General features: G+C 66.5%; 48 protein-coding genes, 1 tRNA gene and 1 pseudogene (2 of these 50 only partly in view). 18 read left to right on the top strand and 32 right to left on the bottom strand.

What is annotated here, in order from left to right:
* On the bottom strand, positions 1-1,123 hold the 5' portion of the coding sequence (locus GO986_RS01075) for a TolC family protein (protein ID WP_157457366.1). 305 nt of this gene lie to the left of the window's left edge; the window shows 1,123 of its 1,428 coding nt (coding positions 1-1,123); its start codon is at positions 1,121-1,123; its stop codon lies off the left edge, out of view.
* A gap of 166 nt (positions 1,124-1,289) precedes the next feature.
* On the opposite strand from GO986_RS01075, the gene GO986_RS01080 reads away from it, so the two are divergent.
* The 3 genes from GO986_RS01080 to GO986_RS01090 all read left to right on the top strand — a co-directional run bounded on the left by GO986_RS01080 (position 1,290) and on the right by GO986_RS01090 (position 3,747).
* On the top strand, positions 1,290-1,973 hold the full coding sequence (locus GO986_RS01080) for a response regulator (RefSeq protein ID WP_157457367.1): 684 nt from the start codon (positions 1,290-1,292) through the stop codon (positions 1,971-1,973).
* A complete protein-coding gene (locus GO986_RS01085; protein ID WP_232337329.1) occupies positions 1,970-3,283 on the top strand; it encodes a sensor histidine kinase in 1,314 nt (437 codons plus the stop codon). Before GO986_RS01080 ends, GO986_RS01085 begins: the two co-directional genes overlap by 4 nt.
* Positions 3,284-3,351: 68 nt before the next feature.
* Positions 3,352-3,747 (top strand): SH3 domain-containing protein, encoded by a 396-nt coding sequence (locus GO986_RS01090; protein WP_157457368.1) that lies wholly within the window; start codon positions 3,352-3,354, stop codon positions 3,745-3,747.
* Positions 3,748-4,134: 387 nt separating this feature from the next.
* Here the strand turns inward: GO986_RS01090 and GO986_RS01095 are convergent, their stop codons facing one another.
* Positions 4,135-4,371, bottom strand: coding sequence for a hypothetical protein (locus GO986_RS01095; protein WP_224573118.1), 237 nt, complete (start codon positions 4,369-4,371; stop codon positions 4,135-4,137).
* A 488-nt stretch (positions 4,372-4,859) separates the two neighbouring features.
* Here GO986_RS01095 and ychF point away from each other — a divergent pair, with 488 nt between their 5' ends.
* Positions 4,860-5,960: a redox-regulated ATPase YchF gene (ychF, locus tag GO986_RS01100; protein ID WP_157457369.1), complete on the top strand. Its 1,101-nt coding sequence runs from the start codon at positions 4,860-4,862 to the stop codon at positions 5,958-5,960.
* A gap of 101 nt (positions 5,961-6,061) precedes the next feature.
* Here the strand turns inward: ychF and mnmE are convergent, their stop codons facing one another.
* Positions 6,062-7,384: a tRNA uridine-5-carboxymethylaminomethyl(34) synthesis GTPase MnmE gene (gene mnmE, locus GO986_RS01105; RefSeq protein ID WP_369409061.1), complete on the bottom strand. Its 1,323-nt coding sequence runs from the start codon at positions 7,382-7,384 to the stop codon at positions 6,062-6,064.
* Positions 7,385-7,585: 201 nt separating this feature from the next.
* Between mnmE and GO986_RS01110 the strand changes: the two genes are divergently transcribed.
* The 4 genes from GO986_RS01110 to dxs all read left to right on the top strand — a co-directional run bounded on the left by GO986_RS01110 (position 7,586) and on the right by dxs (position 12,394).
* The gene (locus GO986_RS01110; protein ID WP_157457370.1) at positions 7,586-8,374 is read left to right on the top strand and encodes a hypothetical protein; all 789 of its coding nucleotides are present in this window, start codon (positions 7,586-7,588) and stop codon (positions 8,372-8,374) included.
* Between the two features lie 391 nt (positions 8,375-8,765).
* Complete coding sequence (locus tag GO986_RS01115; protein WP_157457371.1) at positions 8,766-9,461, top strand: PspA/IM30 family protein; 696 nt, start codon at positions 8,766-8,768, stop codon at positions 9,459-9,461.
* A gap of 360 nt (positions 9,462-9,821) precedes the next feature.
* Positions 9,822-10,508, top strand: a complete 687-nt coding sequence (locus GO986_RS01120; RefSeq protein WP_157457372.1) for a hypothetical protein — start codon at positions 9,822-9,824, stop codon at positions 10,506-10,508.
* Positions 10,508-12,394 carry a 1-deoxy-D-xylulose-5-phosphate synthase gene (gene dxs / locus GO986_RS01125; protein WP_157457373.1) on the top strand — a complete coding sequence of 629 codons (1,887 nt, stop codon included), beginning with the start codon at positions 10,508-10,510 and terminating at the stop codon, positions 12,392-12,394. Before GO986_RS01120 ends, dxs begins: the two co-directional genes overlap by 1 nt.
* 82 nt (positions 12,395-12,476) lie before the next feature.
* On the opposite strand, the gene GO986_RS01130 is transcribed toward dxs, so the two are convergent.
* Entirely contained in the window at positions 12,477-13,757 is a 1,281-nt protein-coding gene (locus GO986_RS01130) for a glutamate-5-semialdehyde dehydrogenase (protein WP_157457374.1), read from the bottom strand.
* 113 nt (positions 13,758-13,870) lie between these two features.
* Between GO986_RS01130 and GO986_RS01135 the strand changes: the two genes are divergently transcribed.
* Positions 13,871-14,410, top strand: coding sequence for a YdeI/OmpD-associated family protein (locus tag GO986_RS01135; RefSeq protein ID WP_157457375.1), 540 nt, complete (start codon positions 13,871-13,873; stop codon positions 14,408-14,410).
* A gap of 154 nt (positions 14,411-14,564) precedes the next feature.
* Here the strand turns inward: GO986_RS01135 and argC are convergent, their stop codons facing one another.
* The 10 genes from argC to GO986_RS01185 all read right to left on the bottom strand — a co-directional run bounded on the left by argC (position 14,565) and on the right by GO986_RS01185 (position 23,102).
* Positions 14,565-15,491 (bottom strand): N-acetyl-gamma-glutamyl-phosphate reductase, encoded by a 927-nt coding sequence (argC, locus tag GO986_RS01140; RefSeq protein ID WP_157457376.1) that lies wholly within the window; start codon positions 15,489-15,491, stop codon positions 14,565-14,567.
* The gene (locus GO986_RS01145; RefSeq protein ID WP_157457377.1) at positions 15,488-15,814 is read right to left on the bottom strand and encodes a hypothetical protein; all 327 of its coding nucleotides are present in this window, start codon (positions 15,812-15,814) and stop codon (positions 15,488-15,490) included. Before GO986_RS01145 ends, argC begins: the two co-directional genes overlap by 4 nt.
* Positions 15,807-16,325: an NUDIX hydrolase gene (locus GO986_RS01150; RefSeq protein ID WP_157457378.1), complete on the bottom strand. Its 519-nt coding sequence runs from the start codon at positions 16,323-16,325 to the stop codon at positions 15,807-15,809. Before GO986_RS01150 ends, GO986_RS01145 begins: the two co-directional genes overlap by 8 nt.
* Positions 16,322-16,837 carry a GNAT family N-acetyltransferase gene (locus tag GO986_RS01155; protein WP_369409062.1) on the bottom strand — a complete coding sequence of 172 codons (516 nt, stop codon included), beginning with the start codon at positions 16,835-16,837 and terminating at the stop codon, positions 16,322-16,324. The genes GO986_RS01150 and GO986_RS01155 overlap by 4 nt, the downstream gene beginning before the upstream one ends.
* Complete coding sequence (locus GO986_RS01160; protein ID WP_157457379.1) at positions 16,834-17,319, bottom strand: DUF6882 domain-containing protein; 486 nt, start codon at positions 17,317-17,319, stop codon at positions 16,834-16,836. The genes GO986_RS01155 and GO986_RS01160 overlap by 4 nt, the downstream gene beginning before the upstream one ends.
* A gap of 23 nt (positions 17,320-17,342) precedes the next feature.
* The gene (gene argF / locus GO986_RS01165; RefSeq protein WP_198170346.1) at positions 17,343-18,266 is read right to left on the bottom strand and encodes an ornithine carbamoyltransferase; all 924 of its coding nucleotides are present in this window, start codon (positions 18,264-18,266) and stop codon (positions 17,343-17,345) included.
* Between the two features lie 265 nt (positions 18,267-18,531).
* Positions 18,532-20,541 carry a M14 family zinc carboxypeptidase gene (locus tag GO986_RS01170; RefSeq protein WP_157457381.1) on the bottom strand — a complete coding sequence of 670 codons (2,010 nt, stop codon included), beginning with the start codon at positions 20,539-20,541 and terminating at the stop codon, positions 18,532-18,534.
* A 235-nt stretch (positions 20,542-20,776) separates the two neighbouring features.
* Positions 20,777-21,685: a hypothetical protein gene (locus GO986_RS01175; protein ID WP_157457382.1), complete on the bottom strand. Its 909-nt coding sequence runs from the start codon at positions 21,683-21,685 to the stop codon at positions 20,777-20,779.
* A 133-nt stretch (positions 21,686-21,818) separates the two neighbouring features.
* Positions 21,819-22,613 carry an ABC transporter permease subunit gene (locus GO986_RS01180; RefSeq protein WP_157457383.1) on the bottom strand — a complete coding sequence of 265 codons (795 nt, stop codon included), beginning with the start codon at positions 22,611-22,613 and terminating at the stop codon, positions 21,819-21,821.
* 138 nt (positions 22,614-22,751) lie between these two features.
* Positions 22,752-23,102 (bottom strand): DNA-binding protein, encoded by a 351-nt coding sequence (locus GO986_RS01185; RefSeq protein ID WP_157457384.1) that lies wholly within the window; start codon positions 23,100-23,102, stop codon positions 22,752-22,754.
* 233 nt (positions 23,103-23,335) lie between these two features.
* Here GO986_RS01185 and hisJ point away from each other — a divergent pair, with 233 nt between their 5' ends.
* Both hisJ and GO986_RS01195 read left to right on the top strand, forming a co-directional pair.
* Positions 23,336-24,121, top strand: a complete 786-nt coding sequence (gene hisJ / locus GO986_RS01190; protein ID WP_157457385.1) for a histidinol-phosphatase HisJ — start codon at positions 23,336-23,338, stop codon at positions 24,119-24,121.
* Positions 24,114-25,823, top strand: coding sequence for a DNA polymerase/3'-5' exonuclease PolX (locus tag GO986_RS01195; RefSeq protein WP_157457386.1), 1,710 nt, complete (start codon positions 24,114-24,116; stop codon positions 25,821-25,823). The genes hisJ and GO986_RS01195 overlap by 8 nt, the downstream gene beginning before the upstream one ends.
* Before the next feature lie 54 nt (positions 25,824-25,877).
* On the opposite strand, the gene GO986_RS01200 is transcribed toward GO986_RS01195, so the two are convergent.
* From GO986_RS01200 to GO986_RS01215, 4 genes are all read right to left on the bottom strand, one after another.
* On the bottom strand, positions 25,878-26,246 hold the full coding sequence (locus GO986_RS01200; RefSeq protein ID WP_198170341.1) for a hypothetical protein: 369 nt from the start codon (positions 26,244-26,246) through the stop codon (positions 25,878-25,880).
* 559 nt (positions 26,247-26,805) lie between these two features.
* A complete protein-coding gene (locus GO986_RS01205) occupies positions 26,806-27,384 on the bottom strand; it encodes an NADPH-dependent FMN reductase (protein ID WP_157457388.1) in 579 nt (192 codons plus the stop codon).
* A 686-nt stretch (positions 27,385-28,070) separates the two neighbouring features.
* Positions 28,071-28,658: a CAP domain-containing protein gene (locus tag GO986_RS01210; RefSeq protein ID WP_157457389.1), complete on the bottom strand. Its 588-nt coding sequence runs from the start codon at positions 28,656-28,658 to the stop codon at positions 28,071-28,073.
* A gap of 300 nt (positions 28,659-28,958) precedes the next feature.
* On the bottom strand, positions 28,959-30,122 hold the full coding sequence (locus tag GO986_RS01215) for a tetratricopeptide repeat protein (protein WP_439648686.1): 1,164 nt from the start codon (positions 30,120-30,122) through the stop codon (positions 28,959-28,961).
* A gap of 231 nt (positions 30,123-30,353) precedes the next feature.
* Between GO986_RS01215 and coaE the strand changes: the two genes are divergently transcribed.
* Positions 30,354-30,989, top strand: a complete 636-nt coding sequence (coaE, locus tag GO986_RS01220) for a dephospho-CoA kinase (protein WP_369409063.1) — start codon at positions 30,354-30,356, stop codon at positions 30,987-30,989.
* Positions 30,990-31,112: 123 nt separating this feature from the next.
* On the opposite strand, the gene pyrG is transcribed toward coaE, so the two are convergent.
* From pyrG to GO986_RS01255, 7 genes are all read right to left on the bottom strand, one after another.
* Positions 31,113-32,774: a CTP synthase gene (gene pyrG / locus GO986_RS01225; protein ID WP_157457391.1), complete on the bottom strand. Its 1,662-nt coding sequence runs from the start codon at positions 32,772-32,774 to the stop codon at positions 31,113-31,115.
* Between the two features lie 92 nt (positions 32,775-32,866).
* Positions 32,867-33,688, bottom strand: coding sequence for a PilW family protein (locus GO986_RS01230; protein WP_157457392.1), 822 nt, complete (start codon positions 33,686-33,688; stop codon positions 32,867-32,869).
* A complete protein-coding gene (locus tag GO986_RS01235; protein WP_157457393.1) occupies positions 33,685-34,110 on the bottom strand; it encodes a hypothetical protein in 426 nt (141 codons plus the stop codon). Before GO986_RS01235 ends, GO986_RS01230 begins: the two co-directional genes overlap by 4 nt.
* Positions 34,097-34,540, bottom strand: a complete 444-nt coding sequence (locus GO986_RS01240; protein ID WP_369409064.1) for a pilus assembly FimT family protein — start codon at positions 34,538-34,540, stop codon at positions 34,097-34,099. Before GO986_RS01240 ends, GO986_RS01235 begins: the two co-directional genes overlap by 14 nt.
* Entirely contained in the window at positions 34,537-36,528 is a 1,992-nt protein-coding gene (locus GO986_RS01245; protein ID WP_157457395.1) for a DUF4900 domain-containing protein, read from the bottom strand. The genes GO986_RS01240 and GO986_RS01245 overlap by 4 nt, the downstream gene beginning before the upstream one ends.
* 284 nt (positions 36,529-36,812) lie before the next feature.
* Positions 36,813-38,948 (bottom strand): SF1B family DNA helicase RecD2, encoded by a 2,136-nt coding sequence (gene recD2, locus GO986_RS01250; RefSeq protein WP_157457396.1) that lies wholly within the window; start codon positions 38,946-38,948, stop codon positions 36,813-36,815.
* Between the two features lie 108 nt (positions 38,949-39,056).
* Positions 39,057-40,859: a diguanylate cyclase gene (locus tag GO986_RS01255; protein ID WP_157457397.1), complete on the bottom strand. Its 1,803-nt coding sequence runs from the start codon at positions 40,857-40,859 to the stop codon at positions 39,057-39,059.
* 2,445 nt (positions 40,860-43,304) lie between these two features.
* Here GO986_RS01255 and GO986_RS23350 point away from each other — a divergent pair.
* The 4 genes from GO986_RS23350 (at position 43,305) to GO986_RS01275 (ending at position 49,325) form a co-directional block, all read left to right on the top strand.
* Positions 43,305-43,862 carry a hypothetical protein gene (locus GO986_RS23350; protein ID WP_304523443.1) on the top strand — a complete coding sequence of 186 codons (558 nt, stop codon included), beginning with the start codon at positions 43,305-43,307 and terminating at the stop codon, positions 43,860-43,862.
* A 79-nt stretch (positions 43,863-43,941) separates the two neighbouring features.
* A complete protein-coding gene (locus GO986_RS01265) occupies positions 43,942-45,036 on the top strand; it encodes a tetratricopeptide repeat-containing glycosyltransferase (protein WP_157457398.1) in 1,095 nt (364 codons plus the stop codon).
* Positions 45,037-45,298: 262 nt separating this feature from the next.
* Positions 45,299-46,474, top strand: a complete 1,176-nt coding sequence (locus tag GO986_RS01270) for a metallophosphoesterase family protein (protein WP_157457399.1) — start codon at positions 45,299-45,301, stop codon at positions 46,472-46,474.
* Between the two features lie 115 nt (positions 46,475-46,589).
* The gene (locus GO986_RS01275) at positions 46,590-49,325 is read left to right on the top strand and encodes an AAA family ATPase (RefSeq protein WP_157457400.1); all 2,736 of its coding nucleotides are present in this window, start codon (positions 46,590-46,592) and stop codon (positions 49,323-49,325) included.
* A gap of 65 nt (positions 49,326-49,390) precedes the next feature.
* On the opposite strand, the gene GO986_RS01280 is transcribed toward GO986_RS01275, so the two are convergent.
* Together GO986_RS01280 and GO986_RS01285 are read right to left on the bottom strand one after the other, a co-directional pair.
* On the bottom strand, positions 49,391-50,416 hold the full coding sequence (locus GO986_RS01280; RefSeq protein WP_369409065.1) for a PIN/TRAM domain-containing protein: 1,026 nt from the start codon (positions 50,414-50,416) through the stop codon (positions 49,391-49,393).
* Between the two features lie 94 nt (positions 50,417-50,510).
* Positions 50,511-50,822, bottom strand: a complete 312-nt coding sequence (locus GO986_RS01285; RefSeq protein ID WP_157457402.1) for a hypothetical protein — start codon at positions 50,820-50,822, stop codon at positions 50,511-50,513.
* Positions 50,823-51,125: 303 nt separating this feature from the next.
* On the opposite strand from GO986_RS01285, the gene GO986_RS01290 reads away from it, so the two are divergent.
* On the top strand, positions 51,126-51,824 hold the full coding sequence (locus GO986_RS01290) for a hypothetical protein (RefSeq protein WP_157457403.1): 699 nt from the start codon (positions 51,126-51,128) through the stop codon (positions 51,822-51,824).
* Between the two features lie 409 nt (positions 51,825-52,233).
* Here the strand turns inward: GO986_RS01290 and GO986_RS01295 are convergent, their stop codons facing one another.
* The gene (locus tag GO986_RS01295; RefSeq protein WP_157457404.1) at positions 52,234-52,737 is read right to left on the bottom strand and encodes a DUF456 domain-containing protein; all 504 of its coding nucleotides are present in this window, start codon (positions 52,735-52,737) and stop codon (positions 52,234-52,236) included.
* An 84-nt stretch (positions 52,738-52,821) separates the two neighbouring features.
* Positions 52,822-52,898 (bottom strand) — tRNA-Met (locus GO986_RS01300).
* Between the two features lie 159 nt (positions 52,899-53,057).
* On the opposite strand from GO986_RS01300, the gene fni reads away from it, so the two are divergent.
* Positions 53,058-54,107 carry a type 2 isopentenyl-diphosphate Delta-isomerase gene (gene fni / locus GO986_RS01305; protein ID WP_369409066.1) on the top strand — a complete coding sequence of 350 codons (1,050 nt, stop codon included), beginning with the start codon at positions 53,058-53,060 and terminating at the stop codon, positions 54,105-54,107.
* A gap of 273 nt (positions 54,108-54,380) precedes the next feature.
* Here the strand turns inward: fni and GO986_RS01310 are convergent.
* The 3 genes and pseudogenes from GO986_RS01310 to GO986_RS01320 all read right to left on the bottom strand — a co-directional run.
* Positions 54,381-54,542, bottom strand: a pseudogene (locus GO986_RS01310) (IS982 family transposase); the annotation flags it as partial.
* Between the two features lie 67 nt (positions 54,543-54,609).
* Positions 54,610-55,068 (bottom strand): hypothetical protein, encoded by a 459-nt coding sequence (locus GO986_RS01315; protein WP_157457405.1) that lies wholly within the window; start codon positions 55,066-55,068, stop codon positions 54,610-54,612.
* A 2-nt stretch (positions 55,069-55,070) separates the two neighbouring features.
* On the bottom strand, positions 55,071-56,864 hold the 3' portion of the coding sequence (locus GO986_RS01320) for an eCIS core domain-containing protein (protein WP_157457406.1). Its footprint extends 1,551 nt past the window's final position; 1,794 of the gene's 3,345 nt are visible here — the last part of the coding sequence; the start codon falls outside the window, past its right edge; it ends in the stop codon at positions 55,071-55,073.

Below are 56,864 nucleotides of genomic sequence, written 5' to 3' on the forward strand. Positions count from 1 at the left end.
CAGCGGCGGCGGCTGAACGCTGGGCCTGCTGAGCCGGCGAAAAGATGGTGTACGACCCGCTGATGCTGGCGGTCAGCCGCGCGCTGCCCGACGAGGCCGCCGAAGTCGAGCCCGACGAGCTGCCCAGAGGCAGGGTGTAACTGCCGCCCAGGGTGCCCTGCTTGAGGTTGAGGGTCGCGGCCACCGTGCCCAGGCCGGCCCCGCCGTAGCCCACGCTGGCGTTCAGGTCGGGCAGGCGGGTGTCGCGCTCCTCGGTGGCCAGGGCGTCCTGGGCACTGGCCAGAGCGTTTTGCGCGCTCACGACCTCGCTGCGCGCCGTGCGGGCGCGGGCCACCAGCGCCGCCAGGTCTGGGGCTTCTTCGGCTACGGGTGCGTCTCCGGCAAAGGTCACGCCGCCGAGCGGGATTCCCAGCACCGCCTCCAGGCTGCGGCGGGCACCGTCCAGACTGGCCTGGGCCTGCGCCAGACTGGCCTGGGCGGCCTGCACCCCGGCCTGCGCGCTCAGCAGGGTCTCAGCAGTGGCGTTGCCGGCCGCCTGCTGGGCCTGCACCACCGTGAGTTGCCGCTGCCGCTGCGCCAGGGTGCGCCCGGCCAGGGTGATGTCCTGGCCAGCCAGCGCGGCGGTCCAGTACGCCTGAGCCGCGTTCAGGCGAGTCGTAGCCTGGGCTTCACGCAAATTGGCCTGGGCCTGGGCCAGGCTGCGTTCGGCGGTGCGGAGCCCACTCTGGGCACTCGACCAGGGCAGCAGCCCCAGAGTGACGTTGGCCCCGGCGCTGCCGCTCAGGGTGCCGCCCACCGCCGTGGCCGTGCCGTCGGCAGCAGTCGTGCTGGTGGGCCCGGCGTAGTTGGCACTGCCTGTCACGTTGACCGTCAGGCCCAGCGCCGCGCGCGAGGCGGCCAGGTTCTGTGCCGCCACCTGCACACTCAGAGCGGCGCGGGTGACGCTGGGGGCCTGGGCCAGGCCGGCGTAGGCGTCGGCCAGGGTGTAGAGGCGGGAGTCTATTGGGGCCGCACTGGTCTGGGCTGAACTGGGCGGGGCGGGGCTTGTTTGGGCCTGGGCCGCGCCGCCCAGCAGGGCCAGGCTCAGCCCGAGCAGTAGAAGAGAAGGTGGAGGGCGACTCATGCGGCCCACTGTGGCGGGGGTCTGCGAAGACGCCGCTCAGCCTGTGTGAAGATTTATCGAAGACGAGAAAAGGCCGGCTGGGCGCGGCCTGGGCTGTCCTGGCCCTGCACTTTTTGCACCTCGCCCCTTCGTTGTCCCTTCACGCGCGCCCTTTAAGCTGAACCCCATGAGCGCCCTGATCCTGATTGTCGAGGACGAACCCCAGCTGGCCGAGGTGCTGGAAGCCTACGCCCGGCAGGAGGGCTACCGCACCGAGCGCGCCGCCGACGGCCACGCCGCGCTGCACGCCTACCGTGCCATAAGCCCTGACCTGATCTTGCTGGACGTGATGCTGCCCGGCCGCAGCGGCTTGGACATCCTGAAAACGGTGCGGGCCTCTGGCAGCACGCCCGTTATTCTGGTCACAGCCCGCGCCGAGGAGACCGACCAGATCGTGGGCCTGGAACTGGGCGCCGACGATTACGTGGTCAAGCCGTTCCGCCCGCGTGAAGTGATGGCGCGGGTCAAGGCGGTGCTGCGCCGGGCCACCGCCGCGCTGGAAGGCGGCGAGCGCCCGGTGCGCGTGGGGCCCCTGGAAATTGACCGCCTGGCCGTAGCCGCCCGCGTCAACGGCGAAGCCCTGAACCTCACCCCCGCCGAGTTCCGGCTGCTGTCGCACCTGGCGCAGGCGCCGGGCCGGGCGTATACCCGCGAAGAACTGCTCTCGGCGGCCCTGCCGGGCAGCGAGGCGCTGGAACGAGTAGTGGACGCCCACCTGGCCAGCGTGCGGCGCAAATTGGACGCAGCCCAGGCCGGTGGGCTGCTGCATACCGTGCGCGGCGTGGGCTACCGCCTGGAGGCCGCTGGATGAAACGCCCCGTCTGGCCCTGGCGCGGGGGCCGGCCCCTGGCACTGACCCTGCTGCTGGCCATGCTGCTGGTGGTGGGGGTGTCGGTGGGCAGCACCTTCTATTTTTCCAATCTGGCGGTGCAGCGCCAGTTTCAGCGGCTGCCCGAAGAGGTGCGCGCCGCCCTGCGCGAGCGCCAGGAAGCAGCCCTGCGCGGCGAGACGGTGGCGCCCACGCCGCCGCTGCCTGTCATCCGCACCGGCAGTGCCGCTGACCCCTTTCTGGACCCCTGGCAAAGCAGCCCCGATGTGGGCGGAACGGTGACCCTCCCGGCCGGCACGCAGGCCACCGTCGAGGGCGGCCGCCGCCCGCGTGGCTGGCGCGACGACCTCTTTCGCGGCCCCCCCAACCAGACGCAGGACTTTCTGAAAGAGGTTCAGCGCAGCCTGCTCCAGGTGGGGCTGGTGGCGGCGGTGGCCTCGGCCCTCCTGGCCTTTCTGATTTCGCGGCGGGTGGCCCGGCCAGTGTCGGCGGTGTCGCGCGCGGCGGCGCGGCTGGCCAGCGGCGACCTGAGTGCCCGCGCGCCCACACCTGGCGGCGAGCGCGAGCTGGCGGCCCTGGCCCAGAGTTTTAACGAGATGGCCGAGAACCTGCAAACCCTGGAGCAGGAGCGCCAGCAGGCGGTGGCCGACATTGCCCACGAACTCCGCACGCCCATTGCCGTGATGCAGGCCCGTCTGGACGCCCTGGAAGACGGCGTCTATCCGCTCAACACGGAACAGATTGCGCTGCTCAGCACCCAGACCCAGCACCTGACGCGCCTGGTGGGCGACCTGCGCACCCTGACCCTGGCCGACGCGGGCCGCCTGACCCTGGAGGTCAAGGGCCTGGACCTGGCCGCCCTGGGCGCCGAGGTGGTGCGCGACCTGCAAGACCGCGCCGGGGCGCGCGGCGTGGCCCTGACGCTTCAGGCGGCGCCCGCCCCCATGCAGGCCGACCCGGTGCGGGTGCGCCAGATGACGACCAACCTGATTGACAACGCCCTGCGCCACGCGGCCAGCCGCGTGAATGTGGAGGTCGAGTCGCGCGGCGCCGAGGTGCTCTTGCACGTCGAGGACGACGGCCCCGGTATCCCGGAGGGCAGCCGCGAGGCGGTCTTTACCCGCTTTACCCGCCTGGACAGCAGCCGCGCGCGCGACACAGGCGGCAGCGGCCTGGGCCTGGCCATTGTGCGCGCGCTGGCACAGGCACACGGGGGCCGCGCCGGGCTGGGTGCCTCAGCGCGGCTGGGCGGGGCACGCTTTACGGTCGCCCTGCCGGCCCAGGGGTCATGACCCCACAGGGGCCCCTGGGGCAGGCTTTCACGGAGCGGCGCTTTGAACCGAGTACACTCTAACGTGCCATGTTGAACGATTCGCGCCGACTCTGGATGGTCTGCTGCCTGGCCGGCGCGCTGCTGTGCAGTCAGGCGGGCGCTGCGGCAGGCTGGGCGGCCATGGCCACAGCCCTGCTGGCCGAGCCGAATGCCAAGGCAGCGGCGCTGCGAGTCGTGGCCGCCAAAGAGACGCTGGACATCGTGCAGTGCCACACGCTGTGGTGCCAGGTGCGCGTCGGGGGGCAGCTGGGCTGGGTGAACCGCGCCGCCGTGAACGTCAAAGGTGACTGCCCGGCGCTGCTGGCCCTGGGCCTCAAAGACATTCGCCGCAACGAAGCGGCCTACAGCGCCGAGCGCGACCCCGACCACAACGGCCGCGCCTGCGATCAGCGCGACCTGCTGAATATGCTCGGCCGCCGCTAAGAGGCCCAGCACCTCTTTTCATCGGGCCTCTGCCTTTTGAAGAGTTCCGCTGAAACGTTCAGAAGTCTGTCTTCTGCGGATGCCGGCCGGTTCATTCACAAATCTGAAGGGTATTGATTTGCCAACTCTATGCCTGGCACCCGTTTTTCTCGCACTGTTGCGGACTTAAGGAACTGCCTTGCAGAGCCGCGCCAGCTCGCTTGGATTTCATCGGTTTTGCAAACGATTCAACCAGAGTCCGTATAACCCTAATGCCCGGCCTGCGTGGCGGGACAACAGGGAGTGACGATGATCAGCCCCCGTCACTCCTCGAACGTTTTGAGCTCTCCCCCACCTCCGTCCAACCCCCGCCATAGGGTCTCTACCCGCCGCCGGCAGCTTCAGGCGTTAGGGGTAAAGGTCAAAGCCGTGCTCATTGAGATCTTGCTCGAGCGCCCGCTTTACCACCTGAATCTCTGCCATCGTCTCGGCCTCGAAATACACCTTAATGGGGCGTCCGGGCCTGGACTTGGCAACGTCCCAGCTCACATCGGCCAGATCGGTTCGTTCGCGTAAACGGGTGAGTGAGGCCTTCACAGCCTTTTCCGGTATTCCTGCATGAATTGCCATATCGTCTTTCAGCACAGGTCACCGTAGCAGACCCGGTGCCGGTACATAGGGCGGGAGGTCATCGTGTCGCCAGTTCTGGCCTAAAGGAGGCCTATTTTACTCACCTTCAGGTTGGTCGAACTGACCTCTCGGCGGCGGTTCTGGACGTGCCAGCGCAGGTCTTTAGTACAGTGGTGTTTGTTGAGACAGGTGAGCTGGTGAAGCCCCTCGGGTTAGCCCAGAAGGCGGAAGCGACTTGGCCTGCTTAGGAACTTCAAGAGCTCGCGAATGCACCAGTCCACTTGGCGCTCAAAGAAGGAACGGCTAGCCTCTCCCATTCAGGTGGAGAGCGTTGACGACTCCTAAAACCAGTACAGATTCCCTGTTCTACAGAGGTCCACCGGCTGGAGACGACCGGTATCAGTGTGCCGATATACGGGGCCGGATAGCCCAGAGTGTGCGGCGGCAGGGGCAGCCTGTAAACTGGGAGGGTTGCCGCCCAGCGCGGCTGAGGAGTTGATTGGATGAGTAGTTTAGCCATCGGAATTGTCGGGTTGCCCAACGTCGGAAAAAGCACGCTGTTTAACGCCATCACGCGCGCCGGGGCGCTGGCCGCCAACTACCCCTTTGCCACCATTGAGCCCAACGTGGGCCGCGTCACCGTGCCCGACGAGCGCCTGGGCGCGCTGAGCAAGGTCTTTACCAAAGGCGAGCGGGTGCCGCCGATCATCCCGACTTTTGTGGAATTCGTGGACATCGCCGGGCTGGTCAAGGGTGCCAGCAAGGGCGAGGGGCTGGGCAACCAGTTTCTGGCCAACATCCGCGAGGCCGACGCGATTGCCCATGTGGTGCGCTGCTTTGAAGACGGCAACGTGGTGCATGTGGCCGGGCGCGTGGACCCCCTGGACGACATCGAGACCATCAATACCGAGCTGATTCTGGCCGACCTCGCGGGGCTGGAAAAGCGCCTGCAAAACCTCCAAAAGAAAGCCAAGAGTGGCGACAAGGATGCGCGCGAGCAGGCGGCCCTGGCCGAGCAGCTCCTGGCCGTGCTGGGCGAGGGCAAACCGGCGCGCGCGGGTAGCTACGACGCCCCCATCCCCAAAGAATTTGGGCTGATTACCACCAAGCCCGTGATTTACGTCGCCAACGTGGGCGAAGACAACCTGACGGAAGACAACGAGTACGTGCAGCAGGTGCGCGACTATGCCGCCGCCGAGGGCGCGCAGGTCGTGAAGATCAGCGCCCAGATTGAGGGCGAACTGGCCGAGATGCCCGAGGACGAGGCCCGCGCCTTTCTGGAAGAACTGGGCGTGCAGGAAAGCGGCCTGGACCAATTGGTGAAGGTGGGCTACGAGACGCTGGGCCTGATTACCTTTATCACCAGTGGGGAAAAAGAGGTGCGTGCCTGGACCATCCGCCGGGGCGAGAAGGCCCCCGAGGCCGCCGGCGAGATTCACAGTGACCTGGAGCGCGGCTTTATCCGTGCCGAGGTCATCGAGTGGGACAAGATGGTCGAGGCCGGGGGCTGGGCCGGCGCCAAGAGCAAGGGCTGGGTCCGCACCGAGGGCAAGGAGTACGTCATGAAAGACGGCGATATCATGAACGTGCTGCACAACATGTAAAAGGGGAAGTAGGGAGTGGGCAGTGGTAAGTGGAAAAAGAAGGCGTCGCCATCCACTGGCACGCCTTCTTCTTTCTCCACTCCCTACTTCCTACTCCCCGTTCACTTTCCTACACAGAAATTCCGGAAGACTGCGTCCACCACGTCCTCCTGCACGTCCTGGCCCGTCAGCTCGGCCAGGGCGCGCAGGGCTTCTTCCAGTTCATAGCCGGCGAGATCGTCGGGCAGATCACGGGCAGCCTGAATATGACCCAGGGCGCGGCGGGCGGCGTCGGCCTGGCGCTCGGTGGTCAGCCAGGCTTCCCCGCGGGCGGCGTCACCCAGCAGTGCGGCTTCCACGGCGGCGCGCAGCTCGGAGAGGCCCTGGCCAGTCACCGCACTGACCGCTATGGCTTCCGGGTCGTGCCAGGCGGCCGGGAGGTCGGCCTTGGTTCGCACCTTCAACACGCGGCCAGCGGGGGGCACCTCGGCGCCCAGGTCTTCACGGGGCAGACTGCCGTCTTCGAGCACCAGCACGAGGTCGGCGGCGCCCGCCAGGGCCACAGCCTGCCGCACCCCAGCGGCCTCAATCTGGTCGCCCGTTTCGCGGATGCCCGCCGTGTCCACCAGCGTGACCGGTACGCCCGCCAGTTCCAGCCCGGCCTCCAGGTAATCGCGGGTGGTGCCGGGCAGCGGCGTGACAATCGAGCGTTCGTAGCCCAGCAGGGCGTTGAGCAGACTGCTTTTCCCGGCATTGGGGCGGCCAATCAGGGCCAGGCGGGCGCCGCGCGTGGCCACCTGCCCGGCGTGCGCCGAGCGCAGCAGTTCGGTCAGGTCATGCTCGGCCTGGGCCAGTGGTTCGGCGCGGTCTTCTTCGGGCACGCCCTCTTCGGGGTAGTCCAGCAGGGCCTGTAAGGCGGCCAGGGTGCGCGTGACCTGGCGCGTCACGTTGCCTACCCGTTCACGCAGCGCTCCACTCAGGCCCAGGGTGGCCTGGCGGCGGGCAGCGTCGGTCTGGGCCTGCACCAGATTCAGCACCGCCTCGGCCTGCGTGAGGTCCAGGCGGCCGTGCAGGTAGGCGCGTAGGGTGAATTCACCGGGCCGGGCTGGCCGGGCGCCCAGGCGGAGGGCCGCTTCCAGCGCCCGGCCAAGCACAGCGGGGCTGCCGTGCGTCTGAAACTCGGCCACGTCCTCCCCGGTGTACGAGTGCGGGCCGCGAAACACCAGGCACAGCCCCTCATCAAGCACTTCGCCCGCCTCATCCAGAAACGACCCGAACAGAAACCGGCCGCCTGAGGTCCGCGAGGGCGCCCGCCGCCCCTGAAACAGCCCGTCAGCCACGGCCAGGGCGCCGGGACCACTGACCCGCACGATGCCCACGCCCGCGCTGCCCGGCGCGGTGGCAATAGCGGCAATGGTGTCAGACAGGCCCGTGCGCGAACTCACGCCCGGCAGGCTAGCACCTGCAAAAAGGGGAAGTGGGGTGTAGAGAGTGGGAAAGTAGGGCAACTTGTTCAGGCACGCGCGAGGAGGCAGCGCCCAAACCCAGGTTCGGCCCGTGGCACGCTTTCTCCCTGTTCTCCCGAGTAACGGCAAAGGCCGCCTTCAAAGTTCACGCTCATGCTGCGGCCCTAGCATGGGGCGCGTATGCGTTTCCTTGTGCTGTCTGCGACCCTGACCCTTAGCGCGCTGCTGTGCGCGCCCGCCGCCGCACAGGCGACCACCCCGGCCACCCCAGCGGCCGCTCCTAAAGGCGTGTCCTCGGCAGCCACCACCAAGGCGGTCAGTGCCCTGTCGGTGGAGGTCAGTGCGGCCGTCAAGGGCCGCATCTTGACCTGCCCCGCCGCGCTGAAGCTCAGTGCCCAGGCGGTGTGCCTGTATGCCCAGAGCGCGCCGGCCAGCCTGCGGCCCCTGGTCCGGGGCAAGCTGAGCACCCGCGCCCAGGGGGACTGGAAGGCCAGCGGCAAGTCCAGCGTGCTGCTGGTCAAGGACGCCGCCAGTGGCCCGGTGTCGGCCTATGTGCTGCTCAGCCCCATCAGCGACAAGGAAACGCTGGTCGTCGTAGACACGGCGCAGGCCCAGGCGGCGGCACCCGCTGCGGCGGCCAAGGCCGCTTTGCCAGCAGGCGTAAGCAAGGGCCAGCCCTACGTCCTGGGCAGCGATTTGGTCGGTGTCGTGGCGGTGACCTCGCTGGGCGGCGGCAAATTCCGCCTGGTGGCAGAAGACGGCACCCTGACCGTCACCGCTGGCCAGCGCAGCGCCCAGGCGGGCGGCGGCAATGTGGAATTGCCCCTGGCGCCCGCCACTGACGGCAAGAACCTGATTTTCCCGGTCTCGGGCCTGCGCGCCCTGGGCTGCACGGTGACCCCGGCCGGCGGCTCGCTGACCGTGGCCTGCGGCAGCGACAGCGTCGGCCTGAAACCGATTGTGTTCTGAGCGTAGTTGAGGGAAATCCTCGACTGCCTTGAAGTTCACACGGCCCGTGTGGGATTGAGACTGTCCCGCTGCCTCAGGCTGGGGCGGCACCACAGACCCTTCGCTTTATCCAGCCTTCCGCACCGTCAGGTTTGCGCAGCTTTCTCACAGTCCAGGCTCATCTTGGCTGCGCGGCCTGAGAGGACCACTCGTCTGAGCCCCAGTGAGCACTCATCCCTCACTGGGGCACTGCTCTGCTTTCAAACAGGGTCTCTGCGCCAAGACCTGGCCCCCTGCCCTGTAGCCTTCAGCAGAGCTTGAGCGAGCCTTGAGGCTTGCTGGGAAGCGGCTGTCAGCACGGCCCCCAGGCGTCATGATGGCGACAAGTCCCATTCTCAGGAGGAAAACCCCCATGACCATCCTTGACCGCCTGTCCCGCCTGCTGCGCGCCAACGTCAACGACCTGATCAGCCGCGCCGAAGACCCAGGCAAGATTATCGAGCAGGCCCTGCGTGACATGCGCGCTGCCTACGCCGAGGCCCGCAGCGAAGTGGCCGACGCCATGAGCCAGAACGCCAAGCTGGAACGCGAAGCGAGCACCAACCGCCGCCTGGGCAGCGAATACGAGAAAAAAGCTGAGGAAGCCCTGCGCGGCGGCAGCGAGGAACTGGCCCGCGAGGCCCTGCGCCGCGCCCAGAACGCCCGTGACCTGGCCACCGGCTTTGAAGAGCAGCTGGGCCAGCAAACTCAAACGGTCGAGCAGCTCAAAACGCAGCTGCGCGCCCTGGAAGCCAAGATTGACGAGATGGAATCCAAGAAGTCCCTGCTGGCTGCGCGGCAAAAGACCGCCCAGGCCGGGGCGACCCTGGACCGCGTCTCGGGCTTTGACAAGGCGGGCGGGGCCATGGACGCCTTTGAGGAAATGGAGGCGAAAGTGCAGGGCCTGGAAGACCGCAACCGCGCCATGAGCGACCTGCGCCAGGACAATGACTTTGACGCCCAACTGAAGGACCTGGGCCGGGGCCGCGAGCTGGACGACGCCTTTGCGGCCCTGAAGGCGAAAGTGCAGGGCGAGCCGGGCAGCGCCGGCGAAAAGAGCGGCGGCTAAGAGGCACCCGTACGCGTTCAGAACATCCGGGCGAAGGTCCGGATGTTTTTTGCTGCCTCAATAGGGGTTCTGTCGGTCACGCCCACGAATCCGCACTGACGAGCAAGCTCTACGTCTGCACCATCCCTTGCTCCCGCGGCACTCTGCCCATCCCCTCAGCTTAAAAACCTTCCAGATGGACAGTGGAGGCAGCAACTGGAAGAACTGACGCAACTGGCCCTGACAGCCAGTTCTCCTCGCCCCCAGCGGCCTGCATGGAACTACCCTCTTTGGCACTTGCACCTTCTGACCGATGACCGTCAGGAAAACTTCATATTTGCTGACAGAATGAAGGCGATGCGTTGTTTTAAGCTCGGTGGCATGTCGGCCTCCCCTTCCCTTCGCGTGTGGCTGACCGCGCTGCCCTTCCTGCTCCCCCTGGCCGCCTGCGCGCCGCAGGCCACGACCACGGTTCAGGCCAGTACGCCAGTCTCGGCGGTGTCGTTTTACCCCCATGAGACCGGGCTGGCCTGGAGTTACCTGCCCGAAGGCGAGGGCAGCGGCGCCCCGGCGTACACGCTGCGGGCGCTAGGCGTCACGGTGTATGGCAGCCAGAGCGCGCAGGCCTTTCAGCTCGCTGGGCGCGGCGCCGACCAGACCTGGTACCGCACGGTGGACGCTTCGGGGGTGCGGCTGCTGGGGCTGCGCAAGCCCGGCGTGAACATCCGGCTGGAGCCGGCGTGGCTGGAGTTGCCCGCCCAGACGGCCTGGCGCCTGGGACTGACCTGGCAGGGCCAGTCTCAGATCACGGTGAGCGGCGACGACGGCAAAGAGCAGGCGCGCGGCACCCTGAATTACAGCTACACCGTGCAGGACCGCCGCACCGTGCAGACCCCCGGCGGCCGCTTTGAGGTCTGGGTGGTCACGCGGCAAATCAGCGACACGCTGGGTGGCCTGTTTCCCGCCACGCAGCAGCTGTGGTTTGCGCCCTATGTGGGCGAGGTGCGCACCCCCGAAGGCCTGCTGCTGACCGCCCGCAATTTCTCGGCCCGCCCTGGAGGTCAGTGATGGAACGTGCCGCCGACAGCCTCACGCCCCTGCTGGACGGGATTCAGGCGCCCGCCGACCTGAAAAGGCTGACCCGCGAGCAGTTGCCCCTGCTGTCCCAGGAACTGCGGGACGAGATTGTGCGCGTGTGTTCGGTAGGCGGCCTGCACCTGGCGAGCAGCCTGGGGGCCACCGACGTGATCGTGGCGCTGCACTACGTCCTCAATTCGCCGCGCGACCGCATTCTCTTTGACGTGGGCCACCAGGCCTACGCCCACAAGATGCTCACCGGCCGCCGGGAGCAGATGCCCACCATCAAGAAAGAGGGGGGCCTGAGCGGCTTTACCAAGGTAAGCGAGTCCGAACACGACGCGATTACCGTGGGCCACGCCAGCACCAGCCTCGCCAACGCGCTGGGCATGGCGGTGGCGCGCGACGCGCTGGGCCAGGACTACCGGGTCGCCGCCGTGATTGGCGACGGCGCCCTGACTGGCGGCATGGCCCTGGCCGCCCTGAACACCATCGGTGACATGAACCGCCGGATGCTGATTGTCCTGAACGACAACGAGATGAGTATCTCGGAGAACGTCGGAGGCCTCAACAAGTTCATGCGTGGCTTGCAGGTCCAGAAGTGGTTTCAGGAGGGCGAGGGCGCCGGCAAAAAGGCCGTAGAGGCCGTCAGCAAACCGCTGGCCAGCCTGATGAGCCGCGCCAAGAGTTCAACGCGGCACTTCTTTGACCCCGCCAGCGTCAATCCTTTCGCTGCCATGGGCGTGCGCTACGTGGGGCCGGTGGACGGCCACGACGTGCAGGAACTCGCCTGGCTGATGGAGCGCCTGGTGGACCTGGACGGCCCGACCATCCTGCATGTGGTGACCAAGAAGGGCAAAGGCCTGAGTTACGCCGAGGCTGACCCCATCTACTGGCACGGGCCCGGCAAATTTGACCCTGCCACGGGCGACTTCAGCCCCAGCAAGGCGTACAGCTGGAGCAATGCCTTTGGTGACGCCGTCATCGAGCTGGCCGCCCAGGACCCCCGCACCTTCGTGGTTACGCCCGCCATGCGCGAGGGCAGCGGCCTGGTGGAATACAGCAGGGCCCACCCCAACCGTTACCTGGATGTAGGCATTGCCGAGGAGGTCGCGGTCACAGCCGCCGCCGGCATGGCGCTGCAAGGGTTGCGTCCGGTGGTCGCTATCTATTCTACGTTTTTGCAACGCGCCTACGATCAGGTGCTGCACGACGTGGCCATCGAGAATCTGAACGTGACCTTCGCCATTGACCGCGCGGGCATCGTGGGGGCCGACGGCGCCACCCACAACGGCGTGTTTGACCTGAGCTACTTGCGCTCTATTCCCGGCGTGCGCCTTGGCCTGCCCAGAGACGCCGCCGAACTGCGCGGCATGCTGAAATACGCCCAGGAGCATGACGGCCCCTTTGCCATCCGCTATCCGCGCGGCAACACGGCCCCCGTGGCGGCGGGCACCTGGCCCACGCTGACCTGGGGAGAATGGGAGCGGGTGCAGGGCGGCGACGAGGTGGTCATCCTGGCGGGCGGCAAGGCGCTGGAGTACGCCGAGAAAGCCGCAGCGGGGCTGAGCGGCGTCGGCGTGGTGAACGCCCGCTTTGTCAAACCGCTGGACGAGGCCATGCTGCGCACTCTGGCCCGGACCGCCTGCGCGCTCGTGACCGTGGAGGACAACACCGTGGTCGGTGGTTTCGGCAGCGCCGTGCTGGAATTCCTGAACGCCGAGGGCTTGCAAGTGCCCGTGCGGGTGCTCGGCATTCCCGACGAGTTTCAGGAACACGCCACCGCCGAGAGTGTTCATGCCAGAGCCGGCATTGACGCCCAGGCGATTCGGACGGTGCTGGCAGAACTGGGCGTGGACGTGCCGCTTGGGGTGTAGGAAAAAATAGAGAGGGCGGCGCAGGGAAGTTCACTCCTGTGCCGCCTCTGGCTGGGGGTGTGGCTGGGGGTGGCCCGCAGCCCTACACCCTGACTTCCCCGTTGCCCTCTACCACCCACTTCGTCGTGGTCAATTCCCTCAGTCCCATCGGGCCACGGGCGTGCAGTTTCTGGGTGCTGATGGCCACCTCGGCGCCCAGGCCCAGTTGCGCGCCATCGTTGAAACGGGGGCTGGCATTGACCATCACGGCCGCGCTGTCGACGTCCTGCACAAAGTGCTCGGCCTGGGCGGGGTCGCGGGTCAGAATCACGTCGGTGTGGTTGCCGTGCGCCGCAATAAAGTCCAGGGCCTCGTCCAGCCCGGCCACTGCCTTGAGGCTCAGGGTCAGGGCCAGAAATTCGGTGCCGTAATCGGCCTCGGTGGCAGGCTCAGCGCTCAGGCCAGCGGCGATCAGCACCGCCAGGGCTTCGGGGTCGGCGCGCAGGGCCACGCCGCTGTTGAGGAGGGGCTGAACCAGCTGGGGCAAGGCGACCAGTGCTGCGCGGTCCACCAGCAGGGTGTCCAGAGCGTTGCAGGCGCTGGGCTTTTGCACCTTGGCGTTGTGGAGGAGCTGCGCGGCCCTCTCTCTGTCCAGTGGGTCGCGCGTGAACGAGGCGTCCAGGTAAATGTGGACCACGCCAATGCCGCCCACGATGACCGGCACGGTGGCGTTCTCCACACAAAAGCGGTGGAGTCCCGCCCCGCCGCGCGGAATGATGGCGTCCACCCACTCGTCCAGGGTCAGGAGTTCCAGCACTCGCTCGCGGGCCGGGTCGCGGATGACCTGGACGGCCTGGGCCGGCAGCCCCTGGGCCTGCAAAGCGGCGTGAATCACTTCCTCTAACGCCGCGTTGCTGTGCACGGTTTCCTTACCGCCGCGCAGAATCACCGCGTTGCCACTCATGAGGGCCAGCGCCGCCACGTCCACGGTGACATTGGGCCGACTTTCATAGATCACGCCCAGCACGCCCAGCGGCACCCGGCGCGTGCCCACCCGGATACCGCTGGACTGGACCTGCACCGGGCTCTGCTCGCCCACCGGGTCAGGCAGGCGCGAGACGGCCTCGACATCCGCCGCCAGGCTGTCCAGCGCGGCGGGTGTCAGGCGCAGGCGGGCCACCATCGGGTCGGGCAGGCCCGCAGCCAGAGCGGCCTGGACATCCTGGGCGTTGGCGGCCAGGACGGCGTCGGCGCTGGCCCGCAGGCCCGCCGCCAACGCGGTCAGCGCCGCCACCTTGCGCGCGGTAGGCAGCGAGCGCAGGGTCCGCGCAGCCTGCCGGGCGCGCACGCCCATCTCCTGAATCGTGGCGTTGGAGGCACTCATGGGCCGAGGCTAGCAGGGACAGGCCGCCACACCCAGGCGTGGGGTAGGCAGGGCGCCGCCGGGCCGAAAAAATGGGGAGGTCTGGCTTAGCCGCCGCGCCCCAGGAGCCCCGTATGGACATCACCGAAACCCTGCATGCCCCGGACCGCGCTGCCTGGCGAACCTGGCTGGAGACCCACAGCGCCAACAAAGCGGAAATCTGGCTCATCCGCGACAGCACCAAGCCCAGCGTGCCTTATCTGGACTCAGTCGAAGAAGCGCTGTGCTTTGGCTGGATCGACGGCATCGCCAAGCGCCTGGACGACGCACGCCTGGCACAGCGCTTTACGCCCCGGCGCCCGCGCAGCCACTGGACCGAGCTCAACCGCGAGCGGGCCCGCCGCCTGATCGCCGAGGGCCGGATGACCGCTGCGGGCCGCGCCGTGCTGCCCGACCTGTCCACAGAGCACTTTCAGGTCGCCCCGGATATCCAGGCTGCCCTTCAGACAGACCCGCAGACTTGGGCCAACTTCCAGGCCTTTCCCGCGCTGTATCAGCGCATCCGGGTGGGGTATATCGAAGAAGCCCGCCGCCAGCCCGAAGTGTTTACCGCGCGCCTGAACAACTTTGTGAGCAAGACGAGGGCGAACAAGCAGTTTGGGGGGATGCGCTAGCCGAACTCCGATGACATCCGGGCGGACTTGGAACGCGGCGCAGTCAACGTGAAGAGCCCCGCAGAAGAGCGATCAGGAGCACAAGCGGGCTGACGGGCATGGCGTTTTCACATCGGGAAATCCCCAGATGTTGGCCTTGCAGACTAAAGCCGTATCAGCTGGAGGCCAGGTCCAGCATCAGCTCCAGATTCTGCACCGCCGCGCCGCCCGCACCCTTGCCCAGATTGTCCAGGCGGGCGACCAGCACGGCGCGCTCGCCGTCGCCCGAGGGGTAGACGAAGAGGTCCAGATTATTCGTGCCGTTCAGGGCCTGAGGGTCAAGAATCTCCGGATTGTCGGCGGGATCAGCCACCCGCATGTACCGCTGCCCGGCGTAGTGGGCTTTGAGCGCGGCGTGCAGGTCACCCGCGCCCACACCCAGTTCGCGCAGATGCAGGGGAATGGTGACCGTCATGCCCTGCGGCCAGGCGCCTACATTCGGCGTAAAGATAGGGGTGCGGCTCAGGCCGCCGTAGCGCATGGTCTCGGGGATGTGTTTATGGCTCAGGCCCAGGGCGTAGCCCAGAAACGCGCCGCGCATCGGATGGGGCTCGTCCTGCTCGTGGGCGTCCACCAGCGCGCGTCCGCCGCCTGTGTAGCCGCTGTAGCCCTGAATACTGACAGGGTGGTCAGCGGGCAAGAGGCCTGCTGCCGTCAGGGGTGCCAGCAGGGCAATCGCGCCGGTGCTGTAGCAGCCGGGATTGGCCACGTACCGCGCCGCCGCAATCCGCCCAGCCTGCTGGGCATTCAGCTCTGGAAACCCAAACACCCACTCGGGATTGACACGGTGGGCGGTACTGGCGTCCAGCAAGCGGGCGGCCGGGTTGGTGGTCAGGGCTACCGCCTCACGGGCCGCGTCGTCGTGCAGACACAGAATGGACACGTCGGCGGCGTTCAGCAGCTCGGCGCGGGCCGCCGGGTCTTTGCGCCGGGCCGGGTCAATGTGCAGCAGCGTCAGGTCGGCGCGGCCCTCAAGCCGCTGGCGGATTTGCAGGCCAGTGGTGCCGGCCTCGCCGTCAATAAACACTGTGGGTAGGGTCATGTCGAAGTCTCCGTCAAAGGCTGGATGAGTTGTGCGGCCAGGATGGCGTGAAGCAGCTCTATCGTCTGCCCAGCCTTCAGGTGCGCCCAGAGGTCAGGGACCATAGGCATCAGGCGGATGACGCCAGTGGCGCCGCGCCCAATTACCTCAGACTCGCTGGTGTGCCACCAGGCGTAAGCGTTCACGAGGTCGCCGCCGCGTGGAAAGGTAAACACGCTGCCGTCCATCGGGCCGACTTTGTCGCCACACCCGCTGAAGATGAATGGCAAGCGGTGGTCAAGTGGAAGATGGAGCCGGGCCAGCAGGAAGGGCGCCTCACGCATCCTTTCCCCCATAACACCGCCGCACCAGTTCGGCCAGGTCGCCCTTGGCTGGGTCGCCGTGTTCAATCCGGCGCCGCAGCTCACCCGGCGTCAGCCACTCAGCGCCACTGAAATCGTCAGGATTGAAGTGTGGGGACAGGTCTGCTTGAATCTCGTAGACCCGCATGAACGTGCTCAGGGTCGTCTCGAAAGGCGAAAACGCCGCCACCTCGCGCCAGGGCACGGTGCCGAGATCCAGATTCAGCTCCTCCTGCGTTTCGCGCAGGAAGGCAGCCTCGTAACTCTCGCCGCGCTCCACATGACCGCCCACGCTCATATCCAGGCAGCCGGGGAACACGCGCTTGGTCTGGGTGCGGCGCGGAATCCACAGCTGGCCCCGAGCATTGATCAGGAAGGCATTGACCACCCGCACCGGCAGGCGCCGCGCCCAGGCGTCTTCTCGCGTGACGGTGCCGACCACCTCGTCCCGCTCATTGACCAGGTCGAGCCATTCCACCGGAGCAGTTGTCATGGGGTCCACTCGTCGGCCAGCAGGGCGTACTGCGCGTCGTCGGTCCACTCGCCCCGGTGCCAGTAGCTCTGGCGCGACGTGCCCTCATGCCGGAAGCCCAGACCAGACAGCAGCCGGGCCACCGCAACGTTGCGCGGGTCAATGCTGGCGTAGACGCGGTGCAGGGTCAGCGGCCCGAAGGCGTGGGTCAGCAGCGCCCGCAGCGCCTCGGCGGCGTAGCCCTGCCCCTGGGCGTGGCGGGCCAGCGTGATGCCCAGCTCGGCCTGCGGCCCCCGCGTGTTCAGGGCCAGGTCGCCCAGCAGGCCGTCTGCATGCGCCATAGCCCGCTGCACCCAGCCCGGCGCCCCCAGCGGCGCCGGCGAGACAAGACCCTGCGCCGCATCCAGGGTGGCTGGCAGCGCCCAGGCCTGAAAGCGGGCGACCTCCGGGTCATTGCGGTAGGCGACCAGGGTGGGCAGGTCATCCGGAGTCAGAGGCCGAATCGTCAGTCGGGGGGTGAAGAGGGTGGTCACCCCTGCCCCGCCGAGGTTAGCGCCACCTTACCGAACGTCATGAAGACCAGCGTGGGGCCGGCGGGTCCCCGGTAAGCACCCTGGGCGCCGTCCAGCGTGCAGGCCAGCGCCGTCAGGTGCCAGGCGTCTTCCTCGGTGCAGCTCAGGGTGCGCGTGGTCAGGGCGTGCAGGCGGTGCTCCTGGGCAAAGGCGCGCACCTTGCCGGCGGCCCTGGCCAGCTCCGCCGGAACCGATGGGTGGTCCCAGCCCCACAGCCACGACCCGTCCTGCGTGTTGTAGGTGCCCACCACCTGCACGGGGCAGGTGGCCCGGAAGGTCTCGTTGGTGAAGGTCAGGGTGCCGGCCTGCAGGTCGGCCTGCCAGTCGGCGCGGCCCAGGCCCCAGGCGCCGTCATGGGCCGCCGTCTGGGCCTGAAGACCCGCCAGCGCCCGTTCCACACCGGCACTCTGGTCTCCGAACAGCGCAGGATTCACGTTGGTCATAGGCTCAGTGTGGCGCCTGTGCCCTACCAGCGCGGCTGGAGATGCCCCATCAGGTGGTACAGCAGAGCTTTTTGCGCGTGCAGGCGGTTTTCGGCCTGGTCAAAGACGCGGCTCTTGGGGTGTTCGGTGGCCTCAGGCACCGTTTCCTCGCCGTAGTGGGCGGGCAGGCAGTGCAGGAAAATGCCGTGCGGGGCGATGGTATCCAGCATCTGCGGGGTCACCTGATACCCCCGGAAGGCACGGCGGCGAATATCAGCTTCGGCCTCCTGGCCCATGCTGATCCAGACATCGGTGTACAGCACGTCGGCACCTTCAACCGCTCTCAGATCGTTGGTGAGGGTGACCTGCACGCCCGCGCGCACCGCGTCCATCAGGACCCCTGCATTCGGTTCGTAGCCCACCGGGGTCACCACCGTCACGTCGGTGCCGGTCAGGATGCCCATGTGGATGTGGCTGTTGGCGAGGTTGTTGCCGTCTCCGATGTACACCACCCGGCGGCCCCGCAGGTCAGCCCCGAATTCCTCTTCAATAGTCTGGTAATCGGCCAGCAGCTGCGCGGGGTGCAGCATGTCCGAGAGACCGTTGATGACAGGAATAGAGGCGTGCTGCGCCAGTTCCTGCAGGGTCTGTTGCAGGTAGACCCGGCCCATGACGCCGTCCACCCAGCGCTCCAGGTTGCGCGCCACGTCGCTGACCCGCTCGCGGGTGCCCAGGCCAATTTCAGTGTTGGACAGGGTCATGGCGTGCCCGCCCAGCTGGTACATGCCCACGTCAAAGGTGGTGCGGGTGCGCAGGCTGGCCTTTTCAAACACCAGGGCCAGCGACAGGCCAGCCAGCGGCTTGACCGCGCGCCACTCGCCGCGCTTCATCGAATGCGCCGTGTCCAGCACCGCGCGCAGTTCGGCGGCCGTCATGTCGAGGTTGCTCAGAAAGTCGCGCCCGGCCATCACGGGGGCCGGCAGTGTGTCCAGGGTATGCAGCGCATCTTTTTGCAGAGCAGGTGCGGAACGGAGCACCGCCGCCTCAGTCTCAGCCTCACTCTTTTTCCTGGTTTTTACTGTTTTCTCGGCCTTCGGCATAGGCAGAAAGTATAGCTGGCCCAGGTCATCCCCAGGCCAGCCCAACCAATTACGCATGTTTATTCATTCAGGACGCTTGAAGATACACTGACGCCCAGAACCTACTTTCCCTTACTGCAGCTACAGCGCCGCCCTACTTCGTTTCAGTCAGGGTGTAGTTGCCGCTGCCGCTGTAGGCGTACACGCGCCAACGGTAGGTGCCACTGGCCGCGTTGTAGGTAATGGCCTCGGTGCTGGTGCTGCCCTCGCTGGCCCCCACCTGCGTCCAGGTGCTGCCGTTCAGTTTTTGCAGGTACAGGTCAAAGTCGGTGCCGCTGGGGCCCGTCAGGTTGCCCTTGAGGGTGCCGCCCGCGTAGGAAAAGCCCGCCGTGCCCGGCTGGTAGCTGGTGCCGCCGCTGCTGACCGTGCCGTTGTACGTGGTGGGCGTGGGGGTCGGGGTGGTGCCGCCGCCCACGGTCACGAACAGCGCCGAGACTGGCCCGTAGGTGCCGCTGTTGTTGCGGGCGCGCACATAGACGGTGTGCTTGCCGGCGCTCAGGCCGCTGGTGGACACCGTCGCCTGCACGTTCTCGCGGTTGGTATTGAAGCTGCCGTCGGCCGCCGTCATGGCGCTGGCGGTGCCCCCAGCCCAGGGCGGCGTGTCAATGAAGTATTCGGCCCCGGCCACCGTGCGGGCCGGCTCGCTGCCGTTGCTGGTGTTAAAGCGGGTGATGTCGGCGCTGGCGCTCAGGGTAAAGCTGGCGCCCGCCGCCACACTGGCCGGGGCCGTGACGCTCACGCTGTCAGGGCCGCTGCCCAGCTGGTACGGCGCGCGGGCCACGCGCAAGGCGTACAGCAGGGCCGCCTGGTTCTTGGGCAGGGTAGTGCTGGTAAAGGTGTTGCACGGCTCGAAGAACGCGGTGCCCAGCTCGATGGTGTATGACGCCACCCCCAGCTCGCCGTAGGCAAAGTCGTCGGTGGTGCCGCTGGTGGGGTACAGGCCCACCGACTGCTCAGGGGTGTAGCCGTTGAAGTACGCCAGCTTGCGCCCCAGCGACTGCAGCGCGGCGCCGTTGGGGGCTGCGGTGGTCGTGTCGCCCCAGGGCCACAGCACCAGCTGCGAGTAGCTGTGAATGTCCATATACACGCCGGAAGTATTGGCCGGGGCCGCGTCGGTACGGCTGGCGCCACGGTTGTCGGCAAAGGCCGCTTTAATCAGGTTCTGCAGGTTCTGGGTTTCGGGCTCTGAGCCAGCGCTGACGCCCCGGTACGTTTCGTTGCAGGGGTCGGTGCTGGACCCGCCCGTGCCCCAGGCGTAGGTAAAGTTGCGGTTCAGGTCGGCGCCAAACAGGCCGTTGCTGCACTTCTGGGTGTCGTTGACATTCTTGCGCCACGACGCGCCGGCCTCGGCCTTCTTGCGGCCATCGGGGTTGCTTTGCAGCACCAGCCAGACTTCCTGACTGTCCAGCATCCAGGTTACGTCCGCGTCGCGGCCGTAGTTGGCCAGCAGGTACTCGGCAAAGCGGGTGGACAGCTCGGCGGGCGTGTATTCCCGCGCGTGGATAGACGCCGTAATCAGGAGTCTGGGCTTGGTGCCGCCCGTGCTCTTGTTGGTCAGCTTCAGGACGTTCATGTCGTAGCCGCCGCGGCCCTTGGTCTTGAGCCAGGTCGAGCCGATGCTGCTCCAGCTGGCCAGGTTGGGGTACTGCGACACCAGGCCCTGTGCGCTGCTGTACGTTTCTTCGACGGTGCGGTAGCAGGAGTAGCCGCTGATAGACAGGCTGCCCAGGTTTTCTTTCAGCGAGCCGCTGTGCCGCTCGGTTTCGGCCTTGTCAATGCGGATGGTCCAGTCGCGGCTCAGGCCCGTGACGCGCAGGCGCTCGAAGTCGGCCTGGCCCACGTCCAGCAGCACGAACTTCTCCTCGGCGCTGCCGCCGATCGGCTCGAAGGTCTTGACAATGTCAATCCAGTCGCGCTCGGTTTTGAAGTCAATGCGCGAGACCACGATGGGCTTTTGCTGAAAGACGCTGCATTCATCGGCCGTGGCCACCAGCGAGGTGCCCGGCGTGACCGGCGGGGCGGCCTGCGGTTGAGGCGTCTGCGAGCAGGAAGCCAGGAAGAGGGACGTGCTGAGCAGCAGGGACGACGTGAGCCTTCGTGTCATAGGTCCTCCAGAAAAAGGGCACGCCAGCCTGGAAACCGCCGCCAGCAAAGGGGCCGTCAACGCCGTGCGCCTGGGTTGTGTGGTACTTCGGCACTGTAACACCCGGTTTCCAAAGCTCAAGTGCCTGCTGTCCCATACTTCCGAACACAGTGTGCGAAGTCGGCAGCCCCTCTGAGGATTTCGTGCTACTGGGAGTCGGTCACTGCTGGGCCGTGGGCCCGCGCCCGGACGGACTTCAGCCCTGGGCGCGGCGCCTGAAAATCCGGCGGGTCTGGGGGCGCTGTTTCTCCTCCTCCGGCTGGCCCTCTACCCTAGACAGGGGCGGGACAAAGCGCGCGTCAGCCCAGCTCGCCAGGTCTTTGAGGGCCAGCACCAGCAGGGTCAGCAGCAGCACCGGCCACAGCAGCCCTTCAGGCGTGTCCAGCCAGGCCCAGCGCGCAAAACTGACCAGTTGCCCCAGGTCGGCGTTTAAGGGCAGGGCGGTCACGTCGGGCACCAGGTCAAAGCCGTCGCTGAACGCTATGCGCAGGGTCGGCTGGTCGTGAAAGCCCAGCGCCCCCAGTTCCATCAGCCATAAGAAGACGCCGCTGAGAACCGTGGCCACCACCGCTGCGGCCCGCCCGCGCAGGTGAGGCCACAGGTGGGTGCGCCACAGATGCCACGCGCCGCCGCCCAGGGCCAGCGCGCCTTCCATAAAAGGTTCCTTGCGCAGGGCGGTGACCTGGGCACCCACCAGCCGCGCCGTCAGGAGGGCCGCCCCCAGCACCAGCACCGCCCGGAACGACCCCCGGCCCAGCAGCAGCACCAGAACCAGCAGCGTGGGCACCTCGGGCGGCAGGCGCAGGCGGCCCCAGCCGTGCCACAGGCCCAGCAGCAGCCCAGGCAGCAGGCCCAGCAGCACCGTGAGCACGGCCAGATTTAGCGAGCGGGCCAGGGCGCGCGGCAGCACGCAGGCGGCGTCCCGGCCAAAGCGGTCGGTGCCCAGCGGCGCCAGCGGGTGACCCGGCCGCAAAGGGGGCACTATAAAGGCCACGCTGCTGGTCGCCGCCTGCGCCGCTGGCAGCGGAATCAGAGACTGCACCGCACATTCCTGGCGCGGGGCCAGTAAGGCCAGCAGCACCAGGGGCAGCAGAAGCCACCTCATACGGCCTCTGGCCCCATCGTTTGTGCCAACGATGAACTCTGAGCAAAGCGAAAAGGAGAGAGAACGGGTCTCAGGCGTGGCATTTGCACATCGGTTCTTTCCCAATGTGTTGGAACTACAGACGGACCCCGTGTCATTCGGCCCCCACCGGGCGGGGGTCCAGCCGCGCCGCCACGCCCCGCAGGATGACGTGACCCAGGCCGCCCAGCATCAGCAGGGCCAGCAGCGAACTGGAAAACACCATCAGCCGGTCCCCTTCCAGTTGCCCGCTTTCTGAGAACTGCCCCTGCACTGCCAGCGAGACGGTGTCGCCCAGGCCCGGAAAGTGCAGCAGGCCCTCCAGGATGGTCAGTGAAAGCGTGAGGCCCAGGGCGTCCCCGGCCAGCGTGGTCGCCTGCACGGGGCGGGCCACGCCCAGCGCGCGCCGCTGAATCTGGCCTTCCGGAAGACCCATCGCCCGCGCCGTGCGGCTGTGATCGGCCGCCAGCGCCTCCAGGTACGCCGCGCGGGTCTGCACCGCCGCCCGCGCCGCCACTGGCCAGGCCAGGCTGGCGACAATAAAGGTCAGCATCAGCGGGGACCAGGGGGTCAGGGGAAAATCCCAGCCCCGCCAGAGGGTGACGGCCAGCCCCAGCGCCACGCCCAGCAAGAGCAGCAGGAAGGGCGGCACAGTTTCCAGCAGCCACAACAGCCCCAGCGGCGCGCGCCTCAGGCCGGCGGCCAACACCCAGGCCAGCGCCAGGCCGCCCAGCAGATAGGTGCCGCTCAGCAGTGCCGCCTCGGCGACGGCCGGCAGCACCTCGGGCGACAGGCCTGCCATCAGCGTGGCGGGATAGGTCAGCAGCCGCTCGGGCAGGGGCAGATGGCGCTGCACCCCGATCACGAGGACCGCGTGCCAACCCAGCAACGCGAGGAGGCCCAGCCTCATGTGGAGAAGGAATGGGAGGCTGGCCAGACGCTAAGGCTCTGGTCCTCTGCCTGGCCGGAAACGTGGGGGCCCAGCGCCCGGAGCGCCGCCATATGGTTTGAGGTCACGCCCTAGCCTACGGGGCGCGGCCCAGGGGCCTCAAGCCGATTGAGCAGATGCCCCCGTCTCGGCCCGGTCCAGTTGGCCCACCACCTTCTCGCTCCAGGTGCGCCCGGCGTCGCCACCCCACAGCAACCAGGCGATGTAGCCGCGAGAGGGCTTACCGCTTTTGCCGGTTTCGTCCAGATTGTCACCGGCGTGGCGAGGAAAATAGCGGCTGATGTGCCGGGCCTTGCGCGCCGTGACGGCGCCACCCGCTGCCAGCAGGTGCGCGGTGGCCTCGCCGACTTTCGTGCCGCCGTAGCCGTGTTCCCTCCGCAGCTCCAGACCCCGCTGAGCATTGGCCTGCACGCCTTTGGGGATGGTCAGGTCAACTTTGGTCTTCGCCATAGGGGCCACCGTGCCAGCCAGGGCCGGGGCAAGCTGTACCCAGGGGCGCAATCTGAAGAAGACGTGGAGAAGGGTCACTGGCCCTGAATTGCCTTTGCAGGCTGCTCATGGCCGATGAGAACGCCTGCGCGCCAGTCTTTTTGACCGGAGAGTGGCCTTTCTCCCCGGCCCTCTTGTTCAATTTGTTGCGCGGCACGCCGCCTGACGGCCCCGCGCCCCGTACCCTGTGCCCTATGGCGTCTCCCCTGTTCGATTCCCACCTGCACACGCCGCTGTGCGGGCATGCCACCGGCACGCCGCGCGAGTACGCCCAGGCGGCCCTGACGGCCGGGCTGGCCGGGCTGTGCTTTACCGACCACATGCCCATGCCCGCGTGGTACGACGCGCCGTGGCGCATGCGCCGCGACCAGCTGGACGAGTACGTGCAGGAGGTGCGCGCCGTGCAGGCCGAGTTTGCCGGGCGGCTGGAAGTCAGGCTGGGCCTGGAAGCGGACTTTCACCCCGGCACCGAACGCTTTGTAGAGGACATCTTGGCGGCGTACCCCTGGGACTACGTGATCGGCAGCGTACATTACCTGGGCGCCTGGGGCTTTGACAACCCCGAATTCGTGGCCGAGTACGAGGCGCGCGACCTGCGCGAGCTCTACGCGCAGTATTACGGCCTGGTGGAAGGCGCAGCCCGAAGCGGCCTATTCGACGCCATCGGGCATCTAGACCTGCCCAAGAAGTTCGGGCACCGCGACCCCGAAGGCTACGCCGCCCTGCACGCGCTGGACGTGGTGGCCGAGCGCGGTCTGGCGCTGGATTTCAACACGGCCGGCTGGCGCAAGCCCGTAGCTGAGGCCTACCCGGCCCCCGACCTGACCCGCCTGGCCGCCGAGCGTGGCATTCCCTTCGTGCTGGGCAGCGACGCGCACAAACCGGAAGAGGTAGGGTTTCATTTTGCGGGGGCCCTGAAGCAGATTCATGACGTGGGCGGGCGCGTGGTGACGTACCAGGGGCGGGTGCGCCATGCTTGAGGTCACGCGCAAGGACCTCGTTTCAGTGCTGAAAACCACCGCTGACCTGCTGGACCTGCTGGGTGTAGGCGACGACCCCTTTCGGGCACAGGCCTTCCGCAGCGCCGCGCGCAGCCTCGAAGCAGTAGACACCGAGCCCGAGGCCCTGGTCGCCCGGCAGTTTGTGGGTATTCCCAAAGTGGGCAAGGCGATTGCCGCTGATCTGCTGGCCTACGCTGAGACGGGCGTCTTTGGCCCCCTGGAAGACGCCGCCAGCCTGATTCCGGCGGGCGTGCTGAGTCTGTTCCGGGTGCGCGGCCTGGGACCAAAGAAGATTCGCGCGCTGTGGGACGCAGGCATAGATTCGCTGGAGGGTCTGCGCGAGGCCTGCCGCGACGGACGGGTGGCGGCCCTGAAAGGCTTTGGGGCCAAAAGTGCGGCCAGCTTTCTGGCGGCGGTAGAGTTCGCGCTGGCCTCACAGGAGCGTCAGCACCTGAGCACCGCTGCTGAGGTTGTGGGAGCGCTGTGTGCCCGCCTGAACGGCCTTGACCCGCGCCCCAGTGGCGACGTGCGCCGGGGGCTGGACACGGTGCGCGTGGCCCGCGTGACGGTGACGGGCACCCCCGACGACCTGACGGAGCGACTGGGCGGCCTGGTGGAAGACCTGAGCGCCGTAGAGGGCAAGCCCGTGCTGGCGGGCCGGGTGGACGGCGTACCTGTGGAAGTGGCTTACGCAGAAGCCGCCACACGCGGCGCCCTGGACCTGCTGATGGGCGGCAGCGGGCCGTACCGCGAGCAGCTGCGCGCCCAGGCCAGCGCCAGAGGCCTGGACCTGACCGGGCGCGGCCTGCTACGCGGCGGCCAGCCCCTGTCTACGCCCACCGAGGCCGAGGTGGCAGCGGCTCTGGGCCTCACGCTGCGCCCGGCCGAATACCGCGAGCCCGAGCATGATGACCTCTGGACGACCCTCCCGCATCCAGACGAGTTGGTGACAGTGGCCAGCCTGCGCGGCATGCTGCACACCCACTCCACCTGGTCCGACGGGGCGGCCAGCCTGGCGGATATGGCGCGCGAAACTGTGCGGCTGGGGCACGGCTACCTGGGCACCGGAGACCACTCGCGCGCCGCGCACTACGCGAACGGCCTGAGCATCGAGCGCCTGCTGGCTCAGCTCAAGGAAGTGCGTGAGTTGCAGGCCGCCGGGCTCCCCCTCGTGGCCGGAGCCGAGGTGGACATTCTGGACGACGGCTCGCTGGATTATCCCGACGACGTGCTGGAGCAGCTGGACTACGTGGTCGCCAGCGTCCATAGTCTGTTTACCCTGGACGCCGCGCGGCAGACCGAGCGCCTGATTCACGCGGTCTCGCACCCCCTCGTGACTATCCTGGGGCATCCCACCGGGCGCCTGCTCCTGCGCCGCCCCGGCTACGCCCTGGACCTGGACGCGGTGCTGGCCGCCTGCGAGCAGAACGGCACCGTGGTCGAAATCAACGCCAACGCCTACCGCCTGGACCTGGACTGGCGGGCAGCTCTGCGCTGGCGTGACCGCCTGAAGTTCGCCATCAACACCGATGCTCACGTGCCCGCCGGTCTGGCCGACGCGAAATACGGCGTGATGGCGGCGCGCAAGGCGGGGCTGACCCCGGCGCAGGTGGTCAACACGCTGGAACAAAGCGAGTTCCTGGCATTTGTGGCCGCGCAGCGGGCAGGGCGGAGCAGATAGCCAAAGTTCACAGCGAGAGGGCGCCTTATGAAGCGGCGCCCTCTCGCTTTTTCTTTACCAGATGTCCCACATCACACCCAGCCGCCGGGGCTGAGGTTCCAGGGCGTCTGCGGTGTCCAGATCGCCACGCAGGGCCAGCCTACAGATCTGCTGTCCAGCACGGCGCCAACGCCGCCGAGAGCTGCGGGTGGAAGCCGCGATGCCGCCCTTCAGGCTTCCGCGCTTCAACCAGCGGCGGGCCTGCGTCTGCTGGTGACGCGCGGCCGCTTCCTCCAGCGCCCAGGTCATGACGGGGGTACGGTACGGCGCTCCCAGCCGGGTCACAACGCCCACCCGGTAGCCGATCACCTGCCGGTGCGGCCTGGGCTTGCGGCAGTACCGCCACACCGGCTCCAGCACCGAACCAGGGTGCCGGGAGGCCACGACCTGCGCCTCCGCCCACTGTTCAAAGCACCCCAGTTCACGCCACTTGCGTCGGGGCCAAGCCGCCTGAACTTCCGGCAGCTCTCCGTAGCCCCAAAACGGCTGAATATGCTGCTGAAGACGACGAGAAACAAGCCGGCGTGTGTGCTGCTCACGCTTCCAGAGACGTCCGCTCATGGCAGGCCCCCTCCAAAGGGCCTACTGGGTGTCGTCTCGCCAGGTCATGGTCAGCACCTTATACGCGAGGCTCGCTGAAGGCATGGGCCAACTGGCTGAGCAGGGTTCACCGTGCCTCTGTATGTGCATTCCCTTTGGGGTAATCGGGCCAGGGCTCTGTTCCCGAGCTGTATCTGACGTGCGGTCGCCTGGGACGGGCAGAACAACACGCGCTCCCTCATGGCCAGAGGGGGCGCGCTTCAGTCCATGCTGACAGCGGAACCCAGCGCGGTTGAACGAAGGAAACCCTCAGCCGCGCTGGGGCGAACGAAGTGAGTGATCGCAAGAGCCTACGGCTGCAGTGGAGCGTTCTGTGCCCCTAGGGCGAAACTGGTCGCCGCTGTCAGGACGCCGCAGTCGCTTCCCGCGCCGTTTTCAGGGCCGAGGCCCACCAGTGCAGTTCATCCAGCATGCTCTGGACGCCGGGTTGCAGGTGAGCCATGTCCTCCAGTGCCGCCCCCGCCTGCCAGGCCCCAAAAAAGTCGGCGCCCTGAATATGTACGCCGGTGCGGATAGGCGCCATCTGAAGTTCCACGGCAATCTGACGCAGCTGCTCAATGGCGCGCGCTGCGCCCACCGAGCCGTACCCTACAAACGCGGCGGGCTTCTTGTTCCACTCCACATAAGCGTAGTCCAGTGCATTCTTCAGCACCCCTGTCGGGGCGTGGTTGTACTCGGCGGTCAGGAAGATATAGCCGTCAAACTCCGCAATCTTTTGCTGCCAGCGCAAGGCGACCTCGTTCTGGGTCGGCGCCCAGAGGTTGGAGGCCACCTCGTCGAAAAAGGGCATGGGATAGTCGCGCAGGTCCACGAACTCGTACTCAGCGTCGGTGCGCTGTGACACGATGCCGCGCAGCCAGGCGGCCGGCTTGTCAGCAAAACGGGTGGCGCGGGTGCTGCCAATAATCACGGCGATTTTCATGGTGGGGCCTCCGGGAGCAGGGGAAAGCGGCGAGGAAAAACCCACTTGGCTTTTCAAATCAAGTCATAACCCACAGCAGCCCAGACTGCCAGAGGGGAGGCTTCATGTTTAGAGGCCCAGCACCTCATATGGACGCAGGACTGTCAACTCATGGCGTTTACTGCGCCATAAAGTTCCTGGCTTCCATCTCACAAGGACTTGACTTCCGCACTCTTTATTCAAAGTCAAATCTATAGACCTCGCCAAGAGGCCCTGCTACTACACCGTTTAGGTCCGGATGAGGCCCTTGGCGGTGGCTCCACCCGTTCAGTGGCAGCCCCTCGCGCTTCTCGCGTCGTCTACGTCGGCTTATAAGCTTTTGAGGGTGCAGGCCCCTCCACAAAGGCGACAGGATGGCGCCGAATGGCCAACCACCTTGACGAAAGGTGCCGCCGAGACCAGAAGACCCAGGAGCACGCTTTGAAAGCCGAGCTGCAAGCGACGCAAGACAAACTTCAGGCCACGCGCATGGCCTTTCAGTAGAGCCAACAGCAGAAGCAACTCGTGCCCAGTGCTGACGTCTACTCCCCTACTTTCACCCTCCCGACACCACAAAAGTGGGCGGAACGGTTCCCCTCACAGAACCGTCCCGCCCTAGAGTTATCGCGTGCGCCCGGCTTCAACCCCGGTGCGCAGGCACAGCGCCCTTAGCGCGTGCCGAAGTTCTGGACCCAGTAGGTGCCGTAGGGGCTGCCCTGGCGGTAGGTGTAGCCCACGCCCAGTTCCTTCAGGCCGGGGTCCATCAGGGTCTTGCAGTGGCTGGGGCTGTCAATCCAGCCCTGCACCACGTTCTGCACCGTGTAGCCAGCAGCGATGTTCTCGCCCACCTGGCGCCAGCTGCTGTAGCCGGCCGCTTCCATGCGCTGCGCGGGGGTGCGGCCTTCAGGGGTGTTGTGGTCAAAGTAGGCGCGGGCCGCCATGTCGGTTGCGTGACCACGGGCCGAAGCCGCCAGATAGCCGTTCCAGGTCACAGCGGGCGCGGCGGCAAACGCCTGACCACCGCAGGACCTGGCCTGAGCGCGGGCCTCGTTGACTTCCTTCAGGACCTGGGCTTCCTGGGCGCTCATGGTCTGGTCGCCTGCGCTGGGCACACTGCCCCCCTGACCGCCCGTCGAGCCGCTGCTGCCCACGGCCGGTGCGGGGACCGTGCTGGCGCTGGGGGTACTGGGTGCGCCGCCACAGGAGGCCAGCAGCAGGCTAAAGGGAATCAGGATGGTCAGGGCAGTCTTGGTCATGTGAGGGTCCTTTGTCGCTGTCAGTCACCTGAAGCGGTTGAAGTACCCTCACGGTACAAATCTGCTCCTTTCATGCCGCTCACTCCCAGCAACATGAACGTCTTTAGCCTGCTACCAAGCCTCCCCTCTCCTCTGACCAGGGCAAGAAAGAGTGTCCTCGAGCCGCTTTTCTCTCCTGGCACCATGCACCGACAAAGGCAGCCCCCCCGGCGGGGGCACGCCAGGGGGTGAGGAGGGGCAGAGTTTTGAAGGCAGGGCGCTGTCAGAGTTCTGTGACAAGGCTCAGCACCGCGCCAAGCCTCATTTCACGCGGTTGAGACCCTCCTGAGCCGGCTTGTAACTGGGGCTGAGTTGCAGCGCCCGTTCATAATTCTCGCGCGCCTTGAGGCGGTCGGCGGCCACGGCCCCTGCGCCGCGCTCATAGCTCAGGCCCAGGTAATAGATGTATTCGGGGGTGCTGCTGCCCAGCGCGGCGGCGCGGGTCAGGTTGTCGCGCGCGGTCTTCAGGTCGCCGCCGTCCAGGGCCAGGCGGCCCAGGTAGTAATAGAACTCGGGGTACCGCAGCGGGTCCAGGGTGATGGCCTGGGTCAGCTGGGCGCGGGCGGTGGTGGTGTCTTTGGCCAGGTAACTGACCACGCCGTACTGCCCGACCGCGTAGGCGTTTCTGGGCGCCAGGCGGGCTGCCTGCGCGGCTTCGGGGCGCGCCGCCGTCAGGTTGCCGCTCAGGGCCAGCAGCTTGGCGTAATAGGCGCGGTTATAGGGGTCGCGCGGGTCCACGATCACGGCCTGCTGCAAGCTGTCCAGCGCCAGGGGTAGGTTGCCGGTGGCGTAGTACATGTCGCCCAGGTTGTACAGCAAAATCGCGTTCTCGCCGTTCAGGGTAATCGCCTGCTTGAAGGCCTCAATGGCCTTGCTGGCGTCGCCCTGCAATTTGTAGACGTAACCGCGTTCATTCCACACGCGGCTCAGCTGCACGGCGCGGGTCGTGCCACCCTGGGCCAGCGCCTCGGCGTCGGTCAGCACGCGCAGAGCTTCATTCAGGTTGGTCGCCACACTGGTCCGGTCGCCCGCGCCTATGTACTGCTGCACATACGCCTGCGACAGCGAGATATAGGCGTCAAAGTTGCGGCTGTCCAGGCCAATCAGGCGCCGCAGGGTCTCGATGCCGGCGCTGTACAGCCGCAGCTTGACCTGCGAGCGGCCCAGGCCAATCAGGGCCTCGGGGCTACGCGGGTCCAGTTCGCTGGCGGCACGGTAGGCCACGTAGGCCTGGTCAAACTGCCCCTGCTCGTAGTAGTACACGCCCAGCGCCACATAGTTGGCCGCCGGGATGGCGCGCGGAGCCGCTGGGGCGGCCTGGGCCGGGGCGGGGGTGGCCGGAGTCGTGGGGGCCGTCTGCGCGGCCGCCAGCCCCAGGGTCATCAGCAGGCCCAGCAGGCCGGTCTTGGTCGTGCTTCGCTTCACTCGGAAACCTCCGTGCGGCCCGGCGCCTTGTGCAGCGCCGGCCTCACCCTGCCAGAAACAGGCATAACGCCATGATACGTGAGAACGCCGACAAACCGGGTGAAGTGGCCGTGAGAGGGCCAGGAGCCGCAGAAGCTGAGCATAGACCGCAGTGTTCTGCGCCCCGGTGACGCCGGTCTGATGAAGCCCGCCGCAGCGCCGGGTGAGACCAGAGGGCGGTACAGTCGGGGCGTGACTGCCGACCCTCTCCCACCCCGCCGTCTGGGCCTGACCGGCAGCATCGGCGCGGGCAAAAGCACAGTGGCAGGCCTGCTGCGCGCACGCGGCCTGACCGTGCTGGACGCCGACGAGCAGGCGCGACTGGTCACCCAGGAACCGGAGGTGTTGGTCCAGATAGAGGCGCGGTTTCCCGGCACCGTGACAGCAGGTGTGCTGGACCGCGCGGGCCTGGCCGCCCGCGTCTTTCCCGACCCGGCGGCGGTGGCTGACCTGAACGCTATCGTTCATCCGCGTGTGCGGGCGCGGATGAACGGCCTTGAAGCGCAGGCGGCGGCTCGCGCCGAAGCCTGGGTGGTGCAGGACGTCCCACTGCTGTTTGAAAGTGGCCTGGACGCCCAGATGGACGCCGTGCTGGTCGTGGACGCGCCGCTGGACGTGCGGCTGAGGCGTGCCCTGGCCCGAGGCGGCCTGACCAAAGACGACATCCTGGCCCGTGACGCCCGCCAGCTCCCCGCCGAGGAAAAACGCCGCCGCGCCACCTGGGTCATTGAGAACAGCAGCGATCTGGCAGGGCTGGAAGCGCAGGTGGAAAGGATAATGAACAGTCAGGAGTGGACCGGAGAAAAAGCAGGAAGGGACACCATTTAAGCAGCGTCCCTTCTATGCGCGTAAGTCCTGGCTTTTGGTTCCGCTTCACACTGGAGTGACGTGCACCCCTCGGTGCCAGTCAGTGCAGCTGAGGGCACGCCTCAACTGCACCAAAGACCGCTGTCAGTTATCACTACCCACGGCTGGCTGCCCACTTTCCTTGAGGGCCGCAGCAATAAACCCTGCAAAGGGCGGGCTGGGGCGCATGGGGCGGCTCTTGAACTCGGGATGGGCTTGCAGCGCCACAAAGAAAGGGTGGCCCGGAATCTCAATGGTTTCTACCAGCCCCGCGCCGCGTCCGGCCACGCCAGGAGTCACGCCGCTAATCACTAGGCCCGCGTCTTTGAGCTGCCCGGTGTAGGCGGGATTGACTTCAAAGCGGTGACGGTGGCGCTCTTTGACGGTGCCGCCGCCAGCCACGCCGTACAGCTCGGCGATCTTGGTGCCGCCTTCCAGATTCATGGGCCAATCGCCCAGGCGCATGGTGCCGCCCATACCCGCCACTTCCAGCTGCTCGGGCATCAGGTCAATGACCTTGTGGGGCGCGTATTCATCGAACTCGGCCGAGTTGGCTCCGGTCAGGCCCGCCTTGTGGCGGGCGTATTCGATCACGGCAATCTGCATCCCCAGGCAGATGCCCAGATACGGCGTCCCGGTTTCGCGGGCGTACTGCGCCGCACGAATCTTGCCTTCAATGCCGCGAATGCCAAAGCCGCCCGGCACCAGAATGCCGTCCGCGCCGGCCAGCTGCGCCTGCACGTCCTCGTCCGACACACTGGGGTCGGCCAGTTCCTCGGCGTTGACCCAGCGAATATTGACGCGGGCGTCGTTGGCAATGCCCGCGTGGGTCAGCGACTCCATCAGGGACAGGTAGGCGTCGGGCATCGCCGTGTACTTGCCCGCAATGGCAATCGTGACTTCCCGCGCGGGCTGCTTGATGGTCTTAACAGCGTTCTGCCACACGCCCAGGCTAGGGTGAATCCGCTCCAGGCCCAGCAGACTTTCGACCACTTTGCCCAGGCCCTGTTCTTCCAGCGCCAGCGGCACCTCGTAGACGTGCGACACGTCGTAACTGGAAAAGACGCGGTTTTCGCGCACACTGGTAAAGGCGGCAATCTTGCGCGTGATTTCCGGCGGCAGCTTTTCCTTGCTGCGCACCATCACGATGTCGGGGCTGATGCCCACGCTGCGCAGTTCTGCCACCGAGTGCTGGGTGGGCTTGGTCTTGAACTCGTTGGAGGTGCCCAAGTACGGCACCAGCGTCAGGTGCAGGTACAGGACATTCTCATCGCCCTCGTCAAATTTGAACTGACGAATGGCCTCTAGAAAGGGCAGGGACTCGATATCGCCCACCGTCCCGCCGACCTCAATAAGGACAATCTCAGCCCCGGCCGTCTCGCCGGCCGCGCGAATGCGGCGCTTGATCTCGTCGGTGACGTGTGGAATGACCTGCACCGTCTGTGACAGGTAATCGCCGGCGCGCTCTTTGCGGATGACTTCCTGGTACACCTGCCCGGTGGTGATGTTGCTGCCCGGTGGAATATCCAGGTCCAGAAAACGCTCGTAGTTGCCAATATCCAGGTCGGTTTCGGCGCCGCTGGCCGTCACGAAGACTTCACCGTGTTCGTAGGGCCGCATGGTGCCCGCGTCAATGTTGATGTACGGGTCAATCTTGACGGCCGTGACCTTGTAGCCGCGTGCCCGCAGTAGCGCCCCCAGACTTGCACTTGCCACGCCCTTGCCAAGGCTGCTGACCACGCCGCCTGTTACGAAGATATATTTCATCTCTAGCCGCGAGCGCCTGACCCCGCCCTGGGGGCCAAAAAGAAAAACCGGGGCGCTCGGCCTCCGGGATTTCATGCTAGCACGCGCCAGGGCTATGGGGCCAGGGTGCCGATGTTGCGCGGCGCGGCACTTAGGGTCTGTGTCCAGGTGGCCGGGTCGGGCGAGGGGCGAGCCGGGATAGTGACCTCTTTACCAGATGCTAAGCGGTTCATGCTGAAGTTCATGGTCACGCGCACGTTGCCCGGGGTCTGCGGGCTGTCGGCCTGAACGGTAAAGAGGGGCTGCAGATTAGGCACGGCGGGCTGCACGTAATCGAGCAGGATTTTGCCGCTGCCACTCGCCACATTGAGAATGCCAAGGTTGGCCATGGTAGGGAGCGTATTGGCCAGGATGTTGCGGCGATATTCCACTAACAGCCAACGGTCACCATTGGCCGGGTCGGCGCCCGGATAGTTTTGGCTCTCTGCGGAAATATGATTGACCCAGTAACTTCTTAGCACAGGGTAATAAGCTACGAACTTATAGCAAGCATCCTCGTTGTCCAGAGCACCTGTTACGGGGTGCACACATGGGTCGCTGGGAGGCACGTCTTTAGGTGCCTTGATGAAAGCCAAAATCGGTGCATTCGTGTTGCCGACCACCCAGCTTCCGCCCCCTGGCCGCCGCGTGGTGTCCCCGCCGCCCAGATTCAGCGTAGTGCCATTCGGATACACATACGCCGCTTCCCTGACATTGGCCGCGATGTAGTTCAGGGCAATTTGCCCTTCCTGCGCCATGTCGTTGCGGGCCTGCAGATTCGTGGCACTGCTGGAACTGGAAATCAGTAGATTGGAAGCCGCGAACAGCACAATCAGTGCCAGAGCGACGGCCACCAGCAGTTCAATCAGCGTAAAGCCATGGTTGCGGCTGCTCATGGCCGGGCCACATCCACGCTTAGAGTGGACTGCGCCGCGCCGTCCCGCACTGTGACACTGACACGCCGCGCTGGGGCCAGGTCCGGCGCGTTGCCGTTGCAGCTTGGGTGCATGGGTGCTTCACCCGCCGTATTGCCATTCAGGTCTAAGTTGGTCACGGTGAGGGTGAGGTTGCCGCCACTCAAGTCTGCGGTCGTGCAGCGCTGGGCGTATACGGCCGACGAAAGCCAGTCGCCCCGGACAGTCTCCAGAATCTGCTGGGCCGCCTGGGTGGCGCCCACCTGCTGGGTGCTGCGCCGAGTCAGACCGAAGAAGCCAGTCAGCGGGGTCAGCACGACCATCACAATAACGCTGACCAGCAGCACACCGACGAGCACTTCCACGATGGTAATGCCCTGGATACGGGGGTTAATTTGTCGCATCGATCATGACCTTTCCGGTGATGCCAACCACCTTGACTTTGATTTGACGGCCGCCGGGGTGGCGCAGTGTCCAGACCACGCCATTCCCACCAATGGTCCCTGTGGGCGCCTGATAAGTGACTTCGGTCTCGCCGACTTTCTCTGCCACCACCACGCCGCTGGGCAGAGTCCGGGTCTGAGCGCCCGCCCCGCGTGTCACGGTGTAGGCCGTGCTATTCAGGGTGATGTTGATGCCTACGCTTTGGCCCGTTTTCAGCGTGTCGCTACGGGCCTGCCGCAGGTCGCCGCTTAGCTGCGAAGCCGCTTCGCGCAGTTGAGAGGCGCGGTAGCTGCTCAGCAGATTCAGGCCCAGCACGCCCGCCAGAATGCCCAGAATAGCCATGACGACCAGCAGTTCTAGCAGAGTAAAGCCCTGGGTCTGGGCGCTCACTGTTCGCCTCCGGCACTCACCGTATCGCCGCGCAGGCGTAAAGGCGCCGTCAGGGGCTGGGTGCCGGCCTTCTCGGTCAAGGTAAGTTTCCAGGTGCGGGCGGTGGGAAAGAAGGGCGGCTCGTAGCCCTGCAGGGTGCGTGGGTCGAAGACGAAGTTCCGGCCGTAGCCCGTTTTCGCTGTGTCGCCGTCGAAAGTGCCGAAGGCGCCGTAATAATTTTCGATAATGCCGCCGATCAGGTTGACGGTGCCCTGAGAGGTGCCTTGGTCATATTTATCCACCTGCACGGCACCTGTACCCGCCATCAGGACGGCGTGAATGGCAGGGTCGTTTCCCAGTTGGTCTTTCATCAGGTTCACATTGCCCTGGGCCGAGTAGATTCCTAAGATGTTGCGGGTGTTCAGGTTTGTGCAGGCGGCGGATGTCACGCTGCCGTCACCGTTGCGCACATGCTGCCCTGCACAGGGTGGGTCGGCGTAGCGCAGGCTGCTGGTGATGTTGATGTCGCCTGCAGCGGCTAGCGTCAGGCCGCTGAACGACGCCACAGCGGCGCCGCCGTTGCTGCTGTTGGGGCCAGCGTTCAGGTTGGCCACCTTGCCTCCCACGTACAGCACGCCGTTGAAAGCAGAGGATACGCCCGGCGCAAAGCTGCCATCCGCCTGCCGGGCCGCGCCCACCCAGGCAGTGCCGTCCCACATCAGCATGTTTTTGTTGCTGTCTATGGCCAACTGCACAGTGACAGGGCCAGTAGCCCCCGGCACGGTGTAGGTCAGGCGCTGCACGTTCTGCCCACCTGGGGTTAGGGGAGCCTGATACAGCTGCAATTCGCTGACGTCGCCGGGGATGGCCACGCCGCCCAACTGCGCCGCCGCCTGCTGATCGTTGCCGTTTTCCGGTAGTTGCAGGTAAGAGGCCGACCAGTTAACACCTTGATCGAAAGTAGGCGCCGCGCAATTGGTATTGCCGCTCTCGCACACCGACGGAGCTTGCGGGTTGGGCATTGCACTGGCCGCCACGAACGACCCATTGAGAACGGCGCCGGGAACGCTCGCCACAGCGCACTGCGGCCCGTTGGGGCCAGTGGTAATTTGCCCCGCCGGGCAGCCCGCGCTGCTGACGGCGCCTCCAAACCAGGGTTTGCCGACGATATTCAGGTGCTGGTTGGTGTGCACCGGACCGCTAAAGAGCGTGCGGCTGGTGAAATAGATGCCTTCGCCTTTGCCTTCCGACACGCCACTGAGGTAATGATGGTTGGTGAACAGGGCGTTGGGCGCCAGCGAAGGCCGTTCAATCAGCAGACTCAGCTCGTCCTGCGCCGCACGCACCTTGACCTGCCGGGTGGCGCCACCAGCCTGCCCCGTCACAGTCACGTCCGGAACCGTGAAGATGAGGCGGTAACCATTGACGCTGGATTTAACGACTGCAAGCGGCTTCAGGCCGTAACGGGCGCTGAAGGTCGCGCCGTCCTGGCTTCCACCCACGTCCACACCTTCTACACCCGAAAATAGGTCGGACCAGAACCGGGTGCGGTCGGCGTCGGTGGCGCCAGGCAGACCCACGGTGGCAAAAGCGGCGGCGCTGACGGTGCTGAGAAGCACGCTGACCCGCGCATTCGTGGCACCGGACTCCTTGAGGCCCTGCGGACGGGCAGACAGCCCACAGACCGTGGCGTCCAGGGCCAGCGGTGAGGGCAAGCTGGTCAGGCCGCAAATGGCCGCCACCTGGGCCTCAACTTCGGGAATCGTCGTGCCCTGAGCAAACTTGGCCTGGGCCAGGAGGTCACTGGCCGCCCGCAAGCGCGCCTGCACCCGCGCCGCTCCGGATTCGGCGGCGTATTGGGCTCGCAAGATGGCGTCCTGATCGGCGCTAGACCGCCGCGTGGAGAGCGTGACCTGAGCCGTCACGCTCATGATAACGGCCAGCATCAACATCACCAGCAGCAGGGACACGATAAGAGTGGCACCCTGGGTGCGGTCATTCGGCGGCATAAAGCCAGTATGAGCAAAGAATGCGAAAAATCTCACCCCCCTGGTTGGGGAGTGTGAATTTCCTCATATCTGCTTGGCAAACCGACAGATTTCTGTCATAGAGCTGCCAATCTCGCCGCTTGGCGGCAGAGGCTGGCTATGAGTATCTGACGCTCAAAGCTCAATGCCTACCTCTGCGGGCGAGTCTGCGAGACAGCGAAGCAAGCCAGTTTACACGCTTCCCTCGCCTTCAGGAGTTCGGCCCAGCTGTAGAAAGCCGCTGTCAGCTCCGAAGCCCGTCCTGGTTATTTTCCGCGAATACGTTCCAGGAGGGCTGTGTGCCTCTCCTCACGCTGGCGGCCTGCCGCTTTGGCCCAGGCGCTGCCTGATCCCACAGCAAAGAACCGGTCACGGGCGCGGGTCAGGGCGGTATAGACCAGATTGCGGCTCAGCATAGGCATATGGGCCTCGTGCAGCACGCCCAGCACCGTACCCCACTCGCTGCCCTGCGCGCGGTGAACGGTCAGGGCGTAGCCCAGTTGCAGGTTGAACAATTCGGCGCCGGCCAGTTCTACCACGTTGCCGTCAAAATCCACGGTCAGGCGGCCACTGCCTTCCTTGAGCACCGTGCCCACCGTGCCGTTAAACACCTCGTTGGTGTAATCGTTCTTGGTCTGCACCACCACGTCGCCAGGGCGGGCCTGACCGTCAGCAATCCGCACGCCGCCCTCGCCGGGGTTAAAGAGGCTTTGCAGGTGGTGATTGAGCATCTCGACGCCCAGCGGCCCCTTCCGCATGGGGGTCAGCACCTGCACCTGCGCCGGGCCGCCCAGGTCGCGCACCAGCAGCGCCACGCGGCGGGCGCCCACATCCGGCTCGGTCTCGGTAAGGTTCAGGCGGGAGTCACCCCACGCGGGCGCCTGCCCGTGCAGCAGTTCATGGGCCGCGCGAATAATAGGATTCTGCGCCGCCTGACGGTACACCTGCGTGAGGCGCACAGTGGGGGCCACCTGCGTCAGGGCGTGCAGGGGCAAGCCCGCATCCACCGGGGGCAGCTGGTCGGTGTCGCCCACCAGCAGCACCCGCGCACCGGGTGGGACGGCAGCCAGGAGCGAGAGCATCAGGCCATCGCCGCACATACTGACTTCGTCCACGATCAGCAGGTCGTAGGGCGCCGGTTCCAGGTGATTGTGCCGGAAGCCCGCCGGGCCGTAGCCCAGGAGGCGGTGAATGGTACTGGCGGTGCGGCCCGTCACTTCGCCCAAGCGGCGGGCGGCTTTGCCGGTGGGAGCGCACAACCCGACCTCCAGGCCCAGTGTCTCTGCCAGGTCCGCCACCGCGCGGGTGGTCGTGCTTTTGCCGGTGCCGGGACCGCCCGTCAGCACGACCAGGCGGTTGTCCTCCAGCAGGTCAAGCACGCTGGCCTGTTCGGCCGAGAGCCCCTTGGCTGCCCTCTTGGGCACCGTCCAGTCAGTGCCGGCGGGCGGGGTCGCCAGCAGGGTGCGAATCAGACCGGCCAGCTTTTTCTCGGCGCGCAGCACCGGCGGCAGGTAGATGCGGCTGGGATCGTGCAGCGCGTCCTCGGTGGCCAGCAGGGGCGGGGTGTCGTCGGACAGGCGGCCCAGTTCCACGGCGGTGTCCACGGCCAGACGCGCCTGGGCGGGGGTCACGCGGGTGTAGTGCGCCACCCCCTTCTCGGCCCGGCCACGCGGCAGGTAACTGTGCCCCCCCTGCTGCGCGGCCTGCTGGAGCGCGTACACGGCGGCGGCGGTCAGGCGCCGGGGGTCGTCGCCCGTGCCGCCCGCCGCCTGCCACAGCTTGTCGGCTGTTACAAAGCCGATGCCTTCGACCTCGGTGAGGGCAAAGAGGTCGGCCTCCAGACGTTCCAGAGCCGCTTCCCCAAAATGTTTCACCGCCCGCTGCGCCTGCGAGATGCTCAGGCCCAGCCCCTGCAACCCCGCCAACAGGCGCCGCTCCAGGCCCTGCTGCGACCAGCTCTGCACCATCTTGTGCAGGGTGCTTTGCGTGACGCCGGGCACCTGCAAGAGGCGCTGCGGGTCGGACTCCAGAATGTCGAAGGTGCCCGGCCCAAAGGTCTTGGCGATGCGCCCGGCCAGCACCTTGCCCACGCCGCCCACACGGGCTTCCAGATAGGCCGCCACCCCGGCTTCCGTCAGATCGGCCGGCTGGGCCTCCAGCACCATGTTGAGCACCCGGTACTGATAGCCGTACTCGCGGTGTTCTTCCATGAGCACATCGGCGCTGAAGGTGTCCCCGGCCTCCAGGGGAGGCATCACGCCAATGACAGTGGCGTCGGGGTCTTCGCCCTCGGTGTTGCGGATGCGCGCCGACATGACCGTAAAGCCAGATTCGGCGCGAAAGCGCACCTTATTGACGCCGCCAGACACGCGGAAAGCCTCGGTGGGGGGGGCGGCAGACATGGACTCACAGCATAGCGTGACCCCAGGCATTCCGGCGTGAGCGAAATGACGAGAGCGGTAAAGGGCCGGTGCGCAGAGGCAGGAGACGACGCGCGCCTGGGCCAGCGGTCAGGCGGGGGTGGCCAGCGCCGCCGCCGCGCTCATCACCCGGTTGCGCCCGCTGCGCTTGGCGGCGTACAGCGCCTGGTCGGCGGCGCCCGTCAGGTGTGCGGGCGTGGCCTGTCCCGGCGCCAGTTCCGCCACGCCCAGCGACACGGTCACCTGCCCCAGATTGATGCCCGCATGGCTGAGGTTCAGGGCGGCCACGGCGGCGCGCACCCGCTCGGCCAGGGCTTCGGCTCCGCCCAGGTCCGTCTCAGGCAGCAGCAGGGCAAACTCCTCGCCGCCGGGGCGCGCGGGCGTACTGCCTACCGGCGCGTGGTCCCGCAGCACCGCGCTGACCCGCACCAGCGCCGCGTCTCCGGCCTCGTGGCCAAAGGTGTCGTTCAGGCGCTTGAAGTGGTCAATATCCAGCGCCAGCAGGCTCAGGGGCTGGCCGCCGCTCTGGGCCAGGGCGACGTGGTGCGAGAGCTGGTCTTCCAGCTGGCGGCGGTTGAACAGCCCGGTCAGCGGATCGCGGATGGACTGCTGGAGCAGGCGGTCTTGCAGGCGCAGGCTGGCCAGGGCCAGGGCCACCTGCCGGGCCACGCCGGGCAGCAGCTGCCGGGTTTCAGCGCTCAGGGCCTGACCATCCAGACTGTCCACCCGCAGCAGCCCCAGCGTTTCGCCGTGAGAAAACAGCGGCAGGCACACATATTGCCCGCCCGCCACTGGGCAACCCGGCGAGAACTCCCGGGCCTCGGGGGTTTGCATCTCGCCGCGCCGCAGCGCCCAGCAGTGGTCGGAGGGCATGGGGGCCGCGACCTCGGCGCCCCAGGTCATGACCGGCACCAGCAGATTCCGGGACGCATTGTGGTGTGACAAGGTGCCACGTGTGCCGGGCAGCAGCGCTGGCAGAGCGCGTTCCAGAATGCGCGCGCCTTCGTCCAGACTCCGGGCAGCTTGCAGGGCGTCACTCAGGTCGCCCAGACGGCGCATCCAGTCGTTGCGCCCGGTCAGCTGCGCGGCCCCTGCTTCAGCGGCCTGGCGCGCGGCATGGAGGCGCCCGCCCATGTCGTTGAAAGTGCGGGCCAGGGTCCGTAGCTCAGCGGGGCCGCGCTCGGGCACGGTGATCTGCTCGGCGCCACTGGTCACGCGCTGCGCCCCGCCCGTCAGGGCCTGAAGGTGCCGTACCAGAACGTTCGCACCGGCCAGCGTGCTGATAAAGCTCAGTAGCAGCAGCAGACCCGCCGAACTGTACAGCGTCCAGCGCAAGGTCCGCAGTTGCCGCACAGCCTCGGCTTCATAGCGGCGCAGGCTGTCGGTCTGGCTGGCATTCAGGGCCGCCACCTCGCGGCGCACCGTGTCCAGCAGCCGTTTGCCCCGCTGACTTTTCACCAGTGCCTGGGCGGCGGCGGCGCTGCGCTGCCGGGCCTCAATTTCAGGCGCCCCCACGTCCTGCTGCCAGCGGGTAACCAGCGCCTCAATGCGGGCCAGCGAGGCTGTGCGGTTGGCCTGCACCGTGACGCCCAACGAGGGGTCAGCAAACAGCTGCCGCAGGGCCGCAAAATCGCCGGGCAGCGCCGCCACTGCTTCCCGGTAGGGCTCCAGAAAGACAGGGTCGCCCGCCACCACATAACCGCGCACACCGGTTTCCATATCCAGGGTGTGCAGCAGCAGCGTGTTGATTCCTTCCAGCTGCGCGCGGGTTTGCGAGGCCTGCGCGGTGGCCTTCACACGGGCGTCCAGGGCGCCCAGCACACAGGCAAACGCCAGCAGCAGACACGCCCACAAAGGGATCTGATACACGAACAGCAGGCGGCGCAGCCTCATGAGGAAAGGGTAGAAGCTTGCCTCTCTCAAAGCTCTTAATCAGAGGTGACGCGACCATGTTGTAAAGGCCAGGTGCGTTTATGCAGAGCTTTCTGCGCTGGCGTTTACTACCAGAAGACTGAGGTAAGAGTAAAGGTCTTCCTCAGAGACACGAGAAATACGGCTCTTAGACTGGCCATCAGTTCCTCGTCTAAATCTCATAGCTTCTCATCAGGTCGTCAGCACCCTATCTGCTCCTCTTCTTTCCGTTTTGCGTCTTCAGGAGGCCAGGCTGTATGTCCGTTCACTCTTTCTTTCCAGAAGGTGTCATCCGGTGCAGGGAGAACGGCATCCCTGCTGGACCCGGAGTCACGGTGTCTGGGCGACCTTTTGCCCGGTCGCCCACGAGCTAGACCCTGGCCTGCGCCTCTGACGCAGAGTCTAAGCTCCAGGCGCAATTCCCCAGCTGTGCTGCACCACCTTTCAGGCTCTGTTTGGTCCTTTGACCCAGGCAGTTCACCTGGCCCTGACATGACCCTGGCTAGCCCAGAAGAGTTATGGAAGGAGTACGCATGAACCGATTAACGACACTTGCCCTGACGGCGCTGCTGAGTCTCTCGGCAGCCGCCCGGGCCCAGGACACGACCGAGGTGGTCATTCCCACCCCGGAAGGCGTGACCCTGACGGCCGGGGACGAGGGGAAAATTGTCATTGTCCGTGATGGGCAACTTGTTCTCATTAACGTCAGGTCTCTGCCAGCAGCCACCTTAAATGCCCTGCGCGGGCCTACTGGGCCAGCCGGGCCAGCCGGCTCGTCTGGGATTGATGGTGCCAACGGCGGGCCTGGACCGGCAGGGCCAGCCGGACCTGCTGGAGCAGCCGGCCCAACCGGGGCCAGCGGCGCGCCCGGTCCAGCTGGCCCTGCCGGTGCCACTGGTGCTCAAGGACCAGCCGGGACCCAAGGCGCCCCTGGGGCAACAGGTGCCACTGGTGCTCAAGGACCAGCCGGGACCCAAGGCGCTCCTGGGGCAACAGGTGCCACTGGTGCTCAAGGACCAGCCGGGACCCAAGGCGCTCCTGGGGCAACAGGTGCCACTGGTGCTCAGGGACCAGCCGGGACCCAAGGCGCTCCTGGGGCAACAGGTGCCACTGGTGCTCAGGGACCAGCTGGGACTCAAGGCACTCCTGGGGCAACAGGTGCCACGGGCGCTCAAGGACCACAGGGCATTCAAGGCGAGATTGGGCCAGTTGGTGCACAAGGCCCGCAGGGCCTCCAGGGCGAGGTCGGCCCCATCGGCCCACAGGGGCCCCAAGGCTTGCAAGGCGAGATCGGACCTGTCGGCCCACAAGGGCCACAGGGCGACATCGGCCCGACAGGTCCTACTGGCCCCACGGGTGACACCGGCGCCATAGGCGTCACAGGTGCGACGGGCGCCACCGGTGCTGACGGAGCCACCGGCGCAACCGGTGCCACGGGTGCAACCGGCGCAACGGGTCCACAGGGCATTCAGGGTGAGATTGGTCTACCCGGCCCACAAGGCCCGCAAGGCGAGACCGGGGCAACCGGCGCGCAAGGTCCTCAGGGCGAAATTGGGCCAGTTGGTCCACAAGGCCCGCAGGGCCTCCAGGGCGAGGTCGGCCCCATCGGCCCACAGGGACCGCAAGGCTTGCAAGGCGAGATCGGACCGGTCGGCCCACAAGGCCCACAGGGCGACATCGGCCCGACGGGTCCCACTGGCCCTACGGGTGACACCGGCGCCATAGGCGTCACAGGTGCCACGGGCGCCACCGGTGCTGACGGAGCCACCGGCGCAACTGGTGATACTGGCGCCACCGGTGCCACGGGTGCGACGGGTGAAACCGGCGCCGCAGGTGCCGACGGTGCCACTGGCGCAACTGGTGCCACGGGGGCAACCGGCGAAACGGGTCCACAGGGCATTCAGGGCGAGATTGGTCTCCCCGGCCCACAAGGCCCGCAAGGCGAGACTGGGGCAACCGGCGCGCAAGGTCCTCAGGGCGAAATTGGGCCAGTTGGTCCACAAGGCCCGCAGGGCCTCCAGGGCGAGGTCGGCCCCATCGGCCCACAGGGACCGCAAGGCTTGCAAGGCGAGATTGGACCTGTCGGCCCACAAGGCCCACAGGGCGAGACTGGAGCAACCGGCGACACGGGTGCCACAGGTGCAACTGGCGCTGATGGAGCCATTGGTGCGACGGGCGTTACCGGGGCAACCGGCGACACTGGGGCAACCGGTGCGACGGGTGACACCGGCGCCACGGGTGCGGACGGCGCGACAGGCGCTACTGGTGCCACAGGCGCAACGGGCGCTGATGGAGCCACTGGCGCGACCGGCCCAACCGGTGCCACGGGTGCTAATGGCGCGACGGGCGCTAATGGTGCGACGGGCGCAACGGGTGCGACTGGCGCGACCGGCATCGCAGGCGCAACAGGTGCGACTGGGGCAACGGGTGCAACTGGACCCACCGGTGCTAACGGTGCCACTGGAGCGACGGGCGCGACTGGGGCAACCGGTGCGACAGGTCCTACAGGCGCAACGGGAGCTCAGGGTGAAGTTGGTCTGCAAGGCCCACAAGGTCCTGCTGGGGCTGATGGTGCTCAAGGGCTACAGGGTGATCCCGGCCCCGCTGGGGCTGACGGTGCACCAGGCATTGATGGTGCTCAGGGTCCGCAAGGTCCTGCTGGAGCTGATGGTGCTCAAGGTCCCGCTGGGGCCGACGGTGCCCAGGGTCCTGCTGGAGCTGACGGTGCACCAGGCATTGATGGTGCTCAAGGTCCGCAAGGTGACCCAGGTCCTGCTGGCCCACAGGGTGATCCAGGCCCCGCTGGTCCTGTGGGTCCGCAAGGTCCACAGGGTGACCCAGGTCCCGTTGGTCCTGCCGGTCCTCCCGGACCACAAGGTCCTGAGGGTCCACAAGGCCCCGAGGGTCCTCCCGGACCTCCCGGAAACGTTATCCCTTAATCCCCTGGCTATGAAAAAGACCCCCTGTGTGGGGTCTTTTTCATAGCTGGCCCGTCCCGGCTCTCTGAACCTACGCGCTTCCCCTCGACTTCTCTTCTCCCCTTCTTTACGATGAGGTCACCCCTATGGCACAGCGCATCTGCCTGAATATGATTGTCAAGAACGAGGCCCACGTCATCCGCCGGTGTCTGGAATCGGTGCGCCCCCTCATTACCGACTGGCTGATTGTGGACACCGGCAGCACCGACGGCACCCAGGCCCTCATTCAGGACCTCATGAGCGATTTGCCGGGCGGCCTGGTCGAACGCCCCTGGGTCAACTTTGCCCACAACCGCACCGAGGCGCTGAATCTGGCCCCAGCCGATGTGGACTACCTGCTGTTTATAGATGCCGATGAAGAAATGGTGGTTAGCCCCAACTTTGAGTTGCCGCAGCTGACCGACGACGCCTACATGCTGCCGGTGCAGTTTGGTGGCACACACTACCTGCGTCTTCAGCTGGCCCGCCGCAGCCTTCCCTGGCGCTGGGAAGGCGTGCTGCACGAACATCTGGCCGGCGCCGATCCATACACACGCGGCGAACTTCAGGGGGTGTACACCGTTCCTCGACCGGAAGGCGCGCGGTCCCTTGACCCCGACAAGTACAAAAAAGACGCCCTGGTGCTGGAAGAGGCCCTAAAACAGGACCCGCGCAACAGCCGGTACGTGTTTTACCTGGCCCAGTCGTACCGGGACGCGCAGCAGCCGGAACAGGCGCTCAGCACCTACGAGCGGCGCGCCAGCATGGGCGGCTGGCCCGAGGAGGTCTGGTATTCGCAGTACCAGATGGCCCGCCTGCGCGACACCCTGGGCCGCCCCTGGCCAGAAGTGATGGCCACTTACCTGGAGGCGTACCAGACGCAGCCAGCCCGCGCCGAGACCCTGTACCGCATCGGCATGCACTACCAGCACCTCAAGGCATTTGCGACCGCCCACCTGTTCCTCTCGCAGGCGGCCACGCTGCCCGCTTTGCCCGGCTTTCTGTTTGCCGAACACGAGATCTATCAATTTCACGCCCGGCTGGAAGCGGCGGTGGCCGAGTATTACCTGGGGCGGCACGCCGACGCCCTGACCCGGTACGATGACCTGCTGGGCGACCCCAACCTCCCGCCACGAATCCAGACCCTGATTCGCCAGAACCAGGCGTTCAGTCACAAGGCGCTGGGACTGGTCCTAACCTAGCGCTGGGGTCGTGCCGCCTGCTGGGGTCTAGCAGCTGCGCCGCCCGCATCAACCTTGGCGGGCCGGGCGACCCCTCGCCCCCACTGCTCTACCTCTTGCCAGGACTAAGGAGAGTCAGCGGGTCGGGGCAGCACGGCCGCCACGCTGTGCAGGAGAGCTGTGCCCATCTCTCCGCGCTGTGGCCAGCACTCACCCTTAGAGGTCGGCCAGCGCTCTGTGCCGGCCGCTGAAGCTCCGGCTGGCCCATGCTATTTTTTCTGTGATGCGCGTACTTCATACCGCTGATTTCCATGCGGGCCGTTCTCTGCGGGGCTTTGACCGCACCCCCGAGGTCCACGAGGCGCTGATCGAGATTGCTGGCCTGGCCCGCAGCGAGCGTGCCGACGTGGTGCTGGTCTCCGGGGACCTCTTCGACACAGGCAACCCTTCTGCGGACGCGGAACATGCGGTGTTCGACTTTTTTCTGCGCCTGCGCGACGCGGGCGTTCCCAGCGTGGTCATTGCCGGGAACCATGACAGCGCCGCCCGCCTGAATTCGGTGACGGGCCTCCTGGGCTGGGTGGGCGTGCAGGTCGTGGCTCAGCCCAGCGCCAACCCGGCCGAGATGGTCCGCACAGTGCAGACGCGGGGCGGCGAGAGCCTGGTGGTGGGCGCGCTGCCCCACCTCTCCGAGCGGCGGCTGGTCAAGGCGGCCGACCTGCTGGGCGGCGACACGGGCGCCTGGCGGCAGAAATACCGCGAGGGCATGGGCTTTTTCCTGCGCCGCCTGGGCGAGGGCTTTCGGCCGGGCAGCGTGAACATGCTGATGGCCCACGCCACCCTGGACGGCGCTGTGCCCAGCGGCTCCGAGCGCACCCTGCAATTTGACCTGACCAACAGCTACACCCTGTCGGGGCTGCAGCTGCCAGCCGGAGCGCAGTATGTGGCGCTGGGCCACATCCACAAGCCGCAGCAGGTGGGCGAGGCCCCGCCCGCCTACTACTCCGGCAGCGTCATTCAGCTGGATTTTGGTGAGGGCGGCGAGAAAAAGCAGGTCAACCTGGTCGAGGTCGAGGCCGGGCGCCCGGCGCGCGTGCACGCCCTGCCGCTGGCCAGTGGCCGCGAACTGAGAACCATTCGCGTGGACCTGGCGCAGGTCGAACACCGCCTGGGCACCCTGGGCAGTTTCACTGGCCTGCTGAAGGTTGTGGTGCGGGCGCCTGCGGGCACCGCCCTGCCAGGCCTAAAAGACCGTGTGCTGAAACTGGCCCCCACCACCCTGGCTGTGGACCTGGACGCGGCCCAGGACGACCTCATGACCCCAGACCTGAAACGCGAGGGCCTGAGCCTGCTGGAACTGTACGAGCGCTACCACCGCGAGAAGCGCGGCGAGTTGCCGAGTGACCTGCGCGCCGCCTTCCGCGAGGCCGATGAAGCGGCGCTGCTGGAGGAAGCGTGAAGGGGTTGATGGTTGAAAGGAGACGGTTGATGGAGACAACACAGGACACAGGAAGCGCCGCTGCCCCTTGCGTCACCTATCAACCATCAACTCTTACCGGCCCGGAGGGCCACCCATGCGCCCGCTAACACTCGACCTCCAGGGCTTCACGGCCTTTCGGCAGCACACCTCGCTGGACCTGGGCGACCTGGAACTGTTTGCGCTGGTCGGCCCCACCGGCAGCGGCAAAAGCAGCCTGCTGGACGCCATGACCTTTGCGCTGTACGGGCAGACGGCCCGGCTGGGCGCGGCAGGGCTGGACGCGCTGATCTCTCAGGGTGAGCGGGGGCTGTCCGTCAGCCTGACGTTTGAGGTGGGGGGCGCCGTCTACCGCGCGTCACGCACCAAGGGGCGCAAGCAGGCCGAGAACGAGGTGCGCTTTGAGCGCCGGGACGAGGACGGCCGCTGGACCAACCTGTCCGACGGCGGGGCCAAGGGCATCAGTGAACGGATTCGGCGCGTGGTGGGTCTGGATTTCAAGACCTTTGCCCGCAGCGTCATGCTGCCGCAGGGCGAGTTCTCGAAGGTGCTGCACGGCACCGGCAAGGAGCGTCAGGCGCTGCTGGGCGAGCTGACCGGCCTGGACCACGTGGCCGCCATGCAGCGGGTCGCCTCTGACCGCGCCAAGGAACTGAAGCATCAGACCACCAGCCTGAATGCCGTGCTGGCTGGCGAATACGAGGGGGTGACCCTGGAAGCGGCGGCGGCTCTGCGCGCCGAGCGCGAGGCGGTGAGTTTTGAGGCCGAGCGCCTCACCGACGAGCGCGAGCGCCTGAATACCCGCCAGACCCGCCTGCGCGAGCAGGAGCGCGTGTTCCGGGCCCGCGAGGACGCCGCGCGCCGCCTTCAGGCGCTGGAGGCCCGCGCCGCCAGCGTGCAGGCCGGCGCCGAACGCGCTGGGCAGGCGCGGCGGGTGGCCGCAGTTCTGCCGCTGCTGGACGCCGCCGAACGCGCCCGCATCGCCGCCGACCGCGAGGCCAGCGAGGCCAGGGGGGCCCAAGCCGCCGCACAGGCCGCCCAGACCCGCGCCGAGCAGGCTGAAGCCGCCCTAACGGCGGCCCAGGCCCAGGACGCCCGCATTCCGGACCTAGAGGCCCGCGCCGAGACCCTGCGCGGAGCCGAAGATGACGCCGCGCGCCTGCGCCGGGCCGGCGGCACCCCGCAGACCACCCACGCTCAGCCGCTGCCCTGGGACGAGGACGCCTTCCTGATCGCCCGCGAGAGCGCCCAGAAGGCCGAAAAGAACCGTCAGGAGCGCGTGCAGCTGGAAGCCCAGCGCGCCGCCCTGCACGCCGACCGGGCCAGACAGGACCTGGAAACGGCACAGATCGGCACCCTGGAAGCCGAGCAGGGCCGCGTGGAGCGGGAGGGCAAGGCAGCCAAAGCCGAGCTGGACGTGGCTGACACGGCCCTCCGCGAGGCGCAGGTCACCGCCGGGGTGGCGGCTTACCGCACCCATCTGCACCTGGGCGAGCCGTGCCCGCTGTGTGAACAGCCCGTCATGGTCCTGCCCAAGGGTGAGGTGCCGGACCTGAGCGCCCTGGAACGTCAGGCGGCGGCCCTGCGCGCCGCCCTGGACGGCCGCCGCCTGCGCTACAAAGAGATTGGCCTGGAGCTGGGGGCCCTGCGCCGCGCCACTGAGGCCCGCGCCGCTACCCTACGCGACTGGGAGGAAGGGATAGCGGCCCGCGAAACCGACCTGCGCGCCGCCGAGGCGCTGGTGGCTGGTGACCCGGCGGCGCAGGCCGCGCGGCTCCTCGCGGGGTTAGCGGCGCGGGTACGCGCGGCGGGCCCCGACCCGGCCCGCGCCCGGCAGGCGACCCTGCACGACATCGCCGCCATTCGCCAGCAGCTCCAGGCCGCGCAGGGCGCCCTGGCACGCGCCGAGGCCGAAGCCAGCGCTGCGCAGGCCACCCTGCGCGGCGTGCAGAGCGGCGCTGCCCGCCGCGCCCAGGAAGCGGCCGAGGCCACGGCGGCCCTCGCCACCGCGCTGGCGGGCCTGGGGCTGGATGCCCCCCAGGCCCGCGCCGCCGCCCTGCCCGAAGCCGAAGTCGCCGCGCTGGAAGAAGCGGCGCGCAGCTACAGCGCCTCCCGCGCCCAGCTGCGAGAGGCAGTGGCCGACCTGGACCGCCAGCTGGGCGCCGCGCCCTTTGACCCGGCCGAGCTGAGCCAGGTGGCCCGCGACCTGACCGCCACCGACGCGGCCCTGACGGTCGCCCGTGAGCGGGCCGGTCAGCTGGCCGAACAGGAGCGGGCCCTGCGCGAGCGCCTGGAACGCAAGGCCGACATAGAGGCGCGCGCCCTGGCCGCCTCGCGCACCTTTGATACCTGGCAGACCCTGGCCGGCAGCCTCAAGGCCAACGAATTTCAGCAGTTCCTGCTGGCCGAGGTCGAGGCCCAGCTTCTTACCCGCGCGGGGCTGCTGCTGCATGACATCAGCGACGGGCGCTACCGCCTGGCCTTGCAGGGCGGCGACTACGTGGTGCAGGACCTCTGGAACGCGGGCGAGGTCCGTGGGGTCAAGACCCTGTCGGGCGGGGAGACCTTCCTGGCTTCCCTGTCACTGGCCATCGCCCTGAGTGATTACCTGGCCGGCAACAAGGTGCTGGGCGCCCTGTTTCTGGATGAGGGCTTCGGCACCCTGGACCCCCAGGCCCTTGAAGCCGTGGCCGGCGCCCTGGAAAACCTGCGCACCCAGGGGCGCATGGTGGGCGTGGTCACCCACGTCGAAAGCCTCTCCGAGCGCCTTCCCAGCCGCCTGCTGGTCACCAAGAGCGTGGCGGGCAGCAGCGTGCAGAGGCTGGAAGGGTAGCGAGTACAGCACCCACGCAGCACTGGACTACTCTCCATCTCCAGTGCTGTACGCACTTTCCGTTTTTACGCCGCTCCCTCTTCCCGGTCCACCTTGGCAAAAATCATACGGCCCACGTTGGTCTGCACATTGTTGACCACCAGCACGCGGGCGGGCTTGCCGCGGAGCTTCAGGCCGTCCTCGACCACGACCATCGTGCCGTCTTCCAGGTAGCCCACGCCCTGGCCCTGCTGCTGGCCACTTTTCGTGATGGTGACCGTCAGGTGGTCGCCCGCCTGCACCTGCGGCCGCAGCGCCACCGCCGCCTCGTGGATGGACAGGATTTCGACGCCATGCAGGCGGGCAATCTTGCCCAGGTTGCCGTCGTTCGTCACGATGCGCGCGCCTGATTCGCGGGCCAGGCGAATCAGCTTGTCGTCGGTGGTGGGCAGGTCGGTGTCCCAGTCTTCCACGCGCAGGGGGCGCAACTGGCGCAGGTCTTCCAGCACGCTCAGGCCGCGCTTGCCGCGTGTTCGTTTCTGGGGGTCTTGACTATCGGCCAGGGTCTGCAACTCGCGCAGAATGAAGCCGGGCACAATCACCTCGCCGTCCAGAAAGCCGGTGCGGGCCAGTTCCAGAATGCGGCCGTCAATAATCACGTTGCTGTCCAGCAGTTTGCCGCCCTGCTTGCGCCGCACCTGCGGAAAGGCCAGCAGCCCGAAGGCCTCGGCGTTGCGCACCGCAAATGACGTGAAAAAGACCCCCAACACCAGGGTCACCAGGACGTTCCAGACCCAGGTGTAAAACGGCAGGCTGCGCATCAGGCTGCTGAGCAGAACGCTGAGCAGCAGAGCGATAATCAGGCCAAAGGTGGCCGCCGCCACCTTGCGTGGCGAGAGGCCGTTATACCAGCGCAGAAACCGACCAGTCCCTGAAAGGATGAGAACCTCGGCGCGCGGCGCCAGCAGCAGCGCCATCAAGGTGCCGGCCAGCATCAGACTCAGGGTATTGACGGTACTCAGCTCGCCGGGTTGGCCCCCAGCCAGGGCGTGGCCCACGACATAACCCAGCAGCAGCCCCAGCAGCATAAAGGTGACCCGAACAGCAAGCACGCCCAGCAGTGTACCTGCTCCGGGTGAGGACACGGGGCGCATGAAAAGAGCCGGGCCCCCTCTCGGGTGATCCGGCTCCTCTCCTGCGCTCCGCTCAGGACTTGACGGTCCGGTAAGCCCAGCGCACCACCCGGTTGGGTTCCAGCTCAGTCAGCCAGGCCAGGGCAGCGGTCAGAGCGCCCAGGGCCGCCGCCGCCCAGAACACACCTGTCGAGGTGTCCGTCAATAGGGCGTAGGCCAGCAGCCCAAGGCCCAGACCAGCCAGGCCCAGCGGCAGGGCGACGCCACGCCAGAACAGCGGGCGGTCCCGGTAATGCAGGCGGTGGGCGCTGGCGCGGAAAGTGAACAGGGCATAGAGCGCACAGAGCGCTGACACGACAACGAGGAAGAGTTCAAGGTCCGTCATCCGGATGCAAATTGTAAGGGCAGGAGCGCTGGCCATGTAGACCTCTGATTTGAGGCTTCTCAAAGAAAGGCCACAGAAACAGAGGCGGGCGGTGGGCCATGCCACAGCATCTTTCTCAACCACAGCGCCGCAAGAAAAGAGAGCCGAGCCTGGAGGAGAGACGGCGCCGCGCCGAGCGCCATAGGTGGCGATCTGTCTCAACTCGCCGTTTTCTCACTGGCTCTCTGCTGAGCTGCTGCTGCGCGCCGGTTGAAGTCTGGTCGCTGGCCTGCTCCTGTCTCAGCCTCTACGATGGCGGGGTTTATGGCCCGCTCTGCCCCGTCTCCCCTGCCGCCCAGCCCCGACGCGCCCCTGTCCACCGCCCTGCTGACCGGACCACGGCTCTTTGCCCGGACGCTGGCGCCGACCGAGCCGCTGGCGTGGCGTTACCTGGGGGTCGTGGGCCTGGCGGCGGTGCTGTCGGGGGTGGCTTACGCCGCCCTGGTGCGCCCAGCCGTCACTCTGGCTGCCCAGGGGGCGGGCGGCACGGCGCCGCTGGCGGTGCACGCCACCAATGCGCTGGGCGGCACGTTCCTGACCATGTTCACGTTCCTGCTTCTGTGGGGCCTGGGCCGACTGGGTGCGGGCCGGGCTGGACGCCCTGCCGAGGTATACGGTGCGAGTTTCGCGCTGCTGCCACCTCTATATGTGCTGGTGACTGTCCTGGCGCTGCTGACCCCAGCCTCGGCCTGGCACCCCACGGCCGCCGCGCTGGCCGGAGCCGCCGAGGACGCGCGGCAGGTGCAGCAGCTGGCGCTGGCCGGTCTGGCCCGCACGCCCGCCGCGTTCCTGCTGCTGGCGGTCACGATGCTGGGCACCCTGGCCCAGAGTGGACTGGCGTTCGCTGCTTTCCGGGAACTCACCGGCCACACCGGGCGGGCCCTGGCGGGGGCGCTGCTGCCTCTGCTGCCCGCACTGGCGGTGGGTTTTATCGCGCTGGCCCCCCTGCTGCTGAGCCGCTAATACAGATTCCGCTGAATTGCAGCACAGCTAAAGACAGGCACCGTCTGCGCTTCCCCATCGCGAAAGCCGCATCTGTTCCTGCTCGCTCTCCTGCGGAGCTTTCCAGATCCACTCGGATTTCATCAAGCATTCTGCTCAATTCACTCGGAATCCGTAATAACACAAAGAGCCTTCGGGTGAAGGCTCCAGGGAGGTGGACGTGGTGAGGAAGGCTCAACCGCTCGCGCCTATCCATACGGCGCAGATCGTCAGAGCCTCGCGCGTCTGTCTCGCGTCCCTCGAGCAGAGAGCTGGCACTGACTGTCCTGCGCTGGCAGATTAACTTCCAGGACATTGAGGGGCGGCGCAGGGCAACGAGAGCATCAGAGGCCCGACGTGGAAGACACAGGCCAGCCTAGAACCGGCCGGGTCACAGCAGGCTCTTGCTGGGGTCCCACAGGCGCCACAGCTCGTACAGACCAATCATCAGGTGCAGCACCAGCTTGGCGGCCAGACCGGCCAGCAGCCCCACCAGCGTCCCCCAGGCAGAGCGCAGGGCGTCAGCGGGCAGCTTTTTGACCACGACCAGTTCGGCAATCAGGGCGCCCAGCAGCGGCCCCAGAATCAGGCCGAAGGGAATGATAGGCAAGATGCCCACCAGGCCGCCAATCAGGGCGCCCCACATCGCCTGCTTACTGCCACCGTACTTGCGCGCTCCCCACGCCGAAGCCACGTTGTCCACCAGCCCAATCAGGATGGTGATCGCCAGGAAGGTCAGCAGAAAGGGCAGGTCTGGCCAGAGCTGAAAGCCGTCAACCAGCGTCGCAGCCACTGACCCCAGAAAGATGATGGCCGTGGCGGGAATTACCGGAACAAAGGTGCCAATCATACCGATGACCCAGGCCACCAGGAAAACCACGAAAGCAAGACTCATACGCCTGTGCCTTACGCGGCGCGGCGCGGCAGGGTTCCCAGTGCTGACCACATATAGAAAACCCCCACCGAAGTGGGGGCGAAGTGGTTGCAGGGACAGGATTTGAACCTGCGACCTCCGGGTTATGAGCCCGACGAGCTACCAGACTGCTCTACCCTGCGTTACTCTGGTCTTGCTTTTGACGTCTGTGTCGCGGTTTCCCTGTGGGGCCGCTTTTCAGCGCTCAGGAATAGTAGCGCGACTTCTCCAGACTGTCAACTTTGTGTCACGCTGCACGCTTTTGATGTGCTGGACACGGCCCAGCCCGCTAGGCTGTAAAGGTGAGACGAGGCGACCAGGGCACCGACACGACGCCGGGCCAGCAGCCCGCGCCCATTCAGGAGCGCAAGCTGCGCCACATCGAGGCCTGCCTGCGCCCCGACAGCCAGTACGCGCTGCAGACCACAGGGCTAGAAGCGGTGCCGTGGCCCTACCGTGCCCTCCCGGAGCGCGATCTGGACGCCATCCGGCTGGACACCACTTTTTTAGGGCGGTCCCTGCGGGCACCCGTTCTGATAGGCGCCATGACTGGCGGCGCCGAGGCAGCCGGGCGCATCAACCGGCATCTGGCACAGGCGGCGCAGCGGCTGGGGCTGGGCATGATGCTGGGCTCGCAGCGCGTGATGCTGGAACGCCCTGAGGCCCGCGCCTCGTTTCTGGTGCGCGAGGTGGCCCCCGACATCCTGCTGGTGGGCAACCTGGGCGGCGCGCAGTTTCTGCTGGGGTACGGCGCCGAGCAGGCCTGCCGGGCAGTGGCTGAGGTGGGCGCTGACGCCCTGGCCATTCACGTCAACCCGCTGCAAGAAGCGCTGCAACCGGGCGGCGACACCCGCTGGTCCGGGCTGCTGGGCCGCCTGGCCGAGGTGGTGCCCACCTTGCCGTTTCCCGTGCTGCTGAAAGAGGTGGGCCACGGCCTGGATGCGCAGACGGTGGCGGCGGCCGCGCCGCTGGGCTTTGCCGCCCTGGATGTGGCCGGAGCCGGCGGCACCAGCTGGGCGCGCGTGGAGCAGCTGGTTCACCACGGCGCGGTGATCACGCCTGACCTGTGCGACCTGGGCGTGCCCACCGCCCAGGCGCTGCGAGAAGCCCGGCAGGCCGCGCCGGGGCTGCCGCTGGTGGCGTCGGGCGGCATTCGCACGGGGCTGGACGCCGCCCGCGCGCTGAGCCTGGGGGCGCAGGTGCTGGCGGTGGCCCGCCCGCTGCTGGACCCTGCCCTGCACAGCGCCGAGGCGGCCGAAGCCTGGCTGCGGCAGTTTCTGCATGAATTGCGAGTGGCGCTGTTTGTGGGTGGTTACGGGAGCGCAGCGGAATTACGCAGAACTGACGAATAACCGCGCATTGACAGGACAGCGCTCAGGTGGTGAGGTCGAGGAAGTTCAGGTTATGGGCGAGGATGCAGAGCGCCACCTTCCATCGGAGGCTGAGGGAGGTCTTGATGCGGATTCCGCTTCATTGCCGCACAGCAAAGGCAGGCCCCGTCTGCGCTTCCAGATCGCGGAATCCGCATCTGTTCCTGCTCGCGCTGCTGCGCCGCTTTCCAAATCCGCTTGGATTCCACCCGTCATTCTGCTCGATTCAATCGGAGTCCGTCTGACCTGTCCCTAGCGCAGCCCTGCACCGACCAGCACGGAGAATGCGGACTCAATGCACTTTCTGGCCGCGCCGTATTCATCCTTCCAGCGCGGATCTGCCCGCTTGGCCTTGACCTTTGGCGGTGTGAGGCAGGTGCCGGACTAATCGCCTTTATCCCCAATCTGTTTTGGCCCGCCATAAGTAGGCCAGTTTCAGCGCCAAGATATGCGCGTGACCAAGATGGTGCCCACTCCCCAGTTCTCAGGCCAGCTCGTTATTGAATTTTTCGAAGACAGTCAGTGCCGTATCTTGTGTGACGGCAATACTCTCTGTGCCCGTGAAAAAGAAAACGTCGCCAGGGTATTCGCTCGCCAGCCTCGCTGCCAGATGGACTGCCCCCTTGACGGTTAATGCAGATGAGTGCTCGACAATAACACCAAGAATGTCCCCTGAATTTTGAAGGGTATCGAAATAAATGACATATTCGGCGCGTCCCTCATCAAATTTTGCCACTGCCAAACTGACATAGCTGTTTTCAAAGCTGTAGTTGAGTTCCATGATACTCTCTGGAATCCGCTTTCTTGCCGTGATCTCCGCATCCAACCAAAAATCATTGTCAAAAGCCTCAACGTTTTTGAGCTGCCAGCCGTCTGCCTCAAGCACCGTTAGAAAGGATTGACGCTGCTTGATTTGTTCCTGAGTCATACTTGAACGGTCCACAGCTACCTCAAATTCAGTCCGGAGAGGGCTTCGAGTTCTTTGATGACATTCCGCAGCTTGGAGTGAATTGATTTTTTAATGGCTGGATCAAGTGGACCCGCATCCGCCTCCAGTTGCGTGATGGCCTGCTCCGGTGACCAGGTTTCGACGCGAATACCGTGCTCAAGCATCCTCTGAATGCCGTCTCTCGACAGAGCTTTGCCGCCTTTCACTTTGGGCGAGTAGATGCCCAACACCTGAACGCGAAGTTTAACCTGGTGACGTTGAGAAAATTCAATGAGCGTCGAGGCGCAGTTGTGCAGTTTCTTTTGAAGGTCCGCGTCACACCCAGGGTCACCGCAGGGACTGCTTGACAACTGCACAATCACTTCAGGCATTTGCCCGGCGAAGCGCTTAATCACCCGCTCGGCGTTCTGCACAAAATTCTCTTCCGCGTGTTTGGGTAACTCACCTTTCTTTCCTGGCGTGTTCGCCGACTGAATCTCAATGCCGTTAATAGAGGCCCTCAGGGCCACGCCACGCCGTATAGTCATGAGTTCGAGGTCGTCCTGATCAAACATGATCTTCGTGTCGGTGAGACCGACATTCTCATAGGGCGACGCACTGGCCTCAATCTGGTATTGCCCCCGCTTCACCTGCTTCGTGCGGAGAGCTTTCAGGCCCCTGGGCCTAAACTTGTCCATAGCCTGCTGCAAGGTGGCCTGCGTGTTTTTTGCCTTGCCCTGCCGGGGCAACTGGCCCGAAAGGTAAGCCCGTACTTCAGCCTTCACCGCGCGGCTGTCAGGTGTGTCCTGGGTCGCGCTTTCAGGTTTAGTGTTCTTCGGTTTCCCCGTTAATTTGCTGATGGCGGTTTTGATACGCGCGACGACCTTGTCGAGCAGGCCATCAAGCTTGCCGCGCACCTTGGCAATGACCCCCTTGATCTTGGTGCCAATGTTGCCCAGGCCCAGCACCTTGCCCAGGAACCCCAGCGCCACCGGAATACTGCGCGCCAGCGTGCTTTCCACTCCGGCCACCGCTGCCCCAATGTTGCCCGCCGCTATCGCGCCTACGCTCTGAACCGCACTCGTCACCACGCCCATGATCTGCTTGCCCTGCTCAATCACGAACTGCACGCTGCGGAACGCCCCAATCAGCGCCTGCACGAAGCCGCCCCCTGGAATCAGCATGGACGCCACTTTGGTGATGCCCGCCATGACCACGCTCTTGGTTACTTCGGTCTTCAGGCCGGCGACCACTTCCCCGCTGACCGGGGCCTGGTTGGCTTTCAGTTCGTCGGCTTTGTGCAACCCGCCCTTGATGCTCTTCAGGGTGTCAATCGTGCCTTCAGCCGCCCGGACCTGTTTCTCGCCATTTGGCCCCATCGCCTTGACGAGACGGCCCCGCAGCGCCTGATAGGTCAGGCCCATCACGCTCAGGGCCGTCATGAAGACGCCTTGCAGGTCCAGTTTGGCCGGAAAGGTGATGCCCGAGGCGCCGGTCAGCCATTGACCCAGCCCGTTCTGGAGATGTTTGGGCGCGTTGCTCGCAAACTTGGAGAAGCCGCCTTTGAGGGCGCTCAGGAGGTGGCCAGCAAACTTGGCCGGGTTTTTCAGGACCTGCAGGATGAGGTCGCCGCCCTGCCGCAGCTGAGCCACCACCTGCTGCCCCACCGGCCCGAGTCCAGCGGCCAGCGCGGTGAGGCCGATGTCGGCAATCTTGCGCGCGCTGCCCACAATCAGGTTTTTAAGGCCGCTGATGCGGCGGGTTACGGCGTTCTTGGCCCCGCCCAGGTCGGCCTTCCCAATCGCTCCGGC

Source organism: Deinococcus arboris (genome assembly GCF_009755355.1).
GTDB classification, from domain to species: Bacteria; Deinococcota; Deinococci; order Deinococcales; family Deinococcaceae; genus Deinococcus; species Deinococcus betulae.

Excerpts from the sequence above, each read along its gene's own strand:
- GO986_RS01195 (WP_157457386.1), top strand. The coding sequence starts at position 24,114 with ATGCTTGAGGTCACGCGCAAGGACCTCGTTTCAGTGCTGAAAACCACC.
- GO986_RS01130 (WP_157457374.1), bottom strand. The coding sequence starts at position 13,757 with ATGAGTGCCTCCAACGCCACGATTCAGGAGATGGGCGTGCGCGCCCGG.
- GO986_RS01270 (WP_157457399.1), top strand. The coding sequence starts at position 45,299 with ATGCGCGTACTTCATACCGCTGATTTCCATGCGGGCCGTTCTCTGCGG.
- GO986_RS01110 (WP_157457370.1), top strand. The coding sequence starts at position 7,586 with ATGCGTTTCCTTGTGCTGTCTGCGACCCTGACCCTTAGCGCGCTGCTG.
- GO986_RS01285 (WP_157457402.1), bottom strand. The coding sequence starts at position 50,822 with ATGACGGACCTTGAACTCTTCCTCGTTGTCGTGTCAGCGCTCTGTGCG.
- GO986_RS01170 (WP_157457381.1), bottom strand. The coding sequence starts at position 20,541 with ATGACACGAAGGCTCACGTCGTCCCTGCTGCTCAGCACGTCCCTCTTC.
- GO986_RS01205 (WP_157457388.1), bottom strand. The coding sequence starts at position 27,384 with ATGAAAATCGCCGTGATTATTGGCAGCACCCGCGCCACCCGTTTTGCT.
- recD2 (WP_157457396.1), bottom strand. The coding sequence starts at position 38,948 with ATGTCTGCCGCCCCCCCCACCGAGGCTTTCCGCGTGTCTGGCGGCGTC.
- GO986_RS01210 (WP_157457389.1), bottom strand. The coding sequence starts at position 28,658 with ATGACCAAGACTGCCCTGACCATCCTGATTCCCTTTAGCCTGCTGCTG.
- GO986_RS01235 (WP_157457393.1), bottom strand. The coding sequence starts at position 34,110 with ATGCGACAAATTAACCCCCGTATCCAGGGCATTACCATCGTGGAAGTG.
- hisJ (WP_157457385.1), top strand. The coding sequence starts at position 23,336 with ATGGCGTCTCCCCTGTTCGATTCCCACCTGCACACGCCGCTGTGCGGG.
- argF (WP_198170346.1), bottom strand. The coding sequence starts at position 18,266 with ATGGCCGGGCGCGACTTTCTGAGCAACCTCGACATGACGGCCGCCGAA.
- GO986_RS01145 (WP_157457377.1), bottom strand. The coding sequence starts at position 15,814 with ATGCGTGAGGCGCCCTTCCTGCTGGCCCGGCTCCATCTTCCACTTGAC.
- GO986_RS01085 (WP_232337329.1), top strand. The coding sequence starts at position 1,970 with ATGAAACGCCCCGTCTGGCCCTGGCGCGGGGGCCGGCCCCTGGCACTG.
- pyrG (WP_157457391.1), bottom strand. The coding sequence starts at position 32,774 with ATGAAATATATCTTCGTAACAGGCGGCGTGGTCAGCAGCCTTGGCAAG.
- argC (WP_157457376.1), bottom strand. The coding sequence starts at position 15,491 with ATGACCCTACCCACAGTGTTTATTGACGGCGAGGCCGGCACCACTGGC.
- GO986_RS01265 (WP_157457398.1), top strand. The coding sequence starts at position 43,942 with ATGGCACAGCGCATCTGCCTGAATATGATTGTCAAGAACGAGGCCCAC.
- GO986_RS01090 (WP_157457368.1), top strand. The coding sequence starts at position 3,352 with ATGTTGAACGATTCGCGCCGACTCTGGATGGTCTGCTGCCTGGCCGGC.
- GO986_RS01120 (WP_157457372.1), top strand. The coding sequence starts at position 9,822 with ATGTCGGCCTCCCCTTCCCTTCGCGTGTGGCTGACCGCGCTGCCCTTC.
- GO986_RS01255 (WP_157457397.1), bottom strand. The coding sequence starts at position 40,859 with ATGAGGCTGCGCCGCCTGCTGTTCGTGTATCAGATCCCTTTGTGGGCG.
- GO986_RS01230 (WP_157457392.1), bottom strand. The coding sequence starts at position 33,688 with ATGAGCAGCCGCAACCATGGCTTTACGCTGATTGAACTGCTGGTGGCC.
- GO986_RS01245 (WP_157457395.1), bottom strand. The coding sequence starts at position 36,528 with ATGCCGCCGAATGACCGCACCCAGGGTGCCACTCTTATCGTGTCCCTG.
- ychF (WP_157457369.1), top strand. The coding sequence starts at position 4,860 with ATGAGTAGTTTAGCCATCGGAATTGTCGGGTTGCCCAACGTCGGAAAA.
- GO986_RS01135 (WP_157457375.1), top strand. The coding sequence starts at position 13,871 with ATGGACATCACCGAAACCCTGCATGCCCCGGACCGCGCTGCCTGGCGA.
- GO986_RS01295 (WP_157457404.1), bottom strand. The coding sequence starts at position 52,737 with ATGAGTCTTGCTTTCGTGGTTTTCCTGGTGGCCTGGGTCATCGGTATG.
- dxs (WP_157457373.1), top strand. The coding sequence starts at position 10,508 with ATGGAACGTGCCGCCGACAGCCTCACGCCCCTGCTGGACGGGATTCAG.
- GO986_RS01275 (WP_157457400.1), top strand. The coding sequence starts at position 46,590 with ATGCGCCCGCTAACACTCGACCTCCAGGGCTTCACGGCCTTTCGGCAG.
- GO986_RS01160 (WP_157457379.1), bottom strand. The coding sequence starts at position 17,319 with ATGACCAACGTGAATCCTGCGCTGTTCGGAGACCAGAGTGCCGGTGTG.
- GO986_RS01290 (WP_157457403.1), top strand. The coding sequence starts at position 51,126 with ATGGCCCGCTCTGCCCCGTCTCCCCTGCCGCCCAGCCCCGACGCGCCC.
- GO986_RS01150 (WP_157457378.1), bottom strand. The coding sequence starts at position 16,325 with ATGACAACTGCTCCGGTGGAATGGCTCGACCTGGTCAATGAGCGGGAC.
- GO986_RS01115 (WP_157457371.1), top strand. The coding sequence starts at position 8,766 with ATGACCATCCTTGACCGCCTGTCCCGCCTGCTGCGCGCCAACGTCAAC.
- GO986_RS01175 (WP_157457382.1), bottom strand. The coding sequence starts at position 21,685 with ATGAGGTGGCTTCTGCTGCCCCTGGTGCTGCTGGCCTTACTGGCCCCG.
- GO986_RS01180 (WP_157457383.1), bottom strand. The coding sequence starts at position 22,613 with ATGAGGCTGGGCCTCCTCGCGTTGCTGGGTTGGCACGCGGTCCTCGTG.
- GO986_RS01080 (WP_157457367.1), top strand. The coding sequence starts at position 1,290 with ATGAGCGCCCTGATCCTGATTGTCGAGGACGAACCCCAGCTGGCCGAG.
- GO986_RS01185 (WP_157457384.1), bottom strand. The coding sequence starts at position 23,102 with ATGGCGAAGACCAAAGTTGACCTGACCATCCCCAAAGGCGTGCAGGCC.